We start from the raw sequence: 53,348 nt of genomic DNA, 5'->3' as shown, positions 1-53,348 counted from the left end.
GAGTCGTCCAAGCAGCTGGGCGTGGAGGAGCATGCGGTCGTGAAGACCCTGGTCATGCAGGACGAGAAAGCCGAGCCGCTGATCGTGCTGATGCACGGCGACCGCACGGTCAGCCTGAAGGAGCTGGCGCGGCAGATCCCGTGCAAGAAGGTCGAGCCCTGCAAGCCCGAGGTGGCGCAGCGCCACAGCGGCTACCAGGTCGGCGGCACCTCGCCCTTCGGTGTGCGCAAGGCCATGCCGGTGTTCGTCGAGGCCGGCATCCTCGAACTGCCGCGCATCTGCATCAACGGCGGGCGGCGCGGCTACCTCGTGGGCATAGCGCCCCGGGTTCTCACGGAGCTGCTCGGCGCCAGGCCCGTGCACTGCGCCAACGCACAATGACGGGCATGCAAGAGACTCTTTTCCCGCTGCTCGCCGCCGTCGCGGCCTATTTGGTCGGCTCGCTGTCCTTCGCGGTCATCGTCAGCCGCCTGATGGGCCTGAGCGACCCGCGTTCCTACGGTTCGGGCAACCCCGGCGCCACCAATGTGCTGCGCTCGGGCAACAAGGCCGCCGCCATCCTGACGCTGGTCTTCGACGCGCTCAAGGGTTATCTGCCCGTGCTGGCCGTGAAACTCTGGGGTCAGCCCTACGGCCTGGAGGAGGGCACGATGGCGCTGGTGGGCCTGGGCGCCTTCCTCGGCCACCTGTGGCCGCTGTTCTTCCGCTTCCAGGGCGGCAAGGGCGTGGCCACGGCGGCCGGCGTGATCTTCGGACTCAATCCCATGCTGGGGGTTGTGACGCTGGCGACCTGGCTCATCATTGCCTGGTTCAGCCGCTACTCCTCGCTGGCCGCCATCGTGTCCGCTGCCTTCGCGCCGATCTATCAGCTGCTCATTTGGGAAGCCGGGCCGACCGCGCTGGCCCTCATCATCATGGGTCTGCTGCTGGTGTGGCGCCATCAGGCCAACATCAGGAAGCTGCTGGCCGGCACCGAGAGCAGGCTCGGCCAGAAGGCCGGCCCCACCGCACATCCCGCATCCAAACCCACCCACGCCGCCAAGGCCAGGAAGAAATCATGAGCAAGCAAGAGATCGAACGCTTCGACGTCGGTGCCCGCATGTCCGAAATGGCCGTGCACAACGGCGTGGCCTATCTGGCCGGCCAGGTGCCAGAGGACACCAATGCCGACATCACCGGCCAGACGGCCCAGGTGCTGGCCGCCATCGACAAGCTGCTGGAGCGCGCCGGCACGAACAAGAGCCGCATCCTGCGCGCCCAGATCTTCCTGGCCGACCGTGCCGATTTCGCCGGCATGAACACCGCCTGGGAGGCCTGGGTGTCGGCCGGCCACACGCCGCCGCGCGCCACCGTCATCGCGGGCCTGGCGCGGCCGGAGTGGAAGGTGGAGATCGTCGTCACGGCGGCGATCTGAACCGGGCGGCCGCCGTCGCGGCAGGGAGTCCCCGTGAGCCAAACCGGAGACGAGCTGGTCAAGCGCATCCACCGCGGCCTGCAGGACGATTTCGACGAAGAGCTGGAGCTCGACTGGAGGACTGCAACGACGGCGATGTGCCCGCCGATGCGGCAGGCGAACGCAGGCGCCATATCCGCGAGCTGTTCCGGCTGCAGAGCGAGCTCGTGAAGCTGCAGGACTGGGTGCAGCACACAGGCCACAAGCTCGTCATCCTGTTCGAGGGGCGCGACGCGGCGGACATCGTCGTGCCCGAGGTCTACCGAGCGGGGCCTAGCATCGGGGCATGCAACGCGCCCCGGTTTCCCTGCTCGTCGTCATCGCCGTGACGGCCCTGGCCTCCTGGGCTTGGCGAGGCCACGTTGCCGCCGGGGATGGCGAGGCGCTGAGGCAGCGCGTGAAGCCGGGCGACATCCGCATGCTCTCGTCCGAGACCTGCCCCTACTGCCTGGCCGCGCGGCGCTGGATGACGCAGCAGGGCCTGCCCTTCAGCGAATGCTTCATCGAGCGCGAGCCGCAGTGCGCGGCCGACTACCAGGCGCTGGGCGGCGTGGGCACGCCGACTCTCGTCGTGCGCGGTCAACGCGTCATCGGCTTCGACCGCGCCCGGCTGCTGGAAATCCTGAAGTGAACCGGGCCGAGGCGTCAGCGCTGACTCGGCAGCGCTGGCGACTCGGCCCGGTGGTGGTGGAAAAAGGCATCGTCGTCCGCATGGGAGATGCCTCGCTCAGGACCGCTTGGCATTGGACTTGGCGGCGGCCAGGGTCTGGCGGGCCAGCGTGGCTTCGCTGTAGCCGACGACGACGACGCGCGGCAGCTGGGCCACTTCACGCTGGGCCGTGCCGGTCACGACGACGCGGGGCAGCTGGGCGATCTCGCGGCTGGCCTTGCCGGTGACGACGACGCGCTCCAGCTTGACGGTGGCCTGCGGGGCGGCCTGGGCGGCGACGGCGGAGAAGGCCAGGGCGGCGGCGAGGAAGGTGGTTTGCAGGCTCATGATGGACTCCGTTCGGTGGGTTTCGAACCGCGTGATTGCTTGTTCGATGGAGTCAGTTTCGGCAATGAGCCCGGGCGCTTCCAGGCGGCTGCGATCAAGCGCGAGCCGCGCTGGATGAATTGCAAAAGCGCTGGATGAACTGCGGGCTCATACGGGTTTGCAATCAAAGTGATAACAAGGCGCGAAGCCGCAGACAGTGCTTTGGCACGGCAAGGCGAAGCAACGCAGTGAGCGCTTTGATTGCGAAGCCGTATCAGTCCAGCTTCAGCCCCAGCCGCGCGAGCTCGCCGCGCCCCTGACGCACCAGCGCGGGCTCGTCGCCCTGGCTCAGGTCCAGCACTGTCGTCGGCTGGGCCGGGCAGGCGCCGGCGTCCAGCACGAACTGCAGCTGGCGGTCCAGGCGGTGGCAGACCTGGGCGGCGTCGTTCATCGGCTCGCTGTCGCCGGGCGGGATCAGCGTGGTGGACAGCAGCGGCTCGCCGAACAGGGCCAGCAGATCCTGCGTCACGCGGTGGTCGGGCACGCGCAGGCCGATGGTGCGGCGGCTGGGGTGGGACAGGCGGCGCGGCACTTCCTTGGTGGCCGGCAGGATGAAGGTGTAGGGGCCGGGCGTGGCCAGCTTGAGCAGGCGGTACTGGCGGTTGTCCACCATCGCGTAGTTGGCCAGCTCCGACAGGTCGCGGCACAGCAGCGTCAGGTGGTGCTTGTCGTCCACGCCGCGCACGCGGCGCAGCGCCTCTGCGGCGGCCTTGTCGTCCAGGCGGCAGACGAAGGCATAGCTGGAGTCCGTCGGGATCGCGCCGAGGCCGCCGGCCTGCAGCATCTGCGCGGCCTGGCGCAGGAAGCGCGGCTGGGGGTTGTCGGGGTGGACTTCGAAGAGCTGGGCCATGCGGCATTGTGCGTTCGGCCGCAGGCCCCGGAGGAGGTCAGTCGAGCTTGAAGAAGAACTGCTGGACCAGCTCGGTGCCGGCCAGGCCCGGCTTGCAGCCGTAGGCCCGCACCGTTTTCTCGATCATGTCGACCAGGCGAGGATCGCCTTGCACCTTCACGGTTTCAGGGTGGCCGTCCGCGCCGATCCGGAACCTGGCCTCCAGCTTGTACTGACCCTTGAGGTCGTTGAGCTCGGGCGGAATTTCCGGCCGCGGCATCTGCGGGCAGGACTCGATCAGTTTCACTCTCGAGGGCAGGGCTGTCAGGTCCGAAAGTTCTGAATGACGGGCCGTCGGCCTGGCGGCGCTGGCCGCGTCCGGCGACCCGGCGTTCAGCGCCTGCACGGCGCCGAAACCCAGCAGAGCACTCAGTACCAAGGCCGCTCGGGCCGCATGACGAGCCCCGACGCTGGGGGCGACTTTCTTCAGCAACATGATCCTCTCCTTCAACGGATGGTGGGACTGCCAGGCCGAGGCAGCGGGCGGGAGGCTGTTCGCCCCATCGAGTTTCAGCAGGGCCAGGCCGTAGCGCCGCCAACTGCCCGGGTGGCGCTGCATCACGGCGGCATCGCAAGCCAGTTCCTGGTCTTGCCGCAGTGCGGCCAGGGCGAACCAGGCCAGCGGGTTGAACCAGGCGAGGCCGGCCAGCATGGCGGCCAGCAGCCGTGCGGGGTTGTCGAGGCGGCGGGCGTGGGCGGCCTCGTGAGCCACGATCCAGCGCCGCTCGTCCGCGTCGAAGCGCTGGCGGAAGTCGACCGGCAGCACCAGCCGCGGGCGCCAGACGCCCAGCAGCCCGGGTGAATCGCCAGCCGGGGCTCTCCATGCCGTCTGCCCACGCCCCAGCAACTGCCTCAGGTAGCGGCGGTGCCGGGCTGTCTGCACCAGCGCCACCGTGACGACGCCGGCCAGCCACAGGGCCAGCCAGCCGTTGTGCCAGCTGCTTGTCGCGTTAGGAGCAGGCAGCCCAGCCAGCGCGGACACGTACACCGCGGGCAGCATCAGGGTCGGCAGGCCGGTCGATGGCAGCAGCGCGGCCAGAGCCAGCCACGGCGGCAGCAGCCACAGCGCGTAGGCGGCCTGCGCGCCCGCCAGGCGCCGCCAGGGCTGGCGCAGCAGCAGCACAGCCAGCAGGCCGACCGTGAAGCCGGTGTGGGCCTGCCACAAGGTGTCGAGCCAGGCTTCAGGATGCATCGTCGTGCTCCTGCAGCAGGCGCCGCAAGGCTTGGGCGTCCTCGGCGCTGAGCTTGCGCTGAGCCGAGAAGTGCGCGACCAGCGGCGAGAGCCGGCCGCCGAAGACGCGATCCAGCAGGCTCAGGGACTCGCCCTGTTCCCAGTCTTCACGCGCGACCAGCGGCTCGTACAGGTAGCGCCGGCCGTCGCGCTGGGCCTGCAGCGCACCTTTGTTCAGCAGGCGATTCAGCAGGGTCTTGACGGTGCCCAACTGCCAGCCGGCATCCTGGGGCAGGGCCGCGAGGATGTCCTCGGCACTCAGCGGGTGGTGCGCCCACAGGGTGCGCATGATCTGGGATTCGGCGTCGGAGATGCTGCTCATGATCGACAACATAGTGTTGACGATTAATTGTCAACGGCTGTTGTCGATTACTCCAATCGAGAGAAACCCGGGCGTGCGGCAGGCCGGGTCTCGATGCAGGTCAGTGCTTGATGCGTTCGGCCAGCTCGGCCCACACCGGCGTCAGCCGGTCCGCCAGCGGCGGCAGTGCGCCCAGGTCGGTGCGGCTTTCGTCGGGGCAGTGGAAGTCGGAGCCGCGCGAGGCCAGCAGGCCGAACTCCAGGGCCGTGTCAGCGTACTGCTGGAACTCGGCCGCCGTGTGGCTGCCGGTGACGACCTCGATGCCGCGCCCGCCGTGGGTCATGAACTCGGTGATGAGGGCGTATTCCTCGGTGGGCGTGAAGCCGTAGCGGCCCGGATGGGCGATGACGGCGATGCCGCCGGCGCGCGTGATCCAGCCCACCGCGTCCTTCAGCGCCGCCCATTTGTGCGGCACGAAGCCGGGCTTGCCGTCGGTGAGGTAGCGACGGAACACCTCGGGCACGTCCGAGCAGTGGCCGGCGTCGACGAGAAAGCGCGCGAAATGCGTGCGCGAGATCAGCTCGGGGTTGCCGACGTATTGCAGCGCACCCTCGAAGGCGCCGTGGATGCCGACGCGAGCCAGGCTGGCCGCCATCTCGCGGGCGCGTGCCCCGCGCCCGCCGCGCGTCGCGCGCAGGCCTTCGATCAGCTCGGGCGCTTCGTGGTCGAAGCCCAGGCCGACGATGTGCACGACGCGGCCGGCGAAGCTGACCGAGATCTCGGTGCCGGTCAGATAGGCCAGGCCGGCCGCGCGGGCCGCATCGATGGCGCGCTGCTGGCCGCCGATCTCGTCGTGGTCGGTCAGCGACCAGAGCTGCACGCCGCCGGCCTTGGCGCGCTCGGCCAGGGCTTCGGGCGTCAGCGTGCCGTCGGAGACGACCGAGTGGCAGTGCAGGTCGGCGTTGAGCGATGCGTCGAGGTTCACGCCCCGATTCTCGCAGGCGGTCAAAGCCGCCGCGCCTCGCAAGGTATTGCGGGACGAGCGCCGGGCCGCCCCAAGCCGGCCCGCGCAGGCGATGTGCTTGCGGCTCAATGCCGCAAGCATCGCCGTCCCCGCGGGGGCTGAGGCCGGACACGGCAAGTCCAGTGGACTTGTCGCGCCTGCCGAAGGGCAGCCGCGCCGTCGGCTGCGCGGTCTGCAAGACCGACCAGGCTCGCCCGCGTTCAGCGGCGCGAGGCTGGGCGAGGGGCTCACAGTCTGAAGGCGTTGACCGTCTCGTCCATGCCCTGGGCCTGGCCGCGCAGGCTGTCGGCCGACGCGGCGGCTTCCTCGACGAGGGCGGCGTTCTGCTGCGTCATCGCGTCGATGGCGCGCACCGCGTCGCCCACTTCCAGCGTCTGCTGGGCCTCGGCGCGGGTCTGCTCGGCCATGCGGTGGATCAGCGCGCTCATCTCGTGCACCTTGCCGAGGATGGCCGCCACGGCGCCGCCGGCCTCGGCGGCCTGGGCCGTGCCGGCCTCGACGCGCTCGACGGACTGGCCGATCAGCGTCTTGATCTCGCGCGCGGCCGTCGCGCTGCGCTGGGCCAGCGCGCGCACTTCCGACGCCACGACCGCGAAGCCGCGGCCGGCGTCGCCTGCCCGCGCGGCCTCGACGGCGGCGTTCAGCGCGAGGATGTTGGTCTGGAAGGCGATGCCGTCGATGAGGCCGGTGATGTCGGCGATGCGCCGGCTCGCATCGGCCATGCCCTGCATGCTGCCCACCACCTGGTCCATCACGCGGCCGCCCTGGGCGGCGACCTCGGCCGCCGAACCGGCCAGCTGTTCGGCGTCCTGGGCGGCCTCGCTGCTGTGGCGCACGGCCTCGGTCAGGGCCTGCACATGGGAGGCCGTCTGCTGCAGCCGGGCGGCGGCGGCCTCGGTGCGCTGGGCCAGGTCCTGGTTGCCGGCGGCGATCTCCTGCGCGGCCAGGCGGATGCCGCCCGCGTCGCCATGGATGCGCTCGACGAGGCCGCGCAGGCGCTGCTGCATATGCTGCAGCGCGGCGAGCACGCGGCCCAGCTCGTCGCGCCGGCCCTGGGGCACGTCGCAGGAGAGGTCGCCGGCCGCGATGCGCTCGGTGACCTCCACCATCTGCCGCACCGGCGTCAGCAGCTGGCGGATGGAGCGCACCATCGTGAAGAGCATCAGCGCCAGTGCGGCGGGCAGCAGCAGCATCAGCGCGTCGCGGCGGTGGGCCGCGCGCTCGGCGCGGGCCGCCAGCTCGCCGTCCAGCGTGTCCATGACCTGGGCGCTGAGCTGGGCCTGCAGCTTGCCGGCTTCGACGAGGCGGGCGGCGAGCTGGTCCAGCGGGTAGTTCACGTCCATGGCCGCGGCGGCCAGCGTGTCGTCGACCTGCTTGCGCTGCGCCTGGGCGTCCTTCAGCAGCGGCGCCAGGCGCTCGTTCAGCGCCGCGTCGCCGTACTGCATGGCCAGGCGCAGGCGCAGCTGCATCTGCATCGAATGCTCGTGGTAGCGGGTCTGGGCCGCGGACATCGTCGCCAGGTCGTCGACCGCCGCGGCGCGCGCCAGCGCGGCCAGCTCGGACAGCGCGTCCTGCACGCGCGGTGCCGACTGCAGGCCGGCCTCGATGGAGAAGTGCGAGGCCGCCTCGGCGTCCAGCAGCAGGCCGGCGCCGGCATTCAGCTCGGCCAGCGCGTCAAAGCTCTCCTGCGCGAGCGCCACCTGGGCCGCGAGCAGCTTGGGCGGGTTCAGCCCGCCCTGGGCGAGGGCCTGGGCCAGCTCGGCGCTGTGGCCGCGCAGCGCCGCCAGGCGCTCGCGCTGTGCGGCGGCCAGCTCGGGCGCGATGCCGTCGTCCAGCGCGGTGTCGACGGCCTTCAGCGCGGCCTGCACGGCATCCGCCGCGGCCAGCGCGGCGGGCTTGGCGTCGGGCTTGGTGGACAGGGCCTCGGCGGCCAGGCCGCGCTGGTCCTGCAGCCGGGCCAGCAGCGCCAGCCAGGCGCGGTTGGCGGGCAGGGCCCGGTGCTGGCGGGCGGCGACGGCCTGCTCGGCGGCATAACTGCGCAGCAGCACGGCGCTGGGGACGATGCCCAGCAGCAGTGCCAGCAGCGTGACGAAGGTGAGCCGCGTGCGCAGGCTCCAGTGCTCGGAAAACTTCAGGAAACTCATCGGGTTGGAGGGTTCAGGCGGCCACGAGCAGCGCGCGCTGTTGTTGTTGCTGGCGGCGGTCGACGAAGAAGCGGCTGCCGCCGGCGCGGCCCTTGGCCACGCGCTTGGGCTCGGCCAGTGCGGCGCTCAGCGCCCGCGCGTTCTCGAAGCTGCCCGGCAGGTGCAGCACGGCGCCGGCCGAGATGGTGGGCAGCGGGTGGAAGCTGGGCTGGTTCTGGCGGTTCAGCGTGACATAGCCGCCGGCGGCCAGGTGCTCGGCCGAGAAGAAGCTGCGCACGCCGGCGTCGAAGGCCTCGCAGACCCGCGTCAGCCGTGCCTCCCAGTCGGTGCTGCAGAGCACCATGACGAAGTCGTCGCCGCCGACGTGGCCGACGAAGTCCTGCTGCGGGTCGACGGCCTGGGTCAGCACGCGGGCCGCGAGGCGGATGATGTCGTCGCCGACGCGGTAGCCGTAGACGTCGTTGAAGGGCTTGAAGTGGTCGATGTCCCAAAGCACGGCGGCGAAGGTCTCGCCGGCCTCGATGAGGCGGTCCAGGTGGTTGTCGATGGGCACGTTGCCGGGCAGCAGCGTCAGCGGGTTGGCGTAGCGCGCCGCGTGCACCTGCAGGTCGGACACGGCCTTGAGCAGGTCGGAGCTGCGGCCCGAGCCGAAATAGGCGCCGTCCAGCGTGACGATGAAGCCGTCGATGAGCAGGCGCTCGTCGAGGTTGGCCAGCGCATCGCTCATCGCGCGCAGCGGCGTCGCGACGTCGAACACCAGCGGGCTTTTGTCCATCAGCTCGACGCAGCTGCGCTTGTCGAAGATGTCCATGAAGTAGCGCTCGGTGCTGCGCTTGAGCACATGCAGCGAGCGCAGCACGCCCACGGGCCGGCGCTGCTCGTCCAGCACGGGGATGGCGAGCAGCTGCTCGTCGCCGTGGAAGATGTCGACGACGGCGCGGCAGCTGGTCTCGGCGGTCACCGTCATGCTGCGGCGCGCGAGCTGGGCCGCGCTGGTGATCGCGCCATGGGCCAGCGGCAGCGCGAGGTCGTTCTGCAGCAGGCGCGGCTGGGCGTCGGCGGCCAGGCGGCCGCTCCACTGCGCGCTCAGCGAGGTGCGCGGCGTGGCGCTGGGGCGGGCGAACAGATAGCCCTGGCAGATGCTCAGGCCCAGGCGGCGCAGCACGTCGAGGTCGGGCTCCTGCTCCAGGCCTTCGGCGACGACCTCGCAGCCGCTGGTGGCGGCCATCTCGACGATGCTGCGCACGAACTGCTGCTTCAGCGGCTCCTGGGCGATGCCGTCGATGAAGTGGCGGTCGATCTTGACGAAGTCGGGCCGCATCTCCATCCAGCGGCGCAGCGACGCGAAGCCCTCGCCGAGGTCGTCCAGCGCGACGCGGAAGCCCCGCTCGCGCAGGGCCTGCAGCGCGTCGTCGAGCTGGGCCAGGTCCTCGATGGGGCGGGTCTCGGTCAGCTCGATGACGACGCGTGAGGTCGGCAGGCCCAGCTCGGCCAGCTCGGCGGCCAGCCGGCCGGCGTGGGCGCGCGCACCGAGCAGGGTGTCGGCCGTGACGTTCAGGAACAGCTGGCCCGGCAGGCTCAGCGCCTTGAAGCGCTGCACGGCGCGCCTCAGGATGAGGTGCTCCAGCTCGACGAGCCGGCCCAGCCGGGCCGCGGCCTCGAACAGCACGAGGGGGGAATGCAGCGGCCCGTCCGCGGGGCCGCGGGTCAGGGCCTCGTAGCCGAAGATCTCGGCGCGGTCGATGGCGACCAGGGGCTGGAAATGAAGGTCAAAGCTGCGCTGCTCGATCAGGCGATCGAGGGCGTCGGCAAGAGGATCTGGCGCGTTCACGCGCATTGGGGTGCTCCGGGTCGGCGTGCCGCCCGAGACATCCGGGCTGGGCGGCCTGGCACATTCTTGGAAGCCCCTGTGACAGTCAGGTGACTTGCCGCGGCAGGCCGTGCGGGTCTGCCAAATCCATCACGCCGAACAAGCCTCTATGACGTATTGCACGCGTTGCTGGCCCTGCCATTCGTCCAGGCTCAGCCGGTAGGCCAGCGTCACCCGCTCGGGCAGCATGTCGACGTGGTTGAACCAGATTGCGTCGATGAGCCGGCCGGCCTGGCGCAGGCGCAGCTTCAGGTGCTTCTCGCCGACGAGGCGCTGCGAGACCAGCTCGAAGCGGTCGCAGAACAGCGGCGGCTCGAAGCCCTGGCCCCAGACCTGGGCGTCCAGCAGGCGCGCGGTCTCGGGCGTGGCGGCGTCGGGCGGCAGTGCGCCGTCGTGGCGCAGCGTGCGGGTCAGGTCTTGCTCGTTCAGCCATTCCTCGGCCACGCGCGCGAAGGCGAGCGCGAAGCGCTGCACGTCGCCGGTGTCGCCGCCGGCCAGCGTCGCGCCGGCCGCCATCGCATGGCCGCCGAACTTGGCGAGCAGTTCGGGCTCGCGCTTGGCGACGAGGTCCAGCGCGTCGCGCAGATGGAAGCCCGGGATGGAGCGGCCCGAGCCCTTGAGCTGGCCGTCGGCGCCGTGCGCGAACACGAAGGTCGGGCGGTGCACGCGGTCCTTGATGCGCGACGCGACGATGCCGACGACGCCTTCGTGGAAGTCGGCGTCGAACAGGGCCACGGCTGGCGGCAGCTCGCCTTCGAGGGCCTGGACGAGGGCGTCCAGCCGCGCCTCGGCCATCTCGCGCATGCCGCTCTCGATCTCGCGGCGCTCGCGGTTGATGGTGTCGAGCTGGGTGGCGAGAGCCAGCGCGCGTTCGGGGTCGTCGGTGGTCAGCGTCTCGATGCCCAGCGTCATGTCGGCCAGGCGGCCGGCCGCGTTGATGCGCGGGCCGAGGGCGAAGCCGAGGTCGAAGCCCTGGGCCTTGCTGGCGTCGCGCTTGGCCGCGCTGAACAGGGCCATCACGCCGGGCTGCGCGCGGCCGGAACGCATGCGCCTGAGGCCTTGCGCGACGAGGCGGCGGTTGTTGGCGTCCAGCTTCACGACGTCGGCCACCGTGCCCAGCGCGACGAGGTCGAGCAGGCCGTCCAGGCGCGGCTCGGGCGAGGGCAGGGCGCCGCGGCTGCGCAGCTCGGCGCGCAGGCCCAGCAGCACATAGAAGGCCACGCCCACGCCGGCCAGCGACTTGCTCGCGAACGTGCAGCCCGGCTGGTTGGGGTTGACGATGGCTTCCGCCTCGGGGACGACGACCGAGCCGTCGACGATGGCGGGCAGGTGGTGGTCGGTGACCAGCACCTTGAGCCCCTGCGCGCGCGCATGGGCGACGCCGGCCAGGCTGGCGATGCCGTTGTCCACGGTGACGAGCAGGGCCGGGTTCTGTTCCAGCGCGAGGTCGACGATGGTCGGCGTCAGGCCGTAGCCGTGCACGGCGCGGTCGGGCACGACGTAGCCGAGCTGACCGGGCCGGGCGCCGAGCTGGCGCAGGCCGCGCAGCATGACGGCGCAGGCGGTGGCGCCGTCGCAGTCGTAGTCGGCGACGATGACCAGGCGTTCGCCGTTCTGGAGGGCGTCGGCCAGCAGCCGGGCCGCGTCGCGCAAGCCCTTGAGCTCGGTGGGCGGCAGCAGCTGGGCCAGGCTCTCGTCCAGCTCGGCGGCCTCGCGCACGCCGCGCGCGGCGAGCAGGCGCGCCAGCAGCGGCGCGACGCCGGCCTGCTCCAGCGCCCAGGCGGTGCGCGGCGGGACTTCGCGTTCGATCAGTTGCGGTGAGCTCACAAGGCCTCCAGCACGGCGGCCACGTCGGGCGCCTTGAAGCGGCGCCTGAGCTTCTCGACGAAGCCCAGCGACTGGGCCGTGAACCGGCGGGCGAAGCGTTCGCCGCACAGCGTCAGGCCGGTGAGCGGTTGCGCCAGCGGGCCGGCGTCCAGGCGCTGCCAGGCCTCGGCCCAGGCGGCGAGGTCGCCGTTCAGCAGCGGCTCGGTCAGGCGCGCATCGACGCTCACGTCGGCGGCCCGGCCGTTGCTGCGGCCGATGTCGCCGATCCAGACCGAGTTGACGACCACCTCGCCGCGTGCCTCGCGTTCCTCGTTCAGCGCATGGCCGTGCAGCAGCATCTGGGCCTCGTTCTGCCAGCGGCGCAGCACGCGGCTGTCGGGCAACCAGGGCTCGATGGGGCGGCCGGCGGCGCGCTCGATGCTGGCGGCCCCGTTGAATTCAGGGCCGTCCAGCGCCGTCGCGTGGCCGATGGCCCAGCGCGTCGCGTCCAGCAGCCGCCACTGCCAGCCGTCGGCCTCGGGCCAGAGCTCGCGCAGCAGCACGGCGAAGCGGGCCGCGTCGGATTCGGACAGGTTCAGCGCGGCCGGCGGCAGCACGTCGACGCCGTCGGAGCCCACGGCCAGATGCACCGGTGTCATCAGTGCCCAGGCCAGCGCGGGGTCGGCGTCCACGGCCCAGGCCGCGGCGCTGGGCCTGGCCTGGCCGCGCAGCGCGGCCAGGGCCAGATGGTGGGGCGGCTGGGGCGAGAACTCGTCGCTGCCCCAGGCCTGGGCCGGGCTGAGCCGGGCCAGCTGGGCGGCCAGGTTGGGCAGGGCCAGGCCGGAGAAGGCATGCCGCGCGGCTTCGTCCAGCGCGCTGGCATGGGGGATCATCAGATGCATGGGCCGGGATTATCCAAATTGCGACTTCCCACGCGGCCGTCATAAAGCATTCATACACTTTTCACCATGACCGACCCCACCCCGTTGAAGCTGCTCAACCGCGAACAGGCCATCCTCGAATTCAACCGCCGCGTGCTCGCCCAGGCCCAGCGCGAGGACGTGCCGCTGCTGGAGCGGCTGCGCTACATCTGCATCGTGTCGAGCAACCTGGACGAGTTCTTCGAGGTGCGCTTCGCCGACATGCTGGAGGCCGCGCGCGACCCGCTCAGCACCGTGACCAGCCAGGACGTGGACCGCGTGGGCCGCGCCGCCCACACGCTGATCGACGAGCAGTACCTGATCTTCAACGAGCAGCTCACGCCGCTGCTGCTGAAGCAGCGCATCGTCGTGCTCAACCATGCCGATCGCGACGAGCCGCAGCGCCGCTGGGTGCAGAAGTTCTTCGAGCGCGAGGTGCGCCCGCTGCTGGTGCCCGTGGGCCTGGACCCGGCCCACCCCTTCCCGCAGGTGGCCAACAAGTCGCTGCACTTCATCGCGCGGCTGTCGGGCAAGGACGCCTTCGGCCGCGACAACCGCATCGCCATCGTCAAGGTGCCGCGCGTGCTGCCGCGCGTCATCAAGCTGCCGGCCAACCTCAGCGAAGGCCGCCAGGCCTTCGTGCTGCTGACCAGCGTCATCCGCGCCCACCTGGAGGAGCTCTTCCCGGGCCGCAAGGTGGAGGCCTTCTCGCAGTTCCGCGTCACGCGCGACTCCGACCTGGAGGTGGACGAGGAGGAGATCGCCAACCTGCGCCATGCGCTGCGCTCGGGCTTGACGACGCGCCACTTCGGCCGCGCGGTGCGGCTGGAGGTCGTCAACACCTGCCCGGCCGAGCTGTCGGAGTTCCTGCTGGAGCAGTTCGGCCTGCCGCCGGCGGCGCTCTACCGCGTCAACGGCCCGGTCAACCTGGTACGGCTGAACGAGCTCATCGACCAGACCGACGCGCCGCATCTGCGCTTCAGGCCCTTCGAGCCGGCCTGGCCGTCGCGCCGGCTGCCGCGGCACAAGTCCATCTTCGACAAGCTGAAGAAGGGCGACGTGCTGCTGCACCACCCCTTCGAGAGCTTCGAGCCCGTCGTGCAGCTGCTGCGCGAGGCGGTCGACGACCCCGACGTGCTCGCCATCAAGCAGACCATCTACCGCACCGGCGCCAAGTCGGAGCTGATGGACCTGCTGATCGAGGCGGCGCGGCGCGGCAAGGAGGTCATGGCCGTCGTCGAGCTGAAGGCGCGCTTCGACGAGGAGGCCAACATCAACTGGGCCGAGCGGCTGGAGGCGGTCGGCGCCCAGGTCGTCTACGGCATCGTCGGCTACAAGACCCACGCCAAGCTGCTGATGATCACGCGGCGCGAGGGCGGCAAGCTGCGCCGCTACGCCCACGTCTCCACCGGCAACTACAACCCCAAGACGGCGCGGCTCTACACCGACCTCGGCCTGCTGACGGCCGACGCCGACCTGACCTCGGATGCCGACTCGGTGTTCCGCCAGCTCGCCTCGCTGGGCAAGTTCAAGGCGCTGCGGCGCATGCTGCTCGCGCCCTTCAACATGCACAGCCGCATGATCGAGCTGCTGGGCCAGGTGGAGGCCGCGGCCCTGGGCGGCTACAGGGCCGCGCGCGTCGTCGTGAAGATCAATGCGCTGACCGACGCCGAGCTCATCCACGCGCTGCTGCGCACGGCCCAGGCCGGCGCCAGGATCGACCTCATCGTGCGCGGCGCCTGCATGCTGCCGCCGGGCCTGCCGGGCATCAGCGACAACATCGTCGTGCGCTCCGTCGTCGGCCGCTTCCTGGAGCATTCGCGGGTCTGCTATTTCCGCTGGGCCGAGGCCACGCCGGCCGACGACGGCGAGGCCCTCTACCTGTCCAGCGCCGACTGGATGAGCCGCAATATGTTCCGCCGCATCGAAGTGGCCTGGCCGGTGCTGGACCCGCGCCTGCGCCAGCGCGTCATCGACGAGGCCCTGCAGCCCTATCTGCACGACACCCAGGACGCCTGGCAGCTCGGCCCCGACGGGCGCTCGGTGCGCATCGGCGGCAACGACGGCGTCAGCGCCCAGCAGGCGCTGATGCGGCGCTACTCCGAATAGCGATTGGCGATGGACCTGATCCTCTGGCGCCACGCCGAAGCCGAGGTCATCGCCCCCGGCCAGGACGACCTGCAGCGCGCGCTGACGCCCAAGGGCGAGCGCCAGGCACGGCGCATGGCGGCCTGGCTCAATCACCGGCTGGCGGCGTCGACGCGGGTGCTCGTCAGCCCCGCGCTGCGCTGCCGCCAGACGGCCGAGGCCCTGGGCCGCGAGATGCGCATCGTGCCGGCCATCGCGCCGGATGCACCCATCGCCGCCCTCGTCGAGGCCGCGCGCTGGCCCAGGGCCAGCGAGCCCGTGCTGCTGTGCGGCCACCAGCCGACGCTGGGCCTGCTGGCCGCCCAACTGCTGGCCGGCATCGACCAGGAATGGGCCGTGAAGAAGGGCGCCGTCTGGTGGCTGCGCTGGCGCCAGCGCGACGGCGAGCCCGAGGTCACGCTGCACGCGGTGCAGGGGCCGGACGCGCTCTAGTACGCCGACTCAGAGATTTCGAAACGCGAAAGCGTGTCTTCAACCCGATGACGGCGTTGCAAAGCCTCGCGATGCCCCGGCATCGCTGCGTTTTGCGCCTTGCCCTCGGGTCGCATCCATCGCTTTCGCTATGTTTCGAAATCTCCGAGCCGGCGTACTAGCGGCCGAGTCCTGGCTCAAAGGTGGCGCGTCTCTGGCGGCCGGTGCCACCAGTTGTTGTGCAGGCCGTCGAAATACTGCACCGGTGCGGCGACGAGTTCCTCGACGCTCGCGTTGTCCAGGCAGTTCAGCTTGACCGACACGTAGTCGCCGCCGATCTCCTCGACATAGCCGCGGCCGAAGGAGCGCACGCCGCAGTGCTTGCAGAACAGGTGGTGCGCGCTGTTGGTGCCGAACTGGTAGTCGCTCAGCGCGTCCTCGCCGGCGAGCAGGCGGAAGGCCTGGGGCTTGACGGTGGCGCCCCAGTTGCGCGTCTTGAAGCAGATCGAGCAATTGCAGCGGCCGGTGCCGGCGGCCAGATCGACATCGACCTCGAAGCGGACGGCACCGCAGTGGCAGCTGCCGTTGTAGGTCTTGAGCATGGGGTTTCCCGGTGGTGATGAGCCGGGATGTTCGCCGCCGCTGCTGTCAGCGGCTGGCAGCAGACGCGGGCGGCCGGCCCGCCGCATCACGAGACGATCAGATCCAGCAGCCCGGTGCGCGCCCAGGCCTCGGACTCTTCCTTCAGCAAGAAGCGCGTGCGGGCCTGGTCGGCCGACCAGCTCCTGGGGCAGCGCAGCGTCAGCTGCCGGCCGGCGCGCGCCAGCTTGAGGCCGTCGGCCGCCGCCGCCGTGCGCGCATGGCACAGGATGACGGCCAGGCGCAGCGCGACGAGCTGCTCCAGCAGCGTGCTGTCGGCCAGCTGCGACTCCATCTTGCGCAGGCCGCCGCGCTGGCCCAGGGCCAGGGCCGCCAGGCGCTGCAGCTGGTTGGTGGAGAAGCCCGCGGCATCGACGTGGCCGATGACGTAGGCGCTGTGGCGGTGGTGGTCGTGGTGGGAGACCAGCATGCCCAGCTCGTGCAGGGCCGCGGCCCAGCGCAGCTCGTGCAGCAGCTCGGCCGCCGGCCGCGGCGCGAGCTGGCGGTACAGGCGTTCGGCCTGCGCGGCCACGCGGTCGGCCTGGGCCAGGTCGACGCCGAAGCGCGCCTGCAGCTCGGCCACCGAGGCCGCCCGCGGGTCGCGCGCGCCGCTGGGCTGCAGGCGCTCGGCCAGGTCGAAGATGACGCCCTGGCGCAGCGCGCCCTTGGTGGGCAGCAGCTCGGCGATGCCGAACTGGGTCAGCAGCGTGTACAGGATGCACAGGCCGCCGGCGACGACGGGGCGGCGGTCGTCCTTCAGGCCGGCCAGCTGCAGACCGTCCTGCGAGCCGGCCGCCAGGCATTGCTCGATGCACCAGCGCAGCGCCGCGGGCGTGATGCGGCCATCGGTCCGGCCGCTGGCGGCGAGGATCTGCGACACCGCGCCCACGGTGCCCGACGAGCCCAGCGCCTCCTGCCAGAGCTCGGGGCGGAAGAGGGTGAGGGCCTCCTCCAGCTCGGCGCCCGCGGCGACCTGGGCGGCGCGGAAGGCCTCCTCGGTGTAGCGGCCGTCGGCGAAGAAGCGCAGCGACAGGCCCACGCTGCCGACGCCGAAGGACTCGGCCAGCAGCGGCCGGCGGCCGCTGCCCAGGATCATCTCGGTGGAGCGGCCGCCGATGTCGATGACCAGGCGCGGCCTGGCCGAGGGCTGCAGCCGGGCGACGCCGGCGAAGATCAGGCGCGCCTCCTCGCGGCCCGAGATGACCTCGACCGGATGACCCAGCACGGCCTGGGCGCGGGCCAGGAAGGCATTGCGGTTGCGCGCCTCGCGCAGGGTCTGCGTGGCCACGGCGCGGACGTGCCTGGGCGGGATGCCGCCGAGCTGCTCGCCGAAGCCCTTCAGGCAGGCCAGGCCGCGCTCCATGGCGGCCTCGGTCAGCATGCCCTGGGCATCCAGGCCGGCGCCCAGTCGCACGCTCTCCTTGACGTAGCTCAGGCGCTGGTAGCGCTCGCCGCTCATCCGGGCGAGCTCCAGGCGGAAGCTGTTGGAGCCGATGTCGATGGAGGCCCAGATCGGTGGGCTGGGAGCGCGGCGCGTCGTCATGGCGGCGGATTGTCGGGGCAAAATTTGACGCCCCTTCGTCACCCAGGAGCCCCCATGCCGAAAGCCGAGACCGGCCGCTTCGCCGCCGCCGTGCTGCCGGTGACGGCCCGGACGATCACGACGGACGCTGCCGGCCTGCTGGCCGGCCCGGTCGCCATCCCCGCGCACGGCTTGCAGATGCCGGCCTACCGCGCCGCGCCGGCGGGCCGGCAGGGCCTGCCGGTCGTGCTGGTGGCCTGCGAGATCTTCGGCCTGCACGAGCACATCGCCGACGTCTGCCGGCGCTTCGCCCGGCAGGGCTATCTCGCCATCGCGCCCGACCCGTTCGCCCGTCACGGCGATGCCGCGGCCTGCACCGACATCCCGCGCCTGCTCGCCGAGGTGGTCGGCCCGGCGGCCGACGCGCAGGTCGACGGCGACCTGGACGCCACCGTGGCCTGGGCCGCGGCCCAGGGCGGCGACACCGGCCGCCTCGGCATCACCGGCTTCTGCTGGGGCGGGCGCACGGCCTGGTCCTATGCGGCCCACAGCGCGGCGCTGAAGGCCGCCGTGGCCTGGTACGGCCCGGTGGCGCGCAGCTACCACGCGGGCGACCCGACCGTCATCGACCGCGCGGCCCGCATCCGGGCGCCGGTGCTGGGGCTGTACGGCGCGGCGGACGGCGGCATCCCGGTCGACACGCTGACCCGGCTCGACGCGGCGCTGCAGGCCGCCGGCAACACGGGCTGCGAGTTCGTCGTCTACCCCGACACGCCGCATGCCTTCTTTGCCGACTACCGCCCCAGCTACCGCGCGGCCGAGGCCGAGGACGGCTGGAATCGCTGCCTGGCCTGGTTCAAGCAGAACGGGGTGGCTTGACAGCTCTGCTAGCCTGATCCGATCCGGGCCGTGCATGGCCCCGCTTTCCTGAGACCCCATGACCCTTCTCTACATCGTGCTCGCCACCTTCGCGGGCGGCCTGCTGTCGGTGCTCGTCGCGGCGAGCCTGACCGTCGGCGTGCTGACCCGCCTCGTGAAGAGCCTCGTCAGCCTGTCGGCCGGCATCCTGCTGGGCACCTCGCTGCTGAACGTGCTGCCCGAGGCCTTCGAGAGCCGCACGGCCCAGCCGCAGACGCTGTTCGCTGCGCTGCTGGGCGGGCTGCTGTTCTTCTGGCTGCTGGAGAAGGTGGAGCTCTACCGCCACACCCACCACCACGAAGACGACGGCCACCACCACCATCACCACTTCGACGCCGAGCAGGCCGGCCGCGGCGGCTTCACGGTGCTGGTGGGCGACAGCATCCACAACTTCTGCGACGGCGCCATCATCGCGGCGGCCTTCCTGGCCGACACGCGGCTGGGCTTCGCGACGGCCCTGGCCATCGTGGCCCACGAGATCCCGCAGGAGGTGGGCGACTACATCGTGCTGCTGAACGCCGGCTTCAGCCGCGCCAAGGCGCTGCTGTTCAACGCGCTCTCGGGCATGGCGGCGGTGCTCGGCGGCGTGCTGGGTTATTTCCTGATCGGCGGCTTCGAGGGCCTGCTGCCCTACTTGCTGGTGCTGGCCTCGAGCAGCTTCATCTACATCTCGGTGGCCGATCTGCTGCCCCAGCTGCAGCAGCGCCTGGCCTGGCGCGAGACGCTGGCCCAGGTGCTGTGGCTGGCCGTCGGCCTGGGCGTGGCCTTCGGCGTGTCCAGCCTGCTGCATGGGGCGCATTGACGCGGCGCACCGATCCGCGCCCCGCCCGGCCTCGACCGCGCCGGCGCGACGCCGTGCTGGACAGGGCCGGCGGTGGACTTCTTCCGCCGCCAGCTGCCGTCAACCGTGGCGCCTGAGCTTGAACTTGCGCAGCATGCCGTCGGGGTCGAACAGCAGCACGAGCTCGGTCTCCGGCGTGTCGATGGCCGACGTGACGAGGCCGACGACGGGCACGAAGTCCAGGAAGCGCGGCAGGCCGTTGCGGTAGACGTAGTGGCTGGTCGACCAACCGCCGTCGAAGCGCAGCGCGCTGCCGGTGCCGAGCAGGCGCTCGGCCTCGGCGCGCGTCGTCTGGCCGGGGTGCAGCAGCCGGTCGGCCTCGGCGGCCTGCAGCGTCTGCACGCGGCCGTTGCCGACCGTGGTGCAGGCGCTCAGGGCCGCGCCGAGCAGCAGCATGGCGGGCAGGGCTTTCATGGCGTCATGGCCTCCAGTTCGATGCGGGCGTCCTGCGACCAGCCCTGCCATTTGTCGGCCGGCAGCACGACGAAGCGGTCGCGCAGCGCGAAGGGCCAGCCCACCAGGCCGAACAGCGGGTTGGACTGGTCCATCTCGCTGCCATGCATCCAGCGGTAGGGCAGCTCGGCCTGCCGGTCGCCGTCGCCGATCTGCGCGGCGAACACGGGCTGGTCGGCATAGAAGCCGTAGTTGATGAGGCTGCTGGTGCACAGGTCGGTGACGGCGCGCGCCGCGTAGAAGGCCGGCGGCTTGACGCCGCGGGCCAGCGCGCCGCCGTAGAGGTCGGCCCGGCATTCCAGCCGCAGGTCGCCCAGGCGGCGCGTGTGGCCGGGCAGGCCGGGCGTGCGCACGTCCACCATCCAGGCCAGGCGGCCGTCGAGCAGGCGGCTGCGCACGATGGCGTCCGGCGGCAGCTGCCGCCACGCGGGCGGGATCGCGAAGCGCCCCAGTGCGTCGAGGGCGATGGGCTCGCGCACACCGCCATGGCGCAGCTCCAGCGCCGGTGCGTCGGCCAGGTCGCGACGCGGCAGCACGCGGATGCGCAGCTCGGCATCGGGCGCGTAGCGGGACTTCTCGCGCTCGAAGATGTCCAGCACCTCCAGCAGGTCGGCCACGGTCTTGTGCTCGCGCGCGGCCGTGCTCTCGCCCTGGACTTCGACGGGCGGCAGCTCGGGCGGCGCGGCCCGGGCCGCCAGCGTGGCGGCGAGGAGGATGAGCGGCAGGCAGGTGCAGGAGGCGGGGTTGCGCAGCAGCATTGGTGGGGCGTGCCGGAGTGGAGACGTGCCGCATTCTTCGCAGCCCAGCCCAAGGCCAGCCAAAGACCCAGCCGTGGCCCGGCCGGCGCCGGGACCGCACAATCGCCCTCATGGAGATGCAGCAGCAGGCGGCCGAGGATCTTTGGCGGCGGGCCATCGCGACGGGCGAGCTCGGGGTCTGGGACCTGCGCTTCGAGCTCGAGACCGTGCACTATTCGCCGCAGTGGAAGCAGCGCCTGGGCTTCCCCGACCCGCAGGCGGCCGACAGCACCCACTTCTGGCGCTGCCGGGTCCATCCCGATGATCTCGACGGCATGCTCGCCGCGATGCGTGCGCATGCCCGCGGCGAGCAGCTCGGCTACGAGGCCAGGTTCCGGCTGCGCAGCAATGGCTCGGGCTACCGCGTCGTCCACTCGCACGGCCGGATCATCGAGCGCGGCGCCGCGGGGCGCGCGCTGCGCATGGTCGGCACCATGGTCGACCTCAGCGCGAGCCCGCTGATCCCGCGCGGCGGCCTGCCTGAGGGGCCACGGGGCGCGATGGAGGGCCTGCCGCTGACGCTGCCTTTTCACCGGCTGCTGGGCGTCGACGGTTGCGGCGACGAGGTCGCCGATGGCGCGCGGATCGCGCTCGAACGGGACCGGGTGCTCGGCCTGGTCGGCGACCTGCTGCACGCGGCTGCCGCGCACCTGGCCGGTCCGCGTTAGGGCCGGCTCGGCCACTCCACGACGAAGGCGCAGCCCCGCCCGTCCAGGCCGTCGGTGATGCGCACGCGCCCGCCCAGCCGGGCTGCCGCGCGGCGCGCGATGGCCAGGCCCAGGCCGGTGCCGGCGGCCTCGGCGCCGGCCGCGCCGCGCCAGAAGCGGTCGAAGGCGGCCTCGCGCTCAGCCGGCGGGATGCCGGGGCCGTCGTCGGCGACGCGCAGCACCAGCGTGCGCGCGCCGGCCTCCAGCGTGACCGAGACATGGCCGCCCGCGGGCACATAGCGCAGCGCGTTGTCGACGAAGTTGAGCAGCACGGACTCGAAGGCCGCGCGGTCCAGTTGCACGGGCAGCGCGGGCGGCGCCTCCAGCGACAGCTCCAGCCCCTGCGCGAGGGCCTGCGGCGCGAGCTGGGCCAGGGCCTGCTCGACGAGGTCGGCCAGGTCCAGCGCCTCGGTGGCCGCGCCGCGGCCCTCGTCCAGCGTGGCCAGCGTCAGCAGCTGGCGGCTCAGGTGGGAGGCGCGGCGCAGCGCGGCGTCCAGCGACTCCGCGGCCTGGCGGCGTTCGGCCTCGCTGCCGGCATGGGCCAGCAGATGGGCCTGGGCGGCGACGACGGCCATCGGCGTGCGCAGTTCGTGGGCGGCGTCCTGCACGAAGGCGCGCTCGCGCTGCAGCTGGGCGCGCAGCCGCGCGAGCAGGTCGTCGAAGGCGGCGGCCACCGGCTTGAGCTCGTCGTGCTCGGGCGTGAGGCCGAGCGGGGACAGGTCTTGCGCGTCGCGCCGCGCCACGCGCTCGGCCAGCTGGTTCAGCGGCCTCATGCCGCGGCGCACGGCGATCCACAGCGGCAGCAGCACGAGGGGGAAGGCCAGCAGCAGCGAGCCGAGCAGCTCGCGGCCGAGCCAGGCCAGCACGGTGGCGTCGCCCAGGCGCGGCTCGGCCAGCCTCAGCCGCCAGGGGCCGGCGTGCGCGTCGGCCAGCCAGTGCGTGGCCGGGCCGGCGCGGGCGGCGCCGGGCGTCGCGAAGACGGTGCGGCCGGCGCCGTCGCGCAACTCGAACTCGACGTCGCCGGGAAGCAGGCCGCCGTCGCGGCGCATGTGGTTCAGTTCGACGGCGCGGACCTGCACGACGAGGCCAGCGACGTGGCGACGCCATCGGCCAGGGCCTGCACGCCGGGGTGCTCGGCCATCTCGCGCTTGAACTCGATGAAGTCCAGCGCCAGCAGGGCCGCGCCCACGGCGGCGAAGGCCAGCAGCAGCGCGCCCAGCACGCGGCGCAGCAGCGTGGGGCGCCACAGCGGTTGGAGCCAGCGCATCACGGCAGCAGCTGGTAGCCGATGCCGCGCACGGTGCGGATGCGTTCCGGCCCGATCTTCTTGCGCAGGTTGCTGACGTGCATCTCCAGCGTCGCGGCGTCGACGGGTTCGTCCAGCGGCGCCAGGCGCTGCGCGATGCGGCCCTTGGCGACGACGGCGCCGGGCTCGCGGGCCAGCTCGACGAGGAGCTGGAACTCGCGCCCGGTCAGCGCCAGCGGCTGGCCGGCCAGGCGGGCGGTGTGGCCGCGCGGTTCGATGACGAGCTCGCCCAGCGTCCAGGCCTCGTGCGCCTGGCGGGCGCTGCGGCGCACGACGGCGTGGATGCGCGAGACCAGTTCGGGAATCGCGAAGGGCTTGAGGACGAAATCGTCGGCGCCGCCGTCGAGGCCGGCGAGGCGGTTCTCCAGCGCGGTGCGGGCGGTGATGACGATGACGGGCGTGGTGGCGTCGGCGCGGCGCCAGCGGGCGAGCAGGTCAAAGCCGGAGGCGTCCGGCAGGCCGAGGTCGAGCAGCACGCAGTCGGCGGCCACATCGGCGAGCCGCGGCGGCGCGTCCTGGGCGCGACGCAGCCACTCGCAGCTGAGGCCCTGCTGGCGGAAGGCGGCCTGCAGGCTGCGGCCGAGGTCGAGGTCGTCTTCGATGAGCAGCAGGTGCATGGCCGGAGATTGTCTCCAGCCAAGCCCAAGCTCAACCAAAGATCACTTCACGATGAGCACCGGCAGATCGGTGTGGGTCAGCACCTTCTGCGTTTCGCTGCCGAGCAGCAGGGCCGCGACGCCGCGGCGGCCGTGCGAGGCCATGACGATGAGGTCGACCTCTTCGTTCTTGGCGTGGTCGATGATGGCTTCCCAGGCGTGCAGGGCCTCGACGGTGTGCGCGCGGCAGGCCAGGCCCTGGGCCGCGGCGGCGGCGCTGACGACCTCGACGCGCTTGGTGGCCACGCGCTGCTGGGCGTCGAGGAATTCCTGCGGCGGCACGGGCTGGATCTCGGAGACCGCGCTGTAGGGGAAGGGCTCCATGACGCTGAGCGTCAGCAGCTGGGCGCCATGCACCTTGGCGAGCTGGATGGCGGTGTCCACCGCATGGGCGGTGATGTCGGAGCCGTCGGTCGGGACGAGGATGCGCTTGAACATTCGGTCCTCCAGTCGTTGCTGAGGGCTCCAGTGTGCGCCCTTGCGCGGGCCGCGTGCTTGCGCTGAATCAACCGGTGGCGAGCGGCCGCGCGGGGTCGGCCGACCATTCGCTCCAGGAGCCGGGGTAGAGCAGCCCGTCGCCCAGGCCCGCATGGGCCATGGCCAGCAGGTTGTGGCAGGCCGTGACGCCCGAGCCGCACTGGTGGACGACTTCGGCCGCCGCGTGCGGCGCGAGCAGGGGCTGGAACTCGGCGCGCAGCCGGGCCGCGGGCTTGAAGCGACCGTCGGCGTCGAGGTTGTCCTTGAACAGCCGGTTGCGGGCGCCGGGGATGTGGCCGGCGGCCTGGTCCAGCGGCTCGACCTCGCCGCGGAAGCGCTCGGGCGCGCGGGCATCGATGAGGCGCACGCGGCCGAGCCGCTTCTGCAGCGTGGCCGCGTCGATCTGGCCGACGAGGGAGGTGCCGGCCTGCCAGTCGGTCGGCGTCGCGGTGGGCGCGGCGGTGCTGAGCTCGCCGTCCCAGGCGCCGTCGAGCACGGCGACCTCGGCGTGGCCCAGCCAGCGCAGCATCCACCAGGCGCGTGCGGCATAGGGGCCGCCCTGGCGGTCGTAGGCGACGACCTGGCGGCCGGCGCGCAGGCCGAGCTGGCGCAGCCGCGCGGCGAAGGCCTCGCGCGCGGGCAGCGGGTGGCGGCCGCGGAAGGCGCCGTCGGGGCCGGTCCTGGCGCCGGCGAGGTCGCGGTCCAGGTGCAGGTAGAAGGCACCGGGGATGTGGCCGGCGGCATGGGCGCGTTCGCCGGCATCGGTGTCGGCGAGGTCGAAGCCGCAGTCGAGGATGAGGGCATCGGGCAGGGCGCGCAGCTCTGTCGCGGAAATCAGGGTCGTGAACGGCATGTCAAAGTTTCCCAGTGTGGTGACTTACCCAGCGACTGCCGCGGAACCGGCTTTGCCGGGCCGCTGGCAGTGCCCCCTTGAGGGGGCGCGCGAAGCGCGTAGGGGGTGGGCCAGTCCGGTCATGACTCGGTCGGGTTGAACTGGCTGTCCTTGGCCGGTGGCGCGACCCTGGAGCGCAGCAGCGTGGCGGCCAGGCCGGCACCGATGATGATGAGCATGCCGACGGTGGCCTGCCAGGTCAGCGGGTCCTTGAACAGCAGCATGCCGTAGGCGAAGGAGAACACGATGCCCAGGTATTGCAGGCAGGCGTTCACCAGCGGCTTGCCGATGGAATAGGCCCGCGTCAGGCAGACCTGGGCGGTGGTGGCCAGCACGCCGACGGCCAGCAGCAGAGCGGCACCCCAGGGCGTGTGGGGCTGCAGGCCGCCCTGGGTCGCGCCGGTGATGGCGGCGCCCGCCACGCAGCTGCCGACCGAGAAATAAAAGACCACGCGCAGCTCGGGCTCGCCGGCCCGCCCCAGCGCCGAGACCTGCAGATAGGCCATCGCGGCGATCATGCCCGACAGCAGGCCGGCCAGGCCGTACCAGAGCTGCTGCTGGTCCAGCGTGGGCCGCAGGATCAGCGCGACGCCGGCGAAGCCGAGCAGCACGGCCGCCATCAGCCGCCAGTCCAGCCGCTGCGCGCCCATCAGCACGGCGCCGCCGAGCAGGAACAGGCCCATCCAGACCGAGGACATGTAGTTCAGCGTCATGGCCGTGGCCAGCGGCAGCTTGCCGATGGCATAGAACCACAGGCACAGCGACGTGACGCCGGAGATGCTGCGCCACAGGTGCATGCCGGGCAGCCGGGTCTTGAGGCCGACGCCGTGGCGGTGCGACAGCAGGGCCATCATCACGGCGCCGACGAGGCCGCGGTACATGACGATCTCGCTGGCCGCGTAGAACTCGCTGGCCAGCTTGACGCAGACGCCCATGGTGGCGAACAGGAAGGTCGCCAGCACCATGAGCGCGGGGGCCGGCATCAGACGCTGGCGCCCAGGTCCTCGCCCATCTGCTCGCGGAACCATTCATGGAAGTGCTGCATGCCGTCTTCCATCGGGCTTTGATAGGGGCCGACCTCGTTGTCGCCGCGCTGCAGCAGCGCCCGGCGGCCAGCGTCCATGCGCTCGCCGATCTCGTCGTCCTCGATGCAGGTCTCCATATAGGCGGCCTGGTGGGCCTCGACGAAGTCGCGCTCGAAGGCGGCGATTTCCTCGGGGTAGTAGAACTCGACGAGGTTGACGGTCTTCTGCGGCGACACCGGGTGCAGCGTCGACACGACCAGCACATGCGGGTACCACTCGACCATGATGTGCGGGTAGTAGGTCAGCCAGATCGCGCCGGCTTGCGGAGGAAGGCCGGCGCGGTACTTCAGCAACTGGTCGTGCCAGCGCTGGTAGACGGGCGAGCCGGGGCGCTCCAGCTCCTGGTGCACGCCGACGGTCTGCACCGAGTGGTGCCTGCCGAACTCCCAGGCCAGGTCGTCGCAGGTGACGAAGCCGCTGAGGCCGGGGTGGAAGGGGCCGACATGGTAGTCCTCGAGGTAGACCTCGATGAAGGTCTTCCAGTTGTAGTTGCACTCGTGGACCTGGACCTTGTCGAGCACGAAGCCGCTGAAGTCCAGTTGCGCGCGCGGGCCCAGCCTGGCCAGCTCGGCGGCGACGTCGTGGCCGTTGTCCTCGAACAGCAGGCCGTTCCATTCCTGCAGCTTGTAGCGGTTCAGGTTCAGGCAGGGGTCGTGGTCGAAATGCGGTGCGCCGATCAGCTGGCCCTGGTGGGAATAGGTCCAGCGGTGCAGCGGGCAGACGATGTTGGTCCGGGTGTTGCCGCGCCCGCGCAGCATGACCGCCTGGCGGTGGCGGCAGACGTTGGAAATCAGCTCCAGCCCCGAGGCCGACCTGACGAGGGCGCGGCCTTCGCCCTCCTGGGGCAGCGCATAGTGGTCGCCGATTTCGGGGACGGCCAGTGCATGGCCGACATAGCGGGGCCCTCGCTGGAAGATGCTGGCCTGCTCGCGCTGGAACAGATCGGGGTCGAAGTAGGCGCTCACCGGGAGCTGGGTCTGGCCGCGTTCAAGCGCCGAGACGGAGAGGCTCAGGTCGGACATGATCCAGTGGGGTCTTTCAGGCGAGTAGAGGTGCTGCGTCCCTCCGGCGCATCTCGGGAATGCCGAGTCGGCCAGGTTGCTAGGTGGTGTGGGGCCGGATCGCGCCTGCGCGCGTCCGGACATTTGCGCGCCTGCGCGCGTCCAAGGGGAAAGGGTCGGGATTCTACCCAGGCCGTCGGCCCGCGGCCACAGGAGAGGTTTTGTTGCACAGGGAAGTCAAAACCCGCTGACTACAATCGCCATTTCGCGTTTTGAAATGACCAAGTCTCCCTCCCGCTCCAAGGCCGCCGCATCGGACGGCGGCGAACCCAGCTACGAGCAGGCGCTCGACGAGCTGGAGCGCCTGGTGGCGGCGATGGAGGGGCAGCAACTCCCTCTGGACCAGCTCCTGCACAGCTACAAGCGCGGGGCCGAGCTGCTGGCTCTGTGCCGCGGCCGGCTGCGGGCGGTGGAGCAGCAGGTCAAGCTGCTGGACGATGGCGAACTGAAGGCCTGGGAGGGCTCCTGATCGATGGATGCAAAGGACTTTGACCACTGGGTGGCGACGTCCCTGACCGCTTTCGAGGCGGTGCTGGACGGCCTGGTGCCGGGCGACGCGCCGGCCGGCCTCGGCGAGGCGATGCGCTACGCGGTGCTGGGCGGCGGCAAGCGGCTGCGGCCGCTGCTGGTGCTGGCCAGCTGCGCGACCGTCGGCGGCAATGCCTTCGCCGCGATGCGTGCGGCCTGCGCCGTCGAGCTCATACACGCCTATTCGCTGGTGCACGACGACATGCCCTGCATGGACGACGACGTGCTGCGCCGCGGCAAGCCGACGACCCATGTCGCCTTCGGCGAGGCCCAGGCCATGCTGGCGGGCGATGCCATGCAGGCCCTGGCCTTCGACGTGCTGACGCCCGACGAAGGCATCGCGCCCGCGCTGCAGGCGCGGCTGTGCGCGCTGCTGGCCCGCTCGGCCGGCCACGACGGTATGGCCGGCGGCCAGGCCATCGATCTGGCCAGCGTCGGCAAGCCGCTGGACGAGTGCACGCTGCGCGACATGCACCGCCGCAAGACCGGCGTGCTGCTGCAGGCCAGCGTGATGATGGGCGCGGCCTGCGGGCCGGCGTCGGCGCAGGCGACGAAGTCGCTGTCCGACTACGGCGCGGCGCTGGGCCTGGCCTTCCAGGTCGTCGACGACATCCTCGACGTGACCCAGGACTCGGCCGTGCTCGGCAAGACCGCCGGCAAGGATCAGGACGCCAACAAGCCCACCTATGTCAGCGTGCTCGGCCTGGACGCCGCGCGGGCGCTGGCCCAGCAGCTGCGCGCCGAGGCCCGGGCGGCCCTGGCCGCCAGCGGCCTGGCCGACACCAGCCACCTGGGCCTGCTGGCCGATTCCGTCGTCGAGCGCGACAACTGAAAGGTTTAGCCATGGACTACACGCTGCTCAAGGGCATCGACAGCCCGGCCGACCTGCGCCGCCTGCCGCGCACCGAGCTGCGCAAGCTCGCCGACGAGCTGCGCGCCTATGTGCTGGAGAGCGTCTCCAAGACCGGCGGCCACCTGGGCTCCAACCTCGGCACCGTCGAGCTGACGGTGGCCCTGCACTATGTCTTCAACACGCCGGAGGACCGGCTCGTGTGGGACGTGGGCCACCAGACCTACCCGCACAAGGTGCTGACCGGCCGCCGGGACCGCATGGGCGGGCTGCGCCAGATCGGCGGCATCAGCGGCTTCCCGCGCCGTGACGAGAGCGAGTACGACACCTTCGGCACCGGCCACTCGTCCACCAGCATCTCGGCCGCCCACGGCATGGCCATGGCGGCCAAGCTCAAGGGCGAGAACCGCAAGGCCGTGGCCATCATCGGCGACGGCTCGATGACGGCCGGCATGGCCTTCGAGGCGCTGAACAATGCCGGCGTCGCCCACGGCGGCCTGCTCGGCGACGTGCTCGTCATCCTGAACGACAACGACATGTCGATCAGCCCGCCGGTCGGCGCGCTGAACAAATACCTGGCGCGGCTGATGAGCGGCAGCATCTACAGCGCCGCGCGCGAGGGCGCCAAGAGCGTGCTGAAGAACACGCCGTTGTACGAGTTCGCGCGCAAGTTCGAGGAGCACACCAAGGGCATGGTCGTGCCGGGCACGATCTTCGAGGAGTTCGGCTTCAACTACGTCGGCCCCATCGACGGCCACGACCTCGACGCGCTGATCCCGACGCTGGAGAACCTGCGCGACAAGAAGGGCCCGCAGTTCCTGCACATCGTCACCAAGAAGGGCGCCGGCTACAAGCTGGCCGAGGCCGACCCGGTCAAGTACCACGCGGCCTCGGGCAAGTTCGACCCGGCCGTCGGCTTCGTCAAGCCCGCCACGCCGCCGAAGACGACGTTCACCCAGGTGTTCGGCGACTGGCTGTGCGACATGGCCGAGCAGGACCAGCGCTTGGTCGGCATCACGCCGGCCATGCGCGAGGGCTCGGGCATGGTCGAGTTCCACAAGCGCTTCCCGCAGCGCTACCACGACGTCGGCATCGCCGAGCAGCACTCGGTCACCTTCGCCGCCGGCCTGGCCTGCGAAGGCATCAAGCCCGTCGTCGCGATCTACTCGACCTTTTTGCAGCGCGCCTACGACCAGATGGTCCACGACGTGGCCATCCAGAACCTGCCGGTGCTGTTCGCGCTGGACCGCGCCGGCCTCGTCGGTGCCGACGGCGCGACGCATGCCGGCAACTACGACATCGCCTACACGCGCTGCATCCCCAACATGGCCGTGCTGACGCCGGCCGACGAGGACGAATGCCGCCAGGCGCTGTACACCGGCTTCCTGCACGACGGCCCGGTCACGGTGCGCTACCCGCGCGGCGCCGGCGCCGGTGTCGTGCCGGTCAAGGCGATGACCGCCCAGGCCTGGGGCAGGGGCGAGATCCGCCGCAAGGGCCAGCGGATTGCGGTGCTGGCCTTCGGAACGCTGCTCTACCCGGCGCTGGAAGCGGCCGAGCGCCTGGACGCGACGGTCGCCAATATGCGCTTCGTGAAGCCGCTGGACACCGAGCTGGTGGCCGAGCTGGCGCGCACGCACGACGCCCTCGTCACTCTCGAGGACGGCTGCATCATGGGCGGCGCCGGCAGCGCCGTGACCGAGGCCCTGAACGCGGCCGGCATCCATGTGCCGGTGCTGCAGCTGGGCCTGCCCGACGAGTTCGTCGAGCACGGCGACCCGGCCAAGCTGATGAGCCTGTGCGGCCTGGACGCGGCCGGCATCGAGGCCAGCATCGTCAAGCGCTTCGGCGCGAAGCCGCAGGTGGTGCGCTCGAGCGCAGCCGGCTGAGCAGCTCGCCCACCAGCGGCTGCGCCGGCCGGTGCAGCGGGATCAGCGCGCTGACGCGATAGGGAATGGACACGGCCAGCGGCCGCACGACCAGGCCGGCGCCCGCGCAGGCCGCCGCCGTCAGCGGGTTCACGATGGCCAGGCCCAGGCCCACCCTCACCATTTCGCAGACGGCCACGGCGCTGTGCGTCTGCACGCGCAGGCGCCGCGTGACGTTCGCGGCCGCGAAACGCGCGTCGATCTCGCGCCGGTAGGGGTCGTCCTCGGCCAGGCTGATGAAGTCGCGGCCCTCGAAGTCGGCCAGGGCCAGGCGCTGGCGGGAGGCGAGCGCATGGCCGGCCGGCAGCACGGCGACCTCGTCGGCTTCCAGCAGCGGCTCGACGCGCAGGCCCGGCAGCGGCACCGCCTGCTCGGCCAGGCCGAGGTCGAAGCGCTGCTCGCCCATCCAGGCGTCCAGCAGCGGCGGCTCGGCCGGCGTGATGGAGACGCGGGCCTCGGGCCGCTCGGCCAGCAACGCCGCCAGCGCGCCGGGCAGCAGCGCATGGCTCAGCGCCGGCAGGCTCAGCACGCTGAGCTCGGTGTCCTCGGCCCGCCCCAGCGCCTGGGCGCGCTCGACGACGCGGGCCAGGCCCTGGAAGCTGCGTTCCACCGCGTCGAACAGCGCCCGTGCCCGCGCCGTGGCCTTGAGCCGGCCGCGTTCGCGCTCGAAGAGGGCATAGCCCAGCAACTGCTCCAGCCGCGCGAGGTCGCGCGACAGCGTGGGCTGGGAGGTGTGCAGCAGCGCGGCCGCGGCGGTGACGCTGCCGGCCGTCATGACGGCACGGAAGACCTCGATGTGGCGGTGCTGGATATCCATATCAGGATTGGATTGTCTGCCGACAAATTGCAATTTGATTGAATGGCCCGCGAAGCGCATGCTGCGCGCCATGACCAAGCCCCTGCCTGCCGCCCTGAACCCCGCCCGCCTCACCGCCCTGGCCGCCGAGCACGGCACGCCGCTGTGGGTCTACGACGCCGCGACCCTCCGCGAGCGCGCCGTGTCGCTGAAGCGCTTCGACGTCGTGCGCTTCGCGCAGAAGGCTTGCTCCAACGTCCACGTCCTGAAGCTGCTGCGGGCCGAAGGCGTCAAGGTCGACTCGGTGTCGCGCGGCGAGATCCTGCGAGCCATCGCCGCGGGCTATCGACCGGGCGGCGACGAGATCGTCTTCACGGCCGACCTGCTCGACCATGCGACGCTGGCCACCGTCGTCGAGCACCGCGTCCCGGTCAACGCCGGCTCCATCGACATGCTGCACCAGCTCGGCGCAGCGTCCCCCGGCCATGCGGTCTGGCTGCGCATCAACCCCGGCTTCGGCCACGGCCACAGCCAGAAGACCAACACCGGCGGCGAGCACAGCAAGCACGGCATCTGGCATGCCGACCTCGGTGCCGCGCTGGCGGCCATCCGCGAGCATGGGCTGAAGCTCGTCGGCCTGCACATGCACATCGGTTCGGGCGTGGACTACGGCCATCTGGCCCAGGTCGGCCAGGCCATGGTGGGCTTCGTGAAGCAGGCCATCGAGGCCGGCCACGACCTGCATGCGATCTCGGCCGGCGGCGGCCTGTCGATTCCCTACCGCCGCGTCGACGACCGCGTCGACGTGGACCACTACTTCAGCCTCTGGGACACCGCGCGCCGCGAGGCCGAGGGCCTGGTGGGCCACGCGGTCACGCTGGAGATCGAGCCCGGCCGCTACCTCGTCGCCGAAAGCGCCGTGCTGCTGGCCGAGGTGAGGGCGGTGAAGAGCGCGGGCGCCAAGCGCTTCGTGCTGGTGGATGCCGGTTTCAACGAGCTGATGCGCCCGGCCATGTACGGCAGCTTCCACGCGATGACGCTGCTGCCGCGCGACGGCACACAGCGCCCGCTGCGCGACTGCGTCGTGGCCGGCCCGCTGTGCGAGTCGGGCGACGTGTTCACGCAGGCGGCCGGCGGCGAGGTGCTGACGCGCGAGCTGCCCGAGGCCGAGGTCGGCGACCTGCTCGTCATCCACGATGCCGGTGCCTATGGCGCCTCCATGTCCAGCAACTACAACAGCCGGCCGCTGGCGGCCGAGGTGCTGGTGGACGGCGACGCCAGCCGGCTGATCCGCCGCCGCCAGACCGTCGAGGACCTGCTGGCGCTCGAACTCTGAGCACTTCCATCGCCTGGGACCGTTAGCCCTGAGTCCGGAGATCATCCGGGCATGAAGCTCGTTCCCATTCAACAGGTTGGCGGCCTCATCAAGGCGGGTGCGCCGCTGCCTTTCGGGGTGAGGGATGCCGAGGGCAAGCTGCTGCTCGCCAAGGGGCAGACGGTGCCGGGCGAGCAGATGCGCGAGGCGCTGCTGAGCCGCGGCGTCTTCGTCGACATGGACGAAGTGCGCGAGGCCTCCGCCCGCGGCGCGGACGGCAGCAGCGGCGGCGAGGACTTCTTCGCACGCTGGGAGGCGCTGCAGACGCGCCTGTCCACGCTGCTGCGGGCGCCGCAGGAGCCGCTCTTCCTGCCGCGCGTGAAGGAATGCGCCGCGCAGTTGATCGGCTGGGTGGGGCGCTTCACGGACCAGATGATCTTCGTCGTCGTCCAGCACGACCACAGCCGCCACGAGGTCTACGGCCTGGCCCATCTGCTGCACACGGCCGCCGTCGGCGCCGTGCTGTCGCGGCGCCTGGGCTGGGCGCCGGAGCGGCAGAAGAGCCTCGTCGGCGCGGCGCTGACGATGAACCTGTCCATCATCGACCTGCAGGGCCGCCTGGCCTCGCGCGGCGGCAGGCTGCTGCCGCCGCAGCGCGTGGCCATCAACCGGCACCCGGACGAGGCCGTGGCCTGGCTGCGCAACGCCGGGCTCGACGACGCCGAATGGCTGTCCGCCGTGGCCCAGCACCACGAGCAGTCGGGCGGTGGCGGCTATCCGCAGGGCCTGTCGGAACCCTGCGAGGCGGCCCAGCTGCTGCGCGTGGCCGACATCTTCCTGGCCAAGCTCGCCAGCCGCGGCGGCCGTGCCGGGCTGCCGGCGCCGCAGGCGGCCAAGGCGCTCTACACGGGCAGCAACGGCCACCCCTTCGCGGCTCTGCTGGTCAAGGAGTTCGGCATGTTCCCGCCCGGCACGTTGGTCAAGCTGGCCAGCGGCGAGACGGCCGTCGCCGTGCGGCGCGGCGCCACGGGCAGCACGCCCCTGGTCAGCGCCGTCATGAACCGCCACGGCGACCCGCTGGGGGCGCCGGTGCGGCGGGACAGCGCCCAGGCCGAGCACGCGATCACCGGCCTGGCCAGCGCGCAGTCGCTGCGCGTCAAGCTCAGCCCCCGCCAGCTCTACGACCGCCGCTACGAAGCCTGACGTTAGCCCCGCCCTCGCATCGCTGAACGCGAGCAAGTCCGGTCGGTCTTGCAGACCGCGCTGCGGCAGTGCCGCAGCCCTTCGGCAGGCACATCGCGCCCGCTGGGCGCAATGTGTCCGGCCTCAGCCCCCGTGGGGACGGCGATGCTTGCGGCATTGAGCCGCAAGCACATCGCCAGCGCGGGCCGGCTAGGGAGCGGCCCGTCGCTCGGCCCGTGAGTTCATGCACCGCGCGCCGCGAACGCGGAATTGACTCGGGCCGCGATAGGCAGGCTCAATGATGATGATTTGATTAACGTTTTCAACCGAAACACTGTTTTCGATATAGTTCTGTCTATCCCATCAACCGCCCCTTCCGGAGCCTTTCGAATGTCCCTGATCAACACCCAAGTCCAGCCCTTCAAGACCGAAGCCTTCCACAACGGCAAGTTCGTGACCCTCACCGAGGAGTCGCTGAAGGGCAAGTGGTCCGTGCTGATCTTCATGCCGGCCGCCTTCACCTTCAACTGCCCGACCGAAGTCGAGGACGCGGCCGACCACTACGCCGAGTTCCAGAAGCTGGAGACCGAGGTCTACATCGTCACGACCGACACCCACTTCTCGCACAAGGTCTGGCACGAGACCTCGCCGGCCGTCGGCAAGGCCAGGTTCCCCCTGGTCGGCGACCCGACCCACACGCTGACCAATGCCTTCGGCGTGCACATCCCCGAAGAGGGCCTGGCCCTGCGCGGCACCTTCGTCATCAACCCCGAAGGCGTCATCAAGACGGCCGAGGTCCACTCCAACGAGATCGCCCGTGACGTCAAGGAAACGCTGCGCAAGCTGAAGGCCGCCCAGTACACCGCCAAGAACCCTGGCCAGGTCTGCCCGGCCAAATGGAACGAAGGCGCCAAGACGATTGCTCCGAGCCTCGACCTCGTCGGCAAGATCTAAGTGCGATTCGCAAGGAGCCCGGGAGGGCTCCTTCCCTCCGCAGAGCTCATCAGGCTCTGCTGAAAGGGCCTCCAACACGGGGACCCTTTCAGCAGTGGCCCGCCCCGCCACGCCACCCTGAAAGGAAGTCACCATGTTGGACGCCGCCCTCAAGACCCAGCTCCAGGCCTATCTGGAGCGCGTCACGCTCCCCTTCGACATCGTCGCGACGCTGGACGGCACGCCGGCCGCCGCCGAGATGCGCGAACTGCTCGGTGAGATCGCCGAGATGAGCGACAAGATCACGCTGCGGACGGACGGCGACGATGCGCGCAAGCCCAGCTTCCTGCTGCGCCGCGCCGGCAGCGCGCAGAGCTTGCGCTTTGCCACCATCCCGCTTGGCCACGAGTTCACGTCCCTCGTGCTCGCGCTGCTGTGGACCGGCGGCCACCCGCCCAAGGTCGAGGCGGCGACGATCGACGCGGTCAAGGCGCTGGACGCCGACCTCGACTTCGAGGTCTATATGAGCCTGAGCTGTCACAACTGCCCGGACGTGGTCCAGGCGCTGTCGCTGATGGCCGTGCTGAACCCGCGCATCAAGACCACCGTCATCGACGGCGGCCTGTTCCAGCGCGAGGTCGAGGGCCGCGAGATCATGGCCGTGCCGGCCGTGTGGCTGAACGGCCAGCCCTTCGCCTCGGGCCGCATGTCGCTGGAGGAGATCGTCGCCAAGCTCGACTCCGGCGCCGCGGCGCGTGACGCGCAGAAGCTCGACGCCGAGGCGCCCTACGACGTGCTCATCATCGGCGGCGGCCCGGCCGGCGCGGCAGCGGCCGTGTACGCGGCGCGCAAGGGCATCCGCACCGGCGTCGCGGCCGAGCGCTTCGGCGGCCAGGTCAACGACACGCTGGGCATCGAGAACTACATCTCCGTCTCGGCCACCGACGGCCCCCGGTTCGCCGCCGCGCTGGAGGGCCATGTGAAGGACTACGAGGTCGACATCCACAACCTGCAGCGCGCCGAGAAGCTGACGCCCGCGGCCGAGCCCGGCGGCCTCGTCGAGGTGCGGCTGGCCAGCGGCGCGACGCTGAAGGGCAAGACGGTCATCCTCTCCACCGGCGCGCGCTGGCGCAATGTCGGCGTGCCCGGCGAGGCCGAGTACAGGAACAAGGGTGTGGCCTACTGCCCGCACTGCGACGGCCCGCTGTTCAAGGGCAGGCCGGTCGCCGTCATCGGCGGCGGCAACTCCGGCGTCGAGGCGGCCATCGACCTGGCCGGCATCGTCAAGCACGTGACGCTGCTGGAGTTCGCGGCCGAGCTGCGCGCCGACGCGGTGCTCGTCAACAAGCTCAGGAGCCTGCCCAACGTCAGCGTCGTGACGAACGCGCAGACGACCGAGTTCACGGGTACGAAGGGCAAGCTCGACGGCCTGAACTACACCGACCGCGTCAGCGGCGAGGCCAGGCGCGTCGACGTGGACGGCTGCTTCGTGCAGATCGGCCTCGTGCCCAACACCGAATGGCTGCGCGGCAGCGTCGAGCTCAGCAGGCACGGCGAGATCATCGTGGACGCCAAGGGCGCGACCTCGCTGCCCGGCGTGTTCGCCGCGGGCGACGTGACGACCGTGCCTTTCAAGCAGATCGTCATCGCCGCCGGCGACGGCGCGAAGGCGGCGCTAGGCGCCTTCGACTATCTCGTTCGCCACTGAACAACGCAGCATGCGCCGGGTCTGCCACAGGCCCTCGGCGCTGTAGACCGCCAGCGCGCCCCAGATGAAGCCGAAGGCGACGAGGCGGTTCGCGTCCATGGGCTCGTGGAACAGGAAGACGCCGAGCAGGAACTGCAGCGACGGCGATGCGTACTGCACGATGCCCAGCGTCGCGAGCGGGATGCGCCGCGCGCCGGCCGCGAACAGCAGCAGCGCGCCGGCCGTCACCGGCCCGGTGCCGATCAGCCAGGCCCAGTCCACGGCGGTCTGCCCGGCCAGGTCACCGGCCTGCCACCACCAGGCCAGGCCCGCAAGGGCCAGCGGCGCGAGGATCAGCGTCTCCAGCGCCAGGCCCTCCAGCGCTCCCAGGGCCGCGGTCTTGCGCATCAGGCCGTAGAGGCCGAAGCTCAGCGCCAGCACCAGGGCCACCCAGGGGAGGGTGCCGGCCGCCACGGTCAGCCACAGCACGCCGAAGGCCGCCAGGCCCACGGCCAGCCACTGCACCGGCCGCGGCCTCTCGTGCAGCACCGCGAAGCCCAGCGCCACGTTGACCAGCGGGTTGATGAAATAGCCCAGGCTCGCGTTGATGACCTGGCCGTGGCCGACGGCCCAGACATAGGTCAGCCAGTTCACGGCGATCAGCGCGGCCGACAGCGCGAAGCGCCGCCAGGTTGCCAGGCTCACGCCCTTCAGCCAGGCCAGCCGCCCCGTCGCGAGCATGACGATGGCAACGAAGGCCAGCGACCACAGCGTGCGGTGGGCCACGACCTGCAGCGCCGGCACGGCCGCGATCTGGCGGAAGTACAGCGGGAACAGCCCCCAGCTCAGATAGGCGCCCAGCGCGTAGACGATGCCTCGATTCATCGGCGGCATTGTCGGCGGGCCTCCTACGCCTGACGGAAGCCAGGGCTTTCGGCACTGGAAGCCGGCCGGGGCAGCGCCGATGATGCCGCGCATGGCCCGCATCGAGTTCACGCCGCAGCTGCGCCGCTTCGTCGACACGCCCGTCGTCGACACCGCGGCGGCCACGCTGCGCGCGGGCCTGGACGCGGCGTTCGCGACCAACGAGCGGCTGCGCGGCTACATCCTCGACGACCAGGGCCATCTGCGCCACAACGTCGTCGTCTTCATCGACGGCCGCCGCGCCCGCGACCTGCGGGGCTTGAGCGACCCCCTCGGCCCGGACAGCCGGGTCCACGTCCTGCAAGCCCTTTCTGGAGGTTGAGATGGCACAAGACCGCGCCTGGGCCGCGACCCGCAAGGGCCTGTTCGAGCTGCGCCGCCGCGCGAACGGCTGGCAGATCGAGAACCCCAGCTTCCTGGCCGACCCGGTCAGCATGCTGCTGCCGCCGGACGCCTCGGGCCGCATGCTGGCCGCGCTCAACCTCGGCCATTTCGGCACCAAGCTGCAGGCGTCCGACGACGCCGGCAAGAGCTGGCGCGAGGTCGCCGTGCCGGCCTATCCGCCCCAGCCCGAGGGCGCCGAAGGGCCGGCGTGGAAGCTGCTGCAGATCTGGTCGCTGGAACGTGCCGGCGACACGGTCTGGGCCGGCACCATCCCCGGCGGCCTGTTCGCCAGCCGCGACGGGGCGCAGAGCTGGCAGATCAACGAGGCGCTGTGGAACGAGCCCAGGCGCCTGGGCTGGTTCGGCGGCGGCAACGACGCGCCGGCCCTGCATTCCATCTGCCCCGACCCGCGCAACCCCGGCGAGCTGCTGCTGGGCATCTCCTGCGGCGGCGCCTGGCGCACGACCGACGGCGGCCGGACCTGGGGCCTGCGCGCCAGGGGCATGCGCGCCGACTTCATGCCGCCCGAGCAGGCCGGCGACGAGAACGTGCAGGACCCGCATCTGATCGCCCGCTGCCGCGACGTGCCCGACGTGCTCTGGTGCCAGCACCACTGCGGCATCTTCCGCAGCAGCGACAACGGCGCGAACTGGACCGAGCTGAAGGCCAGCCCGTCGAGCTTCGGCTTCGCCGTCGCGGCGCATCCGCACGCCCCCGGCACGGCCTGGTTCGTGCCGGCCGTCAAGGACGAGCGCCGCGTGCCGGTGGACGGCGCGCTCTGCGTGACGCGCACCCGCGACGGCGGCCGCAGCTTCGAGGCGCTGCGCGCCGGCCTGCCGCAGCAGCACTGCTACGACCTGGTCTTCCGCCACGGTCTCGCGGTGGACGACGCCGGCGAGCAGCTGATGATGGGCTCGACCACCGGCGGCCTGTGGGCCAGCGCCGATGCGGGCGACAGCTGGCAGACCGTGTCGGCCCATCTGCCGCCGGTCTACGCGGTCAAGTTCGGCTGACCCCTTTCTTCCGGGGCGGGCTGATCCTTTCCCAGGCCGCGTCCGGCGGCGCCTGCAGCGTCAGTTCGGACCCCAGCAGCGGATGCCGCAGCCGCAGCGTCTGCGCATGCAGCCACAGCCGCTGCAGGCCGAGATGGGCCGCCACGGCGCGGTTCAGCGGCCCCTTGCCATGCGTCGCGTCGCCGAGGATGGGGTGGGCGAGGTGCTTCAGATGGCGGCGGATCTGGTGGCGGCGGCCCTGCAGCGGCTCGGCCTCCAGCAGCGCGACCCGCGTCGTCGCGAAGCGCGGGTCGCTGGCCAGCGGCCACTCCAGGCGCGCGAGCACGCGCCAGCGCGTCTGCGCCTCCAGCAGCGGCTGCCCGGCGGAGGGCCGTTCGGGGTCGCGGGCGAGCGGGTGGTCGATGAGGCCGGCGTCCTCGCGCGGCCAGCCGCGCACCAGGGCCAGATAGCGCTTGTCCATCCGGCCCTGCTCGAACATCGCGCCCAGCAGCGACGCGACCTCGGGCGACAGCGCGAACAGCAGCACGCCCGAGGTGCCGCGGTCCAGCCGGTGCACGGGCCAGACGGGCCTGCCGAGCTGGTCGCGCAGCCGCTGCAGCGCGGCCTCGTCCTCGCCGGCCGCGAGCTGGGTGCGGTGGACGAGCAGTCCGGGCGGCTTGTCGATGGCGACGAGGTGTTCGTCGAGGTGCAGGACGGCCAGCGTCAAGACAGATCGCCGTCCACGTAGAACCACGCGCCGTTCTCGCGCACGAAGCGGCTGACCTCGTGCAGGCGGTGCGCGCGGCCGCCGAGCCTGCTGCGGGCGACGAACTCCACCGTGCCGTGATCGGCGTCATGCATGGTGCTGCGCTTCACGTCCAGGCCCAGCCATTTCAGGCCGGGCTCGGGCGGGTCCAGCTCGCCAGGGCGCCTGCTGGCATGCCAAGTGGCGAGCAGGTAGGGCCGCAGGTCGAGCACGAAGGCGCTGTAGCGCGAGCGCATCAGGGCTTCGGGCGTCGGCGCCATCAGCGCCTGGCGGCCGGCATGCGCGGCATGCAGCGCGCCGCAGCAGCCGGCATAGGTCGCGGGTCGGCCGCAGGGGCAGGGCGAGGCGGCGGGCATGGGCATGGACGTCACTGTAAGCCGCGCCCGCAGCCGCATCGGTCTGATCCGGCTCAGCGTGGCAAGGCTCGACCAAAGGGGGCGGCGCTTCAGAGGGCCAGCTCCCAGGTCTCGCTGACGACGTCCTGGCCGAAGTTGTGCGCGGCTTCGCTGTGCTTGAGCCGATAGCCCTCCGCGGCATAGATCGCGCGTGCCGCCGTCAGCGCGCTCTGCGTCCACAGCACCACGCGCCGGTAGCCAGCGCCGCGGGCGAAGCCGCTGCACTGGTGCACGAGGCGCTTGCCCAGGCCCAGGCCGCGGGCGTGCGGCTCCAGCAGCAGCAGGCGCAACTGGGCGACGCCCGGACGCGGCCGGCCGGTGCGGTCGCTGCGAGCCTGCACGAGCATGACGGCGCCCAGGCGTTCCGCGCCGCGCATGGCGATCCAGCAGGCCTCGCGCGCCGGATCGAAACGGTCGACGAAGTCGGCGCAGATGCGCGCGACCAGGGCCTCGAAGCGGGCGTCCAGGCCGTACTCGGCGGCATAGATCGCGCCGTGGCGTTCGACCAGCCAGCCCAGATCGCCCGGCAGGGGCGGGCGCAGCTCGATGGCGGCGGCCTCGGGCTCCAGCACGGCCTGGATGCGCGACATCGCGCCCAGCAGCGCCTGGCGCTGCGGCGTGGACAGCGGCGCGAGCAGCGCCTCGGTCTCGGCCTGGCTGCCGCGGTCCAGCGGCGCGAAGGCGCGCCTGCCGGCGGCACTGAGCCTGAGCAGCCGCTGCCGGCCATCGCTCGGGTGGGCCTGCTCGGCCAGCAGGCCGCGGGCCTTCAGGCCGCGCAGCAGGCGGCTCAGGTAGCCGGCGTCGAGCTGCAGGCCCTTGCTCAGCGCCGCGGCGCTGACGGGCGCGTGATGGCTCAGTTCCCACAGCACGCGGGCCTGCGGCAGCGTGAACCCGCTGCCGGACAGCGTGGGGGCGAGCATGCCGATGCGGCGGGTGTAGAAGCGGTTGAAGGCGCGGACGTCGAGCGCCTGGGCAGCGGTGTTCATCGCCTCATCATCGGCATGATGGTTGCCTTTGGCAACCAAGTGATGAGGCGCTACGCTTTGGCCTTCGACTCGGGAGCATGGCTTGGGCATCGTGGTCTATTGGCTGGAAGGCGAGGGTGACGCGCTCATGCCGGCCTGCCGGTCCTTTGGCGGCGCCGAGCTCGTGCAGGCGCTGGCCTGGGCCGAAGACCGGCGCCGGCAGGGGCATGCCCACGTGAGCATCTCGACGGAGCTGGCCGACCACGTCGGCCGGGCCGGCGTCGCGTCGGTGGAAGGCGGCAGGACGCCGGACGCCGGACGGCGAGGCCTACGAGTGGTCCAAGGCCGGGCGGGCCGGCAAGTTGCGCCGGAGGCAGCCTCCCTAAAATGCGCAGATGAATTCCGTGCAAGACGCCAGCGACGCGGCTCAGAACAGTCCCCTCCTCAAGAACCTCAACGCCGAGCAGCTCGCCGCCGTCACCGCCGCGCCAGAGCCGGCCCTGATCCTGGCCGGCGCCGGCTCCGGCAAGACCCGCGTGCTGACCACCCGCATCGCCTGGCTGCTGCAGACCGGCCAGGTCAGCCCCGGCGGCGTGATGGCCGTGACCTTCACGAACAAGGCCGCCAAGGAGATGCTGACGCGCCTCTCGACGATGCTGCCCTTCAACGTGCGCGGCATGTGGATAGGCACCTTCCACGGCCTGTGCAACCGCTTCCTGCGCGCGCACTGGAAGCTGGCCCATCTGCCCCAGGCCTTCCAGATCCTGGACGCCGGCGACACGACCTCGGCCGTCAAGCGCGTCATCAAGGCGATGAACCTGGACGAGGAGCGCTTCGTGCCCAAGCAGGTCGGCTGGTTCATCGCCGGCTGCAAGGAGGACGGCCTGCGCCCCGGCGACGTGGACCAGCGCGACGAGCAGACCCGCAAGCTCGTCGAGATCTATGCCAACTACGAGGACCAGTGCCAGCGCGAGGGTGTCGTCGACTTCGCCGAGCTGATGCTGCGCAGCTACGAGCTGCTGCGCGACAACCCGGCCGTGCGCGAGCACTACCAGCACCGCTTCCGCCACATCCTCGTCGACGAGTTCCAGGACACCAACAAGCTGCAGTACGCCTGGCTGAAGATGTTCGCGCCGCCGGGCGCCTGCACCGGCCAGAGCCTGCTGGCCGTGGGCGACGACGACCAGAGCATCTACGCCTTCCGCGGTGCGCGCGTCGGCAACATGATCGATTTCGAGCGCGAGTACCGTGTGCGCAAGGTCATCAAGCTGGAGCAGAACTACCGCAGCTTCGGCCACATCCTGGACGCGGCCAACGAGCTGATCAGCCGCAACAGCCAGCGCCTGGGCAAGACGCTGCGCACCGACGCGGGCCAGGGCGACCTCATCCGCGTGCAGGAGGCGCCCAGCGACTTCGCCGAGGCGCAGTGGCTGATCGAGGAGATCCAGCAGCTCCACCGCGGTGGGCTGGACCGGCAGGAGATCGCGGTGCTCTACCGCAGCAATGCGCAGTCGCGGGTCATCGAGTCGGCCCTCTTCAACTCGGGCATCCCTTACCGCGTCTACGGTGGCCTGCGCTTCTTCGAGCGCGCCGAGGTCAAGCATGCGCTGGCCTATCTGCGCCTGCTGGAGAACGCCAATGACGACACCAGCTTTTTGCGCGTCGTGAACTTCCCGACGCGCGGCATCGGCGCCAGGACGCTGGAGAACCTGCAGGACGCCGCCAAGGCCTCGGGTCGCAGCCTCTACCAGAGCGTCGGCGCCATCGCCGGCAAGGGCGGCGCCAACCTCGTGGCCTTCACCAATCTGATCGACTCGACGCGCAACCTGACGCAGGGCATGACGCTGCGCGAGATCATCGAGCAGGTGCTGGAGACCTCGGGTCTGCTGGACTTCTACCGCACCGACAAGGACGGCGCCGAGCGGCTGGAGAACCTGGACGAACTGATCAACGCGGCCGAGGCCTTCGTCATGCAGGAGGGCTTCGGCAAGAACGCGGTGGGCCTGCCGGTCGATGAGGTGGCCGAGGCCGGCACGCCGGGCGCGGTGCCCGACGCGGAGACCGGCGAGATCATGTCGCCGCTGGTGGCCTTCCTGACGCATGCGTCGCTGGAAGCCGGCGACAACCAGGCGCAGGCGGGCCAGGATGCCGTGCAGCTGATGACGGTGCACTCGGCCAAGGGCCTGGAGTTCGACGCCGTGTTCATCACCGGCCTGGAAGAGGGCCTGTTCCCGCACGAGAACGCGATGTCGGACCACGACGGCCTCGAGGAAGAGCGGCGGCTGATGTATGTGGCCATCACGCGGGCGCGCAAGAAGCTCTCTTTAAGCTTCTGCCAGACCCGCATGCTGCACGGCCAGACGCGCTACCACGTCAAGAGCCGTTTCTTCGACGAACTGCCCGAGGATGCGCTGAAGTGGCTGACGCCGCGCAACCAGGGCTTCGGCTCGGGCTTTGCGCGCGACTATCAGCAGGCCTGGGAGCGCGGCAGCGGCCTGAAGGGCATGGTGGGCGCGGGCCGCGTGGAGAAGGCCGCCTGGGTCGAGCCGCCCATCCCTTCGAATATGGCCGCCAGCATGCGGCAGAAGGTGTCGAACGAGCACGGTGGCCTGCGCGTCGGCAAGGGCGTGTTCCACACCAAGTTCGGCGAAGGCGTGCTGCTGACGCTGGAAGGCTCGGGCACGGATGCGCGCGCCCAGGTCAACTTCGGCCGGCATGGCACGAAGTGGCTGGCGCTGTCGGTGGCGAAGCTGACGCCGATCGATTGATCAGCGCCGGCCTTCGCCGTGCGCCGGGTCGCGGTGCTGGTGCCGCACGACGAGGATGCGCAAGCCGTGTGCTCCGTGGGCGTAGATCACCGAATACGGGAAGTCGTGCAGCGGATAGCTGCGGCGGCCGTCACCTGTGGGAGTACCGAGTTCGGGATGGCGCTCAATGAGCCGAGCAATGCGCTCGAACTCGTCGAGAAAGCGTTGGGCCAAGCGCAAGCCGGCTTCGTGCCGGTAGAAGTGGAATGCTGCGGCCAGTTCTTCAGCCGCCAGCCGATGGATCGAGAGGCTCACGCGCGCTCGTCGCGCAGGCGAGCCAGGGCGTCGTCCAGCGGTTCGAACTGGGCGGGCTCCGCCTCGCGCAGTGCCGCAACGGCATCCCAGGCTGCATCGCGCGCGGCGTCGGCATCGAGGCTGGCCACCACGCGATCCAGCAACCGGGCGCGCTGAGCCGGAGAGAGCTTCAGCACTTCGGCCTCCAGGGTTTCAAAGGTGGTGTCCATGACGGCTCCGGCGACGGGGTAACGCATCCACAAGCTTGCCATAAGCTGCGGCCAGTACCTCCCGGAGTCTCCCATGGACCTGTCACCCGCCGTGAATCAGCAGACGCTGGCCGATTTTCTTGCCACCGAATTCCCGCAGAACCGCTGCACCTTGGAGGAGGTCGATGCGGACGGCAGCGTCGTCGTGGCGCACCCGGTGGGCGAGGGCGAGCTGCGCCCGGGCGGCACGGTGTCTGGGCCGGTCATGATGACGCTGGCCGACGTGGCCCTCTACGTCGCCATCCTGGCGCGCATCGGCATCGTGCCGCTGGCGGTGACGACCCATCTGTCCATCAACTTCCTGCGCAAGCCGCGCGCGGACCGGCGCGTCGTCGCGCGCTGCCGGCTGATGAAGCTGGGCAAGACCCTGGCGGTGGGCGAGGTGTGGATCTTCTCGGAAGGCGAGGACGAGCCGGTGGCGCATGCGACCGGCACCTATGCCATCCCGCCGAAGCGTTAGTCGCTCAGCACATCGCTCGGCGCGCCGAACATGAAGCAGTCGACGAAACTGAAGTACAGCGAGGCGTAGAACACCGTCGACAGCAGCAGGCCGCTGGCCATCAGCACCATGGGCGCCAGCTGCGTCAGCCCGATCAGGCCGAAGCCCAGGCTGACGATGCCGGCCACGGCCAGCAGCAGGCCGCCCCAGAGCAGCGCGTTCAGCGCGAACGCGGCCTTGTTGCGCCACAGCGCCAGCGTGCTGGAGAACAGGGCCTGGGCCACGCCCTGGCCGCCCCAGTGCACCAGCGCAGGCGCATGCCAGTAGGGCACGGACAGCAGCGTCACCAGGCCCAGGCGCGCGCACATGCCCCACAGCAGGCGCGGGTCGGTGGCGGCCTGGGCGATGGCCTCGCTGTCGGCGTTGTCGGCGATGAGCTTCTGCAGGTCGCGTGTGCTGCCGCCATCCACCCAGTCGGCCAGCAGGCCGATCAGCAGCATGGCCAGCGCATAGCTCAGGCACAGCACGATCTGGCTGCGGCGGCGCTCGGGCGTGAGCTTGAGCGGCGCGACGAAGACGCTGGCCGTCGGAGTCTTCTTCTGCAGCACGAGATGGGTCGCCAGCATGAAGCCCAGCGACAGCAGCGGCAGCGAGGCGAAGGTCAGCAGCAGGCCGACGCCGGGCAGCAGCATGGCCACGAAGCCCGCGAACAGGAAGAGCCCGAACAGGCTGGCCAGGGCCAGGGGCTGGCGCTGGAAGACCTTGAAGCCGTGGCGGATCCAGAGCCGGCCGTTGCGGGCCGGCACCTGTTGCAGATGCAGCTGCATCGTCATGCCTTGGCTCCATCGTGCAGGGCATGCCAGGGCTTGGCGATGCGCTCGCGCAGCACGCGCTCGAAGTGGCGCGGGTCGTGGGCCTTGAGCAGGCTGGCCTCGCGCGGCAGGTGCAGGTCAAAGAGGCGCGACACCCAGAAGCGCAGCGCCGCCGCGCGCAGCAGTGCCGGCAGCAGGCGGTGCTCGGCGCCGGACAGCGGGCGCACGCCCTCGTAGGCGGCGACGAAGACGGCGGCGCGCTCCTCGATGAGGACGCCGGTGGTCAGGTCGATGCACCAGTCGTTCAGGCAGACGGCGAGGTCGAACAGCCAGGTGTCGCAGCCGGCGAAATAGAAGTCGAAGAAGCCGGTCAGGCGCTCGCGGCCCGGGCCCTCGCCGGGCTCGAACATCACGTTGTCGCGGAACAGGTCGGCGTGGATGGGACCCGAGTGAAGTTTCTGGATGGCCGCGAATTCGGCGGACCCGGCCAGCTGCTGCTGGTAGGCCAGCTCGCTCTTCAGCAGCTCGGCCTGGGGCGCGTCGAGAAAGGGCAGGATCTGCGGCACGACCTCGCACCACCAGGCCAGGCCGCGCAGATTGGGCTGGCGCATGTCGAAGTCGCGCCCGGCGAGGTGCATCTGCGCCAGCGTCGCGCCGACCTGGCTGCAGTGGAAGGCGTCCGGCGCCAGTTGGTGGCCGCCGTGCAGGCGGTCGACGATGGCCGCCGGCTTGCCCGCGACCTGGAACAGGATCTCGCCCGTCGCATCGGCATGCGGCTCCGGCACGGGCACGCCGCGCTGAGCGAGGTGCTGCATCAGCCGCAGGTAGAAGGGCAGCTGCTCGGCCGTCAGGCGCTCGAACAGCGTCAGCACATAGCGCTGCAGATGGCCGTCGCCCTGCGTGCAGTCGACGAAGTAGTTGGTGTTCTCGATGCCGGCGCCGATGCCGCGCAGCGAGCTCAATGTCCCGAGCTTGAGGTGGTCCAGCAGGGCTTGCGCCTGTGCCGGGCTGACTTCGGTGAAAACGGCCATGTGGGGGAGCCGGCCCGCGGGCCGCGCGCGATCAGAAATTGAGGATTCGCCAGACCCGCGTGCCCGAGCCGCTCTTGCCGCTGCCGCCGGCGGACTCGTGGCCGGCATCGTTGACGACGATCTCGTAGTCGGGGGCCCTGGTCTTCTTGTTCCTGACCGTGACCTTCCGGGTCTCGCCGCGCACCTTGAGCTCCTCGATGCGGACCTGATCGTCCTCCGCCACGGTGCGCTCGACCTTGGGCTCGGGCGGCGGGTCGGCGAGGGCGCTCGTGCAGCAGACGGCGAACAGCAGCAGGGCGGTGGGGCGAAGCATGCTGCCGATTCTAGGTGGGACCTGTCCGAGAATCCGTCGCCATGAGCAAACCCATCCTGCTGCTGGTCGACGGCTCCAGCTACCTCTACCGCGCCTTCCATGCCATGCCCGACCTGCGCGGCCCCGAGGGGCAGCCCACCGGTGCCGTGCATGGCATGGTGGCCATGCTGAAGAAGCTGCGCAGCGACATCGGCGCCGAGCATGCGGTCTGCGTCTTCGATGCGTCCGGCCCGACCTTCCGCGACGCGTGGTACCCCGAGTACAAGGCCCAGCGCGCGCGCATGCCGCCCGAGCTGCGCGCGCAGATCGAGCCCATCCACGAGGTCGTCAGGCTGCTGGGCTGGCCGGTGCTGACGGTGCCCGGCATCGAGGCCGACGACGCCATCGGCACGCTGAGCCGCGTGGCCGTGGAGCAGGGCCACCGCGTCGTCGTGTCCACCGGCGACAAGGACCTGGCCCAGCTCGTCAACCCGGACGTCGAACTCATCAACACGATGAGCAACGAGCGCCTGGACGAGGCCGGCGTCGTCGCCAAGTTCGGCGTGGCGCCGGACCGCATCGTCGACTACCTGACGCTGATGGGCGACACGGTCGACAACGTGCCGGGCGTGAGCGGCGTGGGCCCGAAGACGGCGGCCAAGTGGGTGGCCGAGTACGGCTCGCTGGACGGCGTCATCGCCGCGGCGCCCACGGTCAAGGGCAAGGCCGGCGAGAACCTGCGCGCCGCGCTGGACTGGCTGCCGATGGGCCGCAGGCTCGTCACCGTGAAGCTGGACTGCGACCTGGCCGGCCATATCGCCGGCTGGCCGACGCTGGAGCCGCTGGCCCTGCGCGAGGCGGACAAGGACGCGCTGGCGGCCTTCTACGCGCGCAACGGCTTCAAGACCTGGCTGAAGGAGCTGACGGGCGAGGTGCCGGCCCCCAAGGCCAAGCCTGCCAAGGCGCCCGCGGCCAACCTGGGGCTGTTCGACGCGCCCGAGCCGCCCGCCGGTGCGGCCGATATTGCCCGCCAGTACGACTGCATCCTGAGCTTCGAGCAGCTCGACGCCTGGATCGCCCGCCTGCGCGCCGCGCCGCTGTGTGCGCTGGACACCGAGACCGATTCGCTCGACCCGATGGCCGCGCGCATCGTCGGCATCTCCTTTGCCGACAGGCCCGGCGAGGCCGCCTACATCCCGCTGGCCCACAGCGGCCCGGATGCGCCCGAGCAACTGCCGCTGGGCGAGGTGCTGGCCCGCCTCAAGCCCTGGCTGGAGGACGAGGGCGCCAAGAAGATCGGCCAGAACCTGAAGTACGACCGCCACGTGCTGGCCAATGCCGGCATTGCGCTCGGCGGCGTGCAGCACGACACGCTGCTGGAAAGCTATGTGCTGGAGGCCCACAAGACCCACAACCTCGAAGCCCTGGCCGAGCGCCATCTCGGCCGCAAGGGTCTGTCCTACGAGGACCTGTGCGGCAAGGGCGTGCACCAGATCCCCTTCGCCCAGGTGGACGTGGCCAAGGCCACGACCTATTCCGGCGAGGACTCCGAGATGTGTCTGCACCTGCATCAGGTGCTGTGGCCGCAGATCGAGGCGGAAGCCGGGCTGACCCGCATCTACCGCGACATCGAGATGCCCACGGCCGCGCTGCTGGCCCGCATCGAGCGCCACGGCGTGCTGATCGACGCGGCGCGGCTGCAGGCCCAGAGCCACGAGATCGGCCAGCGCCTGATCGCGCTGGAGCAGCAGTGCTACGAGATTGCCGGCCAGCCCTTCAACATCGGCTCGCCCAAGCAGATCGGCGACATCCTGTTCGGCAAGCTCGGCCTGCCGGTCATCAAGAAGACGGCCACCGGCGCCCCGTCCACTGACGAGGAGGTGTTGACCGAACTGGCCGCCGACTTCCCGCTGCCGGCCAAGATCCTCGAATACCGCGGCCTCGCCAAGCTCAAGAGCACCTACACCGACAAGCTGCCGCAGCAGATCAACCCGGCGACCGGCCGCGTGCACACCAACTACGCCCAGGCCGTGGCCGTGACGGGGCGGCTGTCCAGCAACGAGCCCAATCTGCAGAACATCCCCATCCGCACGGCCGAGGGCCGGCGCGTGCGCGAGGCCTTCGTCGCGCCCGCGGGCTGCCGCATCGTCAGCGCCGACTACTCGCAGATCGAGCTGCGCATCATGGCCCACATCAGCGAGGACCCCGGCCTGCTGCGCGCCTTCCAGGAAGGTCAGGACGTGCACCGCGCGACGGCCAGCGAGGTGTTCGGCATCCCGCTGGACGAGGTTTCCGGCGAGCAGCGCCGCTATGCCAAGACCATCAACTTCGGCCTGATCTACGGCATGGGCGCCTTCGGCCTGGCCGCGGCGTTGGGGCTAGAGCAGAAGGCCGCCAAGGACTACATCGAGCGCTACTTCACCCGCTTTGCCGGCGTGAAGCGCTATATGGACGAGACCAAGGCGCGTGCCGCCGAGCTCGGCTACGTCGAAACCTTGTTCGGCCGGCGCATCTATCTGCCCGAGATCCGCGGCGGCAACGGTCCGCGCCGCGCCGGCGCCGAGCGCCAGGCCATCAACGCGCCCATGCAGGGCACTGCGGCCGACCTCATCAAGCTGGCCATGCTGGCCGTGCAGGCCGAGCTGGACCGCGCCGGCAAGCAGACCGCCGTCGTCATGCAGGTGCACGACGAACTGGTCTTCGAGGTGCCCGAGGCCGAGCTGGACTGGGTGCGCGCCGAGGTGCCGCGCCTGATGGCCGGCGTGGCCCGGCTCAAGGTGCCGCTGCTGGCCGAGGTGGGCGTGGGTTCGAATTGGGAAGAGGCGCATTGATTTCCCATTTTTCACAAAATATGGAAAATACAGGCATTGCCCAACGGAGAGCCGCCATGTCTGCCGTCCTCGAACCCGCCGTTGCCGACCAACTGCCCAGCGTGTCGGCCACCCAGCTCGTGGCCGGCATCCAGAAGGTCGGCCGCGCCGTGGCGGCCCATGGCGCGGTGCTCATCACCAAGCATGACCAGCCGGCCTTCGTGCTGATGTCGGTCGAGCGCTACCGCGAGCTGCAGCGCGCCGCCGAGCCCGACCTCGGCGCTTTGGGCGGCGAGTTCGACGCGATGCTGGCGCGCATGCAGGGCCAGGGCGACGCGCTGGCGGAGGCCTTCGCGATGGCGCCCGAGGCCATCGGCGCCGCGGCGGTCAAGGCCGCCAAACCGTCGCGTCGCAAGACTGCCTGAGCCTTGCCCGCCAAACTCTTCGTGCTGGCCGGCGTCAACGGCGCCGGCAAAAGCTCGCTGGGCGGTGCGGCCATCCGGGCCAGCGGCGCAGAGTTCTTCAACCCCGACGTGGCCGCCGCAATGCTGCGCGAACAGCGGCCCGGCCTCTCCGTGAGCCAGGCCAACGGCCTGGCCTGGACGCTGGGCCGCCGCGGCCTGGAGAAGGCGCTCGCCGAGGGGCTGACCTATGCCTTCGAGACGACGCTGGGCGGCCGCAGCATGGCCAGGCTGCTGCTGGAGGGCGCCCGTGCCGGCGCCGAGATCCACGTCTGGTATGCCGGCCTGGCCACGCCCGAGCTGCATCTGCGCCGCATCCAGGCGCGCGTGGCGGCCGGCGGCCACGACATTCCCGAGGCCAAGGTGCGCGAGCGCTTCGACGCCAGCCGCAGCAGCCTCGTCAAGCTGATGCCGCATCTGGCCAGCCTGCGCGTCTACGACAACAGCTTCGAGGCCGACCCGCGCGCCGGCCGCCGGCCCCAGCCGGTGCTGCTGCTGCAGATGCGGGCCGGCCGCGTCGTTTCTCACGCGCCGCTGCGCAGCGTGCCGGCCTGGGCCAAGCCTCTGCTGGGCGCGGCCCTGCGTTGACTATCATCGCGGCCACTGAACGGGGTTGGGTTGTGATGAGGATCTTGCTGGTCGATGCTTTTCCGATGGTGCGTGCCGCACTCACCGGCCTGATCGAGCAGCATTTCGCCGAGGCCCAGGTGCAGGGCGTCGACACCGCCGACGCCGCCCGCGCGGCGCTGGCGCAGAACCTCCCCCGCCTCGTGCTGCTGGACCTGCGGGTGGAGGGCGGCTTCGAGCTGCTGCAGCAGATCCACCGCGAGCATCTGATGCTGCCGGTGGTCGTCGTCTCCGGCCGCGACGAGACCGAGGACGCGCTGCGGGCCCTGGGCGCCGGCGCGATGGGCTATGTGCCCGAGCGCAGTGACCTGGGCACGCTGGTGCAGGCCCTGCACCTCGTGCTGGCCGGCGGCACCTATGTGCCGGCGCTGAAGCCGCGCGCCGACGACGCGCCCGCGCCGCCCGTGCCGGCGCCCACGCCGGTGCCGGACTGGGCCGAGCTGCCGCTGACGCCGCGCCAGAAGCATGTGCTGCATCTGCTGACCCAGGGCCTGTCCAACAAGCTGATCGCGCGCGAGCTGGGCGTCAGCGTCGAGACCGTCAAGGACCATGTCGCCGCGGTGCTGAAGGCGCTGGGCGTCAGCTCGCGCACGCAGGCCGTGGTGGCCGCGACGCAGCGGCCGCGGCGCTGATTCAGCCGCGCACGGCGTCGACGGCGTCCAGCACCGCCTCGGCCGTGGCCGGCGCGCGCAGCGGCGGGTCGCAGCCCTCGGGGCCGCAGGCCGCGCAGGCGTCCTTGATGGCCAGCAGCGCCGCGAAGCCCAGCAGCAGCGGCGGCTCGCCGACGGCCTTGCTGCGGTGGATGGTCTCGCTGGCGTTGGCCATGCCGAACAGTTCGGTGCGGAACTCGGTCGGGCAGTCGTTGGCGGTCGGGATCTTGTAGGTGCTGGGCGCGTGCGTCGTCAGCAGGCCCGTCACGGGGTGCCAGACCAGCTCTTCCATCGTCAGCCAGCCCATGCCCTGGATGAAGCCGCCCTCGATCTGGCCGATGTCGATGGCCGGGTTCAGGCTGGCGCCGACATCGTGCAGCAGGTCGGCGCGCGTGATGCGGTTCTCGCCGGTGAGCGTGTCCACCAGTGCCTCGCAGACGGCGCCGCCCCAGGCGTAGTAGTAGAAGGGGCGGCCCTGCAGCCTGGTCTTGTCCCAGTGCAGGCCGGGCGTGGCGTAGAAGCCGTCGCTCCAGAGCTGGATGCGCTTCAGATAGGCCGCGGCGACGAGGTCTTCGAAGGACAGGCTCTGGCCGCCGCCGCTGACCCGGCCACCCTCGAAGGCGACCAGTTCGGCCGCGCAGCCGAAGCGCTCGGCCGCGAGGGCCGCGAGCCTGGCCTTGATCCTGCGCGCCGCATCCTGGGCGGCCTTGCCGTTCAGGTCGCTGCCGGTGGAGGCCGCCGTGGCCGAGGTGTTGGCGACCTTGCTCGTGTCGGTGGCCGAGCAGCGCACCGACGACAGCGGCAGGCCCAGCTCATGCGCGACGACCTGGGCCACCTTGGTGTTCAGGCCCTGGCCCATCTCCGTGCCGCCATGGTTCACGAGCACCGAGCCGTCGGTGTAGACGTGGACCAGGGCGCCGGCCTGGTTCAGGTGAACCACATTGAAGGAGATGCCGAACTTGACCGGCGTGAAGGCCAGGCCCTTCTTCAACACGGCGCTGGCGGCGTTGAAGGCGGCGATCTCGGAGCGGCGCTCGGCATAGCGGCTGCTGGCCAGCAGCTGTGCGGTCAGCGCCTGGGCGTGCAACTCCTCGACCTGCTGGCCGTAGGGCGTGACGTCCTGGCCGGCGGCGTAAAAGTTGCGCTGGCGCACGTCGGCCGGGTCCAGCCCCAGGCGGCGCGCGACGCCGTCCAGGATCATCTCGATGGCGATGGCGCCCTGCGGGCCGCCGAAGCCGCGGAAGGCGGTGTTGCTCTGCGTGTTCGTCCGCGCGCAATAGCCGTGCATGGCCACATGGGGCAGCCAGTAGGCGTTGTCGAAATGGCAGAGCGCGCGCGCCATGACCGGCGCGGACAGGTCGGCGCTGTGGCCGGCGTTGGCGATCAGGTCGACGTCGACCGCGAGGATGCGGCCGTCGGCGTCGAAGCCCACGTCCCAGCGATAGTCGAAGCCGTGGCGGCGGCCGGTGATGAGGAAGTCGTCGTCGCGGTCCACGCGCAGCTTGACAGGCCTGTTCAGCTTCAGCGCGGCGATGGCGGCGACGCAGGCGAACAGCGCCGACTGCGATTCCTTGCCGCCGAAGCCGCCGCCCATGCGCCGGCACTGCACGGCGACGCGGTGCGCCTGCCAGCCCAGCGCGTGGGCGACGAGCTGCTGCATCTCGCTCGGATGCTGGGTCGAGCAGTGCAGCAGCATGCCTTCGCCGCCTTCCTGCGGCAGGGCCAGGCTGATCTGGCCTTCCAGGTAGAACTGCTCCTGGCCACCCAGGCTCCAGCGGCCTTGCAGGCGGTGCGGCGCGGCGGCGAGCTGCGCGGCCGGCTCGCCGCGCGTCAGATGCATGGGCGGCAAAACATACTGGCCGGCCGCGTGCGCTTCCAGCGCCGTCAGCACGGCCGGCAGGGGTTCGGCCTGGATGACCTGCCTGGCCAGCGCGGCCGCGCGGCGGGCCAGCTCGCGGTCGGTCGCGATGACGGCAAAGACGGGCTGGCCGGCGTAGCGCAACTCGCCCGCAGCCAGGATGGGGTCGTCGTGCAGCAGCGGGCCGCAGTTGTTCTCGGCCGGGATGTCGGCCGCGCCCAGCACCGCGACGACGCCGGGCTGCCGGCGGATGCGCTCCAGGTCGACGGCGACCAGCCTGCCGTGCGCGATGGGCGACAGGCCCAGGGCCGCATGCAGCGTGCCGGCCGGCTCGGGCAGGTCGTCGGTGTAGGGCGCGGCGCCGCTGACGTGCAGGTGGGCGGACTCGTGCGGCAGCGGGCGGCCGACGACCGGTTGCAGCAGAGGAAGCGCTTCGGGCTTGTTCATGCCGCCAGCCTCCCCGCGCGCCAGACGGTGATCGTGCGCCGGTCCAGCGTCTCCAGCCAGAGCTTGCGCAGCAGGTTCTGCGCGACCCTGAGCCGGTAGCCATCGGAGGCGCGCATGTCGGTCATCGGCTTGAAGTCCTGCGCCAGCGCGGCGGCGGCGGCTTCGGCCGTGGCCTCGGTCCAGGGCTGGCCGATGACGGCGGCCTCGGCCGCGCCGGCACGCTTGACGATGGCGGCCATGCCGCCGAAGGCGAAGCGGGCCTGCTGCACGCTGCCGTTGCGCAGCTGCAGGGCCAGCACCGCGCAGACGGCGGAGATGTCGCTGTCGTGGCGCTTGGAGACTTTGTGGGCCGAGATCGCCCAGCTGGTGTCGGGCGCGG

General features: G+C 71.2%; 56 protein-coding genes and 1 pseudogene (2 of these 57 only partly in view). 25 read left to right on the top strand and 32 right to left on the bottom strand.

What is annotated here, in order from left to right:
* From NYP07_RS14690 to NYP07_RS14670, 5 genes and pseudogenes are all read left to right on the top strand, one after another.
* Positions 1-381, top strand: the 3' portion of a protein-coding gene (locus NYP07_RS14690; protein WP_268151721.1) for an aminoacyl-tRNA deacylase. It extends 114 nt beyond the left edge of the window; only the last 381 of its 495 coding nucleotides appear in the window; the start codon falls outside the window, past its left edge; its stop codon occupies positions 379-381.
* Between the two features lie 5 nt (positions 382-386).
* Positions 387-1,061: a glycerol-3-phosphate 1-O-acyltransferase PlsY gene (gene plsY, locus NYP07_RS14685; protein WP_268151719.1), complete on the top strand. Its 675-nt coding sequence runs from the start codon at positions 387-389 to the stop codon at positions 1,059-1,061.
* On the top strand, positions 1,058-1,414 hold the full coding sequence (locus NYP07_RS14680) for a RidA family protein (protein ID WP_268151717.1): 357 nt from the start codon (positions 1,058-1,060) through the stop codon (positions 1,412-1,414). The genes plsY and NYP07_RS14680 overlap by 4 nt, the downstream gene beginning before the upstream one ends.
* Before the next feature lie 33 nt (positions 1,415-1,447).
* Positions 1,448-1,692: pseudogene (locus tag NYP07_RS14675) on the top strand (polyphosphate kinase 2); the annotation flags it as partial.
* A gap of 47 nt (positions 1,693-1,739) precedes the next feature.
* The gene (locus NYP07_RS14670; RefSeq protein WP_268151715.1) at positions 1,740-2,084 is read left to right on the top strand and encodes a glutaredoxin family protein; all 345 of its coding nucleotides are present in this window, start codon (positions 1,740-1,742) and stop codon (positions 2,082-2,084) included.
* A 96-nt stretch (positions 2,085-2,180) separates the two neighbouring features.
* Here the strand turns inward: NYP07_RS14670 and NYP07_RS14665 are convergent, their stop codons facing one another.
* From NYP07_RS14665 to NYP07_RS14625, 9 genes are all read right to left on the bottom strand, one after another.
* A complete protein-coding gene (locus tag NYP07_RS14665) occupies positions 2,181-2,450 on the bottom strand; it encodes a hypothetical protein (RefSeq protein ID WP_268151713.1) in 270 nt (89 codons plus the stop codon).
* Positions 2,451-2,703: 253 nt separating this feature from the next.
* On the bottom strand, positions 2,704-3,339 hold the full coding sequence (locus NYP07_RS14660) for an L-threonylcarbamoyladenylate synthase (protein WP_268151711.1): 636 nt from the start codon (positions 3,337-3,339) through the stop codon (positions 2,704-2,706).
* 37 nt (positions 3,340-3,376) lie between these two features.
* A complete protein-coding gene (locus tag NYP07_RS14655; RefSeq protein ID WP_268151710.1) occupies positions 3,377-4,570 on the bottom strand; it encodes a M56 family metallopeptidase in 1,194 nt (397 codons plus the stop codon).
* On the bottom strand, positions 4,560-4,931 hold the full coding sequence (locus NYP07_RS14650) for a BlaI/MecI/CopY family transcriptional regulator (RefSeq protein ID WP_268151708.1): 372 nt from the start codon (positions 4,929-4,931) through the stop codon (positions 4,560-4,562). The genes NYP07_RS14655 and NYP07_RS14650 overlap by 11 nt, the downstream gene beginning before the upstream one ends.
* Positions 4,932-5,031: 100 nt before the next feature.
* Positions 5,032-5,895: a 3',5'-nucleoside bisphosphate phosphatase gene (locus tag NYP07_RS14645; protein WP_268151706.1), complete on the bottom strand. Its 864-nt coding sequence runs from the start codon at positions 5,893-5,895 to the stop codon at positions 5,032-5,034.
* A 266-nt stretch (positions 5,896-6,161) separates the two neighbouring features.
* Positions 6,162-8,078 (bottom strand): methyl-accepting chemotaxis protein, encoded by a 1,917-nt coding sequence (locus tag NYP07_RS14640; protein ID WP_268151704.1) that lies wholly within the window; start codon positions 8,076-8,078, stop codon positions 6,162-6,164.
* 13 nt (positions 8,079-8,091) lie between these two features.
* Entirely contained in the window at positions 8,092-9,915 is a 1,824-nt protein-coding gene (locus tag NYP07_RS14635; protein WP_268151702.1) for a bifunctional diguanylate cyclase/phosphodiesterase, read from the bottom strand.
* A gap of 123 nt (positions 9,916-10,038) precedes the next feature.
* Positions 10,039-11,775: a single-stranded-DNA-specific exonuclease RecJ gene (gene recJ / locus NYP07_RS14630; RefSeq protein ID WP_268151700.1), complete on the bottom strand. Its 1,737-nt coding sequence runs from the start codon at positions 11,773-11,775 to the stop codon at positions 10,039-10,041.
* A complete protein-coding gene (locus NYP07_RS14625; protein WP_268151698.1) occupies positions 11,772-12,656 on the bottom strand; it encodes a hypothetical protein in 885 nt (294 codons plus the stop codon). The genes recJ and NYP07_RS14625 overlap by 4 nt, the downstream gene beginning before the upstream one ends.
* Before the next feature lie 66 nt (positions 12,657-12,722).
* On the opposite strand from NYP07_RS14625, the gene ppk1 reads away from it, so the two are divergent.
* On the top strand, positions 12,723-14,783 hold the full coding sequence (gene ppk1 / locus NYP07_RS14620) for a polyphosphate kinase 1 (RefSeq protein ID WP_268151696.1): 2,061 nt from the start codon (positions 12,723-12,725) through the stop codon (positions 14,781-14,783).
* A 9-nt stretch (positions 14,784-14,792) separates the two neighbouring features.
* Positions 14,793-15,254, top strand: a complete 462-nt coding sequence (locus tag NYP07_RS14615) for a SixA phosphatase family protein (RefSeq protein WP_268151694.1) — start codon at positions 14,793-14,795, stop codon at positions 15,252-15,254.
* 176 nt (positions 15,255-15,430) lie between these two features.
* Here the strand turns inward: NYP07_RS14615 and NYP07_RS14610 are convergent, their stop codons facing one another.
* The gene (locus tag NYP07_RS14610; protein WP_268151692.1) at positions 15,431-15,835 is read right to left on the bottom strand and encodes a GFA family protein; all 405 of its coding nucleotides are present in this window, start codon (positions 15,833-15,835) and stop codon (positions 15,431-15,433) included.
* Positions 15,836-15,921: 86 nt separating this feature from the next.
* Positions 15,922-17,415, bottom strand: coding sequence for a Ppx/GppA phosphatase family protein (locus NYP07_RS14605; protein ID WP_268151690.1), 1,494 nt, complete (start codon positions 17,413-17,415; stop codon positions 15,922-15,924).
* A 54-nt stretch (positions 17,416-17,469) separates the two neighbouring features.
* Between NYP07_RS14605 and NYP07_RS14600 the strand changes: the two genes are divergently transcribed.
* Both NYP07_RS14600 and NYP07_RS14595 read left to right on the top strand, forming a co-directional pair.
* Positions 17,470-18,273 (top strand): dienelactone hydrolase family protein, encoded by an 804-nt coding sequence (locus NYP07_RS14600; protein ID WP_268151689.1) that lies wholly within the window; start codon positions 17,470-17,472, stop codon positions 18,271-18,273.
* A 58-nt stretch (positions 18,274-18,331) separates the two neighbouring features.
* Complete coding sequence (locus tag NYP07_RS14595) at positions 18,332-19,114, top strand: ZIP family metal transporter (RefSeq protein WP_268151687.1); 783 nt, start codon at positions 18,332-18,334, stop codon at positions 19,112-19,114.
* Positions 19,115-19,213: 99 nt separating this feature from the next.
* Here the strand turns inward: NYP07_RS14595 and NYP07_RS14590 are convergent, their stop codons facing one another.
* Together NYP07_RS14590 and NYP07_RS14585 are read right to left on the bottom strand one after the other, a co-directional pair.
* Positions 19,214-19,567, bottom strand: coding sequence for a hypothetical protein (locus tag NYP07_RS14590; protein ID WP_268151685.1), 354 nt, complete (start codon positions 19,565-19,567; stop codon positions 19,214-19,216).
* Complete coding sequence (locus tag NYP07_RS14585) at positions 19,564-20,364, bottom strand: hypothetical protein (RefSeq protein WP_268151683.1); 801 nt, start codon at positions 20,362-20,364, stop codon at positions 19,564-19,566. Before NYP07_RS14585 ends, NYP07_RS14590 begins: the two co-directional genes overlap by 4 nt.
* A 110-nt stretch (positions 20,365-20,474) precedes the next feature.
* Between NYP07_RS14585 and NYP07_RS14580 the strand changes: the two genes are divergently transcribed.
* Positions 20,475-21,071 (top strand): PAS domain-containing protein, encoded by a 597-nt coding sequence (locus NYP07_RS14580; RefSeq protein ID WP_268151681.1) that lies wholly within the window; start codon positions 20,475-20,477, stop codon positions 21,069-21,071.
* Here NYP07_RS14580 and NYP07_RS14575 read toward each other — a convergent pair.
* From NYP07_RS14575 to NYP07_RS14545, 7 genes are all read right to left on the bottom strand, one after another.
* A complete protein-coding gene (locus NYP07_RS14575) occupies positions 21,068-22,189 on the bottom strand; it encodes a sensor histidine kinase (RefSeq protein ID WP_268151679.1) in 1,122 nt (373 codons plus the stop codon). The two genes, NYP07_RS14580 and NYP07_RS14575, sit on opposite strands and share 4 nt — an antisense overlap.
* The gene (locus NYP07_RS14570; protein WP_268151677.1) at positions 22,165-22,377 is read right to left on the bottom strand and encodes a hypothetical protein; all 213 of its coding nucleotides are present in this window, start codon (positions 22,375-22,377) and stop codon (positions 22,165-22,167) included. The genes NYP07_RS14575 and NYP07_RS14570 overlap by 25 nt, the downstream gene beginning before the upstream one ends.
* Positions 22,377-23,033, bottom strand: coding sequence for a response regulator (locus tag NYP07_RS14565; protein ID WP_268151675.1), 657 nt, complete (start codon positions 23,031-23,033; stop codon positions 22,377-22,379). The genes NYP07_RS14570 and NYP07_RS14565 overlap by 1 nt, the downstream gene beginning before the upstream one ends.
* A gap of 42 nt (positions 23,034-23,075) precedes the next feature.
* Entirely contained in the window at positions 23,076-23,510 is a 435-nt protein-coding gene (locus NYP07_RS14560; RefSeq protein ID WP_268151674.1) for a universal stress protein, read from the bottom strand.
* Positions 23,511-23,577: 67 nt separating this feature from the next.
* Positions 23,578-24,402, bottom strand: a complete 825-nt coding sequence (locus NYP07_RS14555; protein ID WP_268151672.1) for a sulfurtransferase — start codon at positions 24,400-24,402, stop codon at positions 23,578-23,580.
* Between the two features lie 119 nt (positions 24,403-24,521).
* The gene (locus NYP07_RS14550) at positions 24,522-25,424 is read right to left on the bottom strand and encodes a DMT family transporter (RefSeq protein WP_268151670.1); all 903 of its coding nucleotides are present in this window, start codon (positions 25,422-25,424) and stop codon (positions 24,522-24,524) included.
* Positions 25,424-26,548, bottom strand: a complete 1,125-nt coding sequence (locus NYP07_RS14545) for an aromatic ring-hydroxylating oxygenase subunit alpha (RefSeq protein WP_268151668.1) — start codon at positions 26,546-26,548, stop codon at positions 25,424-25,426. The genes NYP07_RS14550 and NYP07_RS14545 overlap by 1 nt, the downstream gene beginning before the upstream one ends.
* A gap of 256 nt (positions 26,549-26,804) precedes the next feature.
* Here NYP07_RS14545 and xseB point away from each other — a divergent pair, with 256 nt between their 5' ends.
* The 3 genes from xseB to dxs are packed head-to-tail and all read left to right on the top strand — an operon-like array spanning position 26,805 to position 29,854.
* Positions 26,805-27,056, top strand: coding sequence for an exodeoxyribonuclease VII small subunit (gene xseB / locus NYP07_RS14540; protein WP_268151666.1), 252 nt, complete (start codon positions 26,805-26,807; stop codon positions 27,054-27,056).
* A gap of 3 nt (positions 27,057-27,059) precedes the next feature.
* Positions 27,060-27,947: a polyprenyl synthetase family protein gene (locus NYP07_RS14535; RefSeq protein ID WP_268151664.1), complete on the top strand. Its 888-nt coding sequence runs from the start codon at positions 27,060-27,062 to the stop codon at positions 27,945-27,947.
* Positions 27,948-27,958: 11 nt separating this feature from the next.
* A complete protein-coding gene (gene dxs, locus NYP07_RS14530; RefSeq protein WP_268151662.1) occupies positions 27,959-29,854 on the top strand; it encodes a 1-deoxy-D-xylulose-5-phosphate synthase in 1,896 nt (631 codons plus the stop codon).
* Here dxs and NYP07_RS14525 read toward each other — a convergent pair.
* Complete coding sequence (locus tag NYP07_RS14525) at positions 29,802-30,710, bottom strand: LysR family transcriptional regulator (protein WP_268151660.1); 909 nt, start codon at positions 30,708-30,710, stop codon at positions 29,802-29,804. The genes dxs and NYP07_RS14525 overlap by 53 nt on opposite strands.
* A 70-nt stretch (positions 30,711-30,780) precedes the next feature.
* On the opposite strand from NYP07_RS14525, the gene lysA reads away from it, so the two are divergent.
* The 4 genes from lysA (at position 30,781) to ahpF (ending at position 35,827) form a co-directional block, all read left to right on the top strand.
* On the top strand, positions 30,781-32,025 hold the full coding sequence (gene lysA / locus NYP07_RS14520) for a diaminopimelate decarboxylase (protein ID WP_268151658.1): 1,245 nt from the start codon (positions 30,781-30,783) through the stop codon (positions 32,023-32,025).
* A gap of 51 nt (positions 32,026-32,076) precedes the next feature.
* On the top strand, positions 32,077-33,207 hold the full coding sequence (locus NYP07_RS14515; RefSeq protein WP_268151656.1) for an HD-GYP domain-containing protein: 1,131 nt from the start codon (positions 32,077-32,079) through the stop codon (positions 33,205-33,207).
* 369 nt (positions 33,208-33,576) lie between these two features.
* The gene (gene ahpC, locus NYP07_RS14510) at positions 33,577-34,140 is read left to right on the top strand and encodes an alkyl hydroperoxide reductase subunit C (protein ID WP_268151654.1); all 564 of its coding nucleotides are present in this window, start codon (positions 33,577-33,579) and stop codon (positions 34,138-34,140) included.
* Positions 34,141-34,273: 133 nt separating this feature from the next.
* Positions 34,274-35,827 carry an alkyl hydroperoxide reductase subunit F gene (ahpF, locus tag NYP07_RS14505; RefSeq protein ID WP_268151652.1) on the top strand — a complete coding sequence of 518 codons (1,554 nt, stop codon included), beginning with the start codon at positions 34,274-34,276 and terminating at the stop codon, positions 35,825-35,827.
* On the opposite strand, the gene rarD is transcribed toward ahpF, so the two are convergent.
* Positions 35,795-36,691 (bottom strand): EamA family transporter RarD, encoded by an 897-nt coding sequence (gene rarD / locus NYP07_RS14500; protein ID WP_268151650.1) that lies wholly within the window; start codon positions 36,689-36,691, stop codon positions 35,795-35,797. The genes ahpF and rarD overlap by 33 nt on opposite strands.
* A gap of 91 nt (positions 36,692-36,782) precedes the next feature.
* Here rarD and NYP07_RS14495 point away from each other — a divergent pair, with 91 nt between their 5' ends.
* Positions 36,783-37,052, top strand: a complete 270-nt coding sequence (locus NYP07_RS14495; protein ID WP_268151648.1) for a MoaD/ThiS family protein — start codon at positions 36,783-36,785, stop codon at positions 37,050-37,052.
* Between the two features lies 1 nt (position 37,053).
* Positions 37,054-38,127 carry a WD40/YVTN/BNR-like repeat-containing protein gene (locus NYP07_RS14490; RefSeq protein WP_268151646.1) on the top strand — a complete coding sequence of 358 codons (1,074 nt, stop codon included), beginning with the start codon at positions 37,054-37,056 and terminating at the stop codon, positions 38,125-38,127.
* On the opposite strand, the gene NYP07_RS14485 is transcribed toward NYP07_RS14490, so the two are convergent.
* From NYP07_RS14485 to NYP07_RS14475, 3 genes are all read right to left on the bottom strand, one after another.
* Entirely contained in the window at positions 38,114-38,833 is a 720-nt protein-coding gene (locus NYP07_RS14485) for a pseudouridine synthase (RefSeq protein WP_268151644.1), read from the bottom strand. The two genes, NYP07_RS14490 and NYP07_RS14485, sit on opposite strands and share 14 nt — an antisense overlap.
* Positions 38,830-39,234, bottom strand: a complete 405-nt coding sequence (locus NYP07_RS14480; RefSeq protein ID WP_268151642.1) for a YchJ family protein — start codon at positions 39,232-39,234, stop codon at positions 38,830-38,832. The genes NYP07_RS14485 and NYP07_RS14480 overlap by 4 nt, the downstream gene beginning before the upstream one ends.
* An 83-nt stretch (positions 39,235-39,317) precedes the next feature.
* A complete protein-coding gene (locus NYP07_RS14475; RefSeq protein WP_268151640.1) occupies positions 39,318-40,253 on the bottom strand; it encodes a bifunctional helix-turn-helix transcriptional regulator/GNAT family N-acetyltransferase in 936 nt (311 codons plus the stop codon).
* A gap of 374 nt (positions 40,254-40,627) precedes the next feature.
* On the opposite strand from NYP07_RS14475, the gene NYP07_RS14470 reads away from it, so the two are divergent.
* A complete protein-coding gene (locus NYP07_RS14470) occupies positions 40,628-43,000 on the top strand; it encodes a UvrD-helicase domain-containing protein (protein ID WP_268151638.1) in 2,373 nt (790 codons plus the stop codon).
* Here NYP07_RS14470 and NYP07_RS14465 read toward each other — a convergent pair whose 3' ends face one another.
* Positions 43,001-43,294 (bottom strand): type II toxin-antitoxin system RelE/ParE family toxin, encoded by a 294-nt coding sequence (locus NYP07_RS14465; RefSeq protein ID WP_268151636.1) that lies wholly within the window; start codon positions 43,292-43,294, stop codon positions 43,001-43,003.
* Complete coding sequence (locus NYP07_RS14460) at positions 43,291-43,503, bottom strand: hypothetical protein (protein WP_268151634.1); 213 nt, start codon at positions 43,501-43,503, stop codon at positions 43,291-43,293. Before NYP07_RS14460 ends, NYP07_RS14465 begins: the two co-directional genes overlap by 4 nt.
* Before the next feature lie 73 nt (positions 43,504-43,576).
* On the opposite strand from NYP07_RS14460, the gene NYP07_RS14455 reads away from it, so the two are divergent.
* On the top strand, positions 43,577-44,002 hold the full coding sequence (locus NYP07_RS14455) for a PaaI family thioesterase (RefSeq protein ID WP_268151632.1): 426 nt from the start codon (positions 43,577-43,579) through the stop codon (positions 44,000-44,002).
* On the opposite strand, the gene NYP07_RS14450 is transcribed toward NYP07_RS14455, so the two are convergent.
* The 3 genes from NYP07_RS14450 to NYP07_RS14440 are packed head-to-tail and all read right to left on the bottom strand — an operon-like array spanning position 43,999 to position 46,137.
* Positions 43,999-44,814, bottom strand: a complete 816-nt coding sequence (locus tag NYP07_RS14450) for a BPSS1780 family membrane protein (RefSeq protein WP_268151630.1) — start codon at positions 44,812-44,814, stop codon at positions 43,999-44,001. The two genes, NYP07_RS14455 and NYP07_RS14450, sit on opposite strands and share 4 nt — an antisense overlap.
* Positions 44,811-45,824 (bottom strand): homoserine kinase, encoded by a 1,014-nt coding sequence (locus NYP07_RS14445; protein ID WP_268151628.1) that lies wholly within the window; start codon positions 45,822-45,824, stop codon positions 44,811-44,813. The genes NYP07_RS14450 and NYP07_RS14445 overlap by 4 nt, the downstream gene beginning before the upstream one ends.
* Before the next feature lie 31 nt (positions 45,825-45,855).
* Positions 45,856-46,137, bottom strand: a complete 282-nt coding sequence (locus tag NYP07_RS14440) for a hypothetical protein (protein ID WP_268151626.1) — start codon at positions 46,135-46,137, stop codon at positions 45,856-45,858.
* Between the two features lie 41 nt (positions 46,138-46,178).
* On the opposite strand from NYP07_RS14440, the gene polA reads away from it, so the two are divergent.
* From polA to NYP07_RS14420, 4 genes are read left to right on the top strand one after another with little or no spacing between them, the layout of a single operon-like run.
* Positions 46,179-48,947, top strand: coding sequence for a DNA polymerase I (gene polA / locus NYP07_RS14435; protein WP_268151625.1), 2,769 nt, complete (start codon positions 46,179-46,181; stop codon positions 48,945-48,947).
* Positions 48,948-49,003: 56 nt separating this feature from the next.
* Positions 49,004-49,351: a type II toxin-antitoxin system prevent-host-death family antitoxin gene (locus tag NYP07_RS14430; protein ID WP_268151623.1), complete on the top strand. Its 348-nt coding sequence runs from the start codon at positions 49,004-49,006 to the stop codon at positions 49,349-49,351.
* A gap of 3 nt (positions 49,352-49,354) precedes the next feature.
* On the top strand, positions 49,355-49,975 hold the full coding sequence (locus NYP07_RS14425) for an ATPase (protein ID WP_268151621.1): 621 nt from the start codon (positions 49,355-49,357) through the stop codon (positions 49,973-49,975).
* Between the two features lie 35 nt (positions 49,976-50,010).
* Positions 50,011-50,646: a LuxR C-terminal-related transcriptional regulator gene (locus NYP07_RS14420; protein ID WP_268151619.1), complete on the top strand. Its 636-nt coding sequence runs from the start codon at positions 50,011-50,013 to the stop codon at positions 50,644-50,646.
* Position 50,647: 1 nt separating this feature from the next.
* Here NYP07_RS14420 and xdhB read toward each other — a convergent pair whose 3' ends face one another.
* Both xdhB and xdhA read right to left on the bottom strand, forming a co-directional pair.
* Positions 50,648-52,969: a xanthine dehydrogenase molybdopterin binding subunit gene (xdhB, locus tag NYP07_RS14415; RefSeq protein WP_268151617.1), complete on the bottom strand. Its 2,322-nt coding sequence runs from the start codon at positions 52,967-52,969 to the stop codon at positions 50,648-50,650.
* Positions 52,966-53,348, bottom strand: partial view of a xanthine dehydrogenase small subunit gene (gene xdhA / locus NYP07_RS14410; RefSeq protein ID WP_268151615.1) — the end only. It continues 1,096 nt past the right edge of the window; only the last 383 of its 1,479 coding nucleotides appear in the window; its start codon lies beyond the right edge, outside the window — the gene reads right to left on this strand; the stop codon is at positions 52,966-52,968. The genes xdhB and xdhA overlap by 4 nt, the downstream gene beginning before the upstream one ends.

Origin of the sequence: Pelomonas aquatica, assembly GCF_026712205.1 — a bacterium.
GTDB lineage: Bacteria > Pseudomonadota > Gammaproteobacteria > Burkholderiales > Burkholderiaceae_C > Pelomonas > Pelomonas aquatica.
The sequence above is the reverse complement of the archived record's forward strand: the minus strand, read 5'-3'. Positions and strand labels throughout refer to the sequence as shown.

Bases quoted from the DNA above. Each gene is read 5' to 3' on its own strand.
- plsY (WP_268151719.1), top strand. From the start codon at position 387: ATGCAAGAGACTCTTTTCCCGCTGCTCGCCGCCGTCGCGGCCTATTTG.
- NYP07_RS14680 (WP_268151717.1), top strand. From the start codon at position 1,058: ATGAGCAAGCAAGAGATCGAACGCTTCGACGTCGGTGCCCGCATGTCC.
- NYP07_RS14670 (WP_268151715.1), top strand. From the start codon at position 1,740: ATGCAACGCGCCCCGGTTTCCCTGCTCGTCGTCATCGCCGTGACGGCC.
- NYP07_RS14665 (WP_268151713.1), bottom strand. From the start codon at position 2,450: ATGAGCCTGCAAACCACCTTCCTCGCCGCCGCCCTGGCCTTCTCCGCC.
- NYP07_RS14660 (WP_268151711.1), bottom strand. From the start codon at position 3,339: ATGGCCCAGCTCTTCGAAGTCCACCCCGACAACCCCCAGCCGCGCTTC.
- NYP07_RS14655 (WP_268151710.1), bottom strand. From the start codon at position 4,570: ATGCATCCTGAAGCCTGGCTCGACACCTTGTGGCAGGCCCACACCGGC.
- NYP07_RS14650 (WP_268151708.1), bottom strand. From the start codon at position 4,931: ATGAGCAGCATCTCCGACGCCGAATCCCAGATCATGCGCACCCTGTGG.
- NYP07_RS14640 (WP_268151704.1), bottom strand. From the start codon at position 8,078: ATGAGTTTCCTGAAGTTTTCCGAGCACTGGAGCCTGCGCACGCGGCTC.
- NYP07_RS14635 (WP_268151702.1), bottom strand. From the start codon at position 9,915: ATGCGCGTGAACGCGCCAGATCCTCTTGCCGACGCCCTCGATCGCCTG.
- NYP07_RS14625 (WP_268151698.1), bottom strand. From the start codon at position 12,656: ATGCATCTGATGATCCCCCATGCCAGCGCGCTGGACGAAGCCGCGCGG.
- ppk1 (WP_268151696.1), top strand. From the start codon at position 12,723: ATGACCGACCCCACCCCGTTGAAGCTGCTCAACCGCGAACAGGCCATC.
- NYP07_RS14615 (WP_268151694.1), top strand. From the start codon at position 14,793: ATGGACCTGATCCTCTGGCGCCACGCCGAAGCCGAGGTCATCGCCCCC.
- NYP07_RS14610 (WP_268151692.1), bottom strand. From the start codon at position 15,835: ATGCTCAAGACCTACAACGGCAGCTGCCACTGCGGTGCCGTCCGCTTC.
- NYP07_RS14605 (WP_268151690.1), bottom strand. From the start codon at position 17,415: ATGACGACGCGCCGCGCTCCCAGCCCACCGATCTGGGCCTCCATCGAC.
- NYP07_RS14600 (WP_268151689.1), top strand. From the start codon at position 17,470: ATGCCGAAAGCCGAGACCGGCCGCTTCGCCGCCGCCGTGCTGCCGGTG.
- NYP07_RS14595 (WP_268151687.1), top strand. From the start codon at position 18,332: ATGACCCTTCTCTACATCGTGCTCGCCACCTTCGCGGGCGGCCTGCTG.
- NYP07_RS14590 (WP_268151685.1), bottom strand. From the start codon at position 19,567: ATGAAAGCCCTGCCCGCCATGCTGCTGCTCGGCGCGGCCCTGAGCGCC.
- NYP07_RS14585 (WP_268151683.1), bottom strand. From the start codon at position 20,364: ATGCTGCTGCGCAACCCCGCCTCCTGCACCTGCCTGCCGCTCATCCTC.
- NYP07_RS14580 (WP_268151681.1), top strand. From the start codon at position 20,475: ATGGAGATGCAGCAGCAGGCGGCCGAGGATCTTTGGCGGCGGGCCATC.
- NYP07_RS14570 (WP_268151677.1), bottom strand. From the start codon at position 22,377: ATGCGCTGGCTCCAACCGCTGTGGCGCCCCACGCTGCTGCGCCGCGTG.
- NYP07_RS14565 (WP_268151675.1), bottom strand. From the start codon at position 23,033: ATGCACCTGCTGCTCATCGAAGACGACCTCGACCTCGGCCGCAGCCTG.
- NYP07_RS14560 (WP_268151674.1), bottom strand. From the start codon at position 23,510: ATGTTCAAGCGCATCCTCGTCCCGACCGACGGCTCCGACATCACCGCC.
- NYP07_RS14555 (WP_268151672.1), bottom strand. From the start codon at position 24,402: ATGCCGTTCACGACCCTGATTTCCGCGACAGAGCTGCGCGCCCTGCCC.
- NYP07_RS14550 (WP_268151670.1), bottom strand. From the start codon at position 25,424: ATGCCGGCCCCCGCGCTCATGGTGCTGGCGACCTTCCTGTTCGCCACC.
- NYP07_RS14545 (WP_268151668.1), bottom strand. From the start codon at position 26,548: ATGTCCGACCTGAGCCTCTCCGTCTCGGCGCTTGAACGCGGCCAGACC.
- xseB (WP_268151666.1), top strand. From the start codon at position 26,805: ATGACCAAGTCTCCCTCCCGCTCCAAGGCCGCCGCATCGGACGGCGGC.
- NYP07_RS14535 (WP_268151664.1), top strand. From the start codon at position 27,060: ATGGATGCAAAGGACTTTGACCACTGGGTGGCGACGTCCCTGACCGCT.
- dxs (WP_268151662.1), top strand. From the start codon at position 27,959: ATGGACTACACGCTGCTCAAGGGCATCGACAGCCCGGCCGACCTGCGC.
- NYP07_RS14525 (WP_268151660.1), bottom strand. From the start codon at position 30,710: ATGGATATCCAGCACCGCCACATCGAGGTCTTCCGTGCCGTCATGACG.
- lysA (WP_268151658.1), top strand. From the start codon at position 30,781: ATGACCAAGCCCCTGCCTGCCGCCCTGAACCCCGCCCGCCTCACCGCC.
- NYP07_RS14515 (WP_268151656.1), top strand. From the start codon at position 32,077: ATGAAGCTCGTTCCCATTCAACAGGTTGGCGGCCTCATCAAGGCGGGT.
- ahpC (WP_268151654.1), top strand. From the start codon at position 33,577: ATGTCCCTGATCAACACCCAAGTCCAGCCCTTCAAGACCGAAGCCTTC.
- ahpF (WP_268151652.1), top strand. From the start codon at position 34,274: ATGTTGGACGCCGCCCTCAAGACCCAGCTCCAGGCCTATCTGGAGCGC.
- rarD (WP_268151650.1), bottom strand. From the start codon at position 36,691: ATGAATCGAGGCATCGTCTACGCGCTGGGCGCCTATCTGAGCTGGGGG.
- NYP07_RS14495 (WP_268151648.1), top strand. From the start codon at position 36,783: ATGGCCCGCATCGAGTTCACGCCGCAGCTGCGCCGCTTCGTCGACACG.
- NYP07_RS14490 (WP_268151646.1), top strand. From the start codon at position 37,054: ATGGCACAAGACCGCGCCTGGGCCGCGACCCGCAAGGGCCTGTTCGAG.
- NYP07_RS14480 (WP_268151642.1), bottom strand. From the start codon at position 39,234: ATGCCCATGCCCGCCGCCTCGCCCTGCCCCTGCGGCCGACCCGCGACC.
- NYP07_RS14475 (WP_268151640.1), bottom strand. From the start codon at position 40,253: ATGAACACCGCTGCCCAGGCGCTCGACGTCCGCGCCTTCAACCGCTTC.
- NYP07_RS14470 (WP_268151638.1), top strand. From the start codon at position 40,628: ATGAATTCCGTGCAAGACGCCAGCGACGCGGCTCAGAACAGTCCCCTC.
- NYP07_RS14460 (WP_268151634.1), bottom strand. From the start codon at position 43,503: ATGGACACCACCTTTGAAACCCTGGAGGCCGAAGTGCTGAAGCTCTCT.
- NYP07_RS14455 (WP_268151632.1), top strand. From the start codon at position 43,577: ATGGACCTGTCACCCGCCGTGAATCAGCAGACGCTGGCCGATTTTCTT.
- NYP07_RS14450 (WP_268151630.1), bottom strand. From the start codon at position 44,814: ATGACGATGCAGCTGCATCTGCAACAGGTGCCGGCCCGCAACGGCCGG.
- NYP07_RS14445 (WP_268151628.1), bottom strand. From the start codon at position 45,824: ATGGCCGTTTTCACCGAAGTCAGCCCGGCACAGGCGCAAGCCCTGCTG.
- NYP07_RS14440 (WP_268151626.1), bottom strand. From the start codon at position 46,137: ATGCTTCGCCCCACCGCCCTGCTGCTGTTCGCCGTCTGCTGCACGAGC.
- polA (WP_268151625.1), top strand. From the start codon at position 46,179: ATGAGCAAACCCATCCTGCTGCTGGTCGACGGCTCCAGCTACCTCTAC.
- NYP07_RS14430 (WP_268151623.1), top strand. From the start codon at position 49,004: ATGTCTGCCGTCCTCGAACCCGCCGTTGCCGACCAACTGCCCAGCGTG.
- NYP07_RS14420 (WP_268151619.1), top strand. From the start codon at position 50,011: ATGAGGATCTTGCTGGTCGATGCTTTTCCGATGGTGCGTGCCGCACTC.
- xdhB (WP_268151617.1), bottom strand. From the start codon at position 52,969: ATGAACAAGCCCGAAGCGCTTCCTCTGCTGCAACCGGTCGTCGGCCGC.